The sequence below is a fragment of the Carboxylicivirga sp. M1479 genome (assembly GCF_007097485.1).
Taxonomy (GTDB): domain Bacteria; phylum Bacteroidota; class Bacteroidia; order Bacteroidales; family Marinilabiliaceae; genus Carboxylicivirga.
Genome location: NZ_VKDE01000020.1, coordinates 57,672 through 115,342 on the forward strand (window position 1 = coordinate 57,672; position 57,671 = coordinate 115,342).

Here is a 57,671-nt window from a genome sequence, read left to right on the forward strand (position 1 = left end):
CGGGTTTATCACTCCCTACCTTATAAATACTATGTCCGATAAATATGGGTACTTCAAATGAATTATCACTCCACCACTTTACTAAATGCGTGTAATTGGCCACTGGATTATTAGTACCCCAATACAACTGAGGAACAACGTAATCAAGCCATCCGTTTTTCATCCAATGCAAAACGTCAGCATGCAAGCCATCGTAATTGGTAACACCTGCCTTAGTTGCCGATCCCCTATCATCATCAGAAGAATTACGCCAAACGCCAAATGGACTAACCCCAAATTTTACCCATGGTTTTTCCGATTGAATACTTTTTTGTAAAGACTCTATCGTACGATTAACGTTATCGCGCCTCCAAGCATTAATATCATCAAAATGAGATGCCCCATATTTCTGATAGCTCGTTGAGTCAGCAAACTCCTGCCCTGCAATTGGATACGGATAGAAATAATCATCCATATGAATTCCATCAATATCATATTTGCGAACCAACTCTTTCACAACACGATTAATATGTTGTAAGCACCATTGTTCCCCTGGATTGTAATAAAGTTTATTCCCATATTCGATAAACATATCAGGATACTGATAATACGGATACTTTTCTCCTAAGGGTTGTTTTAAATTCATGGATGCACGATAAGGATTTATCCAGGCATGCAGCTCCAAACCAACTTCATGGCATTTTTCAATCCAGAATGCCAAAGGATCATATTTAGGATTTTTACCTGCCTCGCCAGTGAGCACTGCACTCCAAGGCTCATATTCAGACTCATAAAGCACATCAGAAGATGGCCTCACTTGCAAAAAAACAGTATTTAACCCCAACTGCTTACAGTGCTGAATAATAGACTCCGCCTCTCTCTTTTGCTCCTTTACTTTTAAGCCAGGCTTACTGGGCCAGTCGATATTAGCCACCGTTGCCACCCACACACCTCTCATCTCATACTTTGGATTAAACTCCTGATTTTGAGCATTGAGAAACATCACATTGATAAGTAAACTAATAAAAAGAAAACTAATGAGTTTACGAGCCACACTGAAGTTAGTCATATTGAATTATTTGAATAGCCAAAAATAATAAAGGCCTGCGAATAATAAACTTCTGGCAGATAATTCTGTTTTAATGAAACCACGGTTTTTTAGGCACTCAAATGTTATTATCTTTATAAATTGATTAATCAATAAACAAATCTTTTATGGGGCATTTTCGGTTAAGAGGGATGGCCAACACGATTCAAAAGAAAGTAGTCATTGCATTTGTAATTATCATATTACTTATGTCGGTGGTTTCTTTCCTAAGTATCAGAGGTATTCGCCGTTTATCATATGTTGTTGACAGCACTGAACAAGTTAACCGCCTTCAGGATAACATCTACCACCTTCGTTTAAACGAAAAGCGGGCCATTATATCGGGAGATACGGCATTAATCCATAATGTAGATTCTTTAACCCTAAGTATTAGTAATCGCCTACAACTCATAAGCCAATCAGAAGCTAATGCCAAGACAAAAAAAACATTGGCCCCAATGTTGGATCACATAACGGCATTTAATAAAGATTTTAAATTATATGCACAGTTACACAATTACCGAAATAGACTAACCTATTTAACCGACAGTATCTATTCTGTTATCGAGAGTGAAGAGATAAGGCAAAAGACTTTACTGAACGAATGGTTTAACAAAGAAAAGCTTGCTCATGCCCAAGCAATAGAGCACTACAATAAAGCCCATTCAAACCTTATTGCCATTCGATCAATGCAAACCCGTATTGAAGTAGATAATATGGGAACTGCTCGCAGCGATTCAATCGAGGCTTGGTTCGACAGCTCTTTGAACATCACATTCATCATTGAAAATCAGGTTAACAATACAGATGTAAGAAGCTACATGAAACGGTTCAGAGCCGATCTGCGCCACTACGAACAAACCATATTGCGCACCATTGACTTGGTTAATAACATAAAGAATGTACAAAAATCCTTAAGACAGAATGCGCTTATCCTGCAGCAGAATGCTGAGTTAGCTTCATCTACACAATCTCAAATGCTAAATAAATGGGGAGAGCTGAGTCTCAACTTCCTGGTTATCCTCGTAATCATTGCCATAGTTGCCGGCTTTTTGGTCTTACGCTTTTTTGTATTCACAATTACCTCTGATGAGCGCAAACGAAGACATGCCGAAAATGCCATTGAAGACAACAGACGACTACTAGATGACATCATCAATAACTCAAAAGCATTAATTCATGTTACCGATGTGGATGGACGCTACTCATTGGTTAACCAAATTTGGTGCGATGAAGTAGGACTTAAGGAAGAGGATGTGGTTGGCAAGAAAGGAGAAGAGTTATTTTCCAAACACTTGGTAGATAACTCGCGTGAGCTAGACCTGCAAGTAATAAACAGTGGTGTACCCATCCATTACGAAGAAGAAATTGAACTGAGAAATGGCAAGCGCTACTTTTTATCCAACAAATTCCCAATTCGCAATAAACACGGTGAGGTTCAAGCTATTTGTGGCATATCTACTGATATTACTGAGTTAAACAAAGCCTTGCGTGAATTAGAAAAAAGTAGAGAAAATTACAGAAACATTGTAACCAATGTACCCGGTATTGTATACACGGGAATGGTCGATGACAGCCGTACAATGCTGTTCCTGAGCAGTGGATTTAATAAGGTAACAGGCTTCGAAGCCGAAAACTTCCTAGATGGTGTTCAATCCTTTACCAATTTAATTTTTGAAAATGATCGGGAACGCGTGCTCGACACAATTAAGCAGGCTGTCAGGCGCAACCATTCTTATGAGGTTGAATACCGCATTGCTGATGTAAGAGGCGAAATGAGGTGGCTGCACGAAAAGGGCATGTCAGTGAAACAAAGCGATGGAGGTCATTTCTTACAGGGTGTAATGATCGATGTTACAGCCACTAAAGAAGCTATCTCAGAAGTTATGATGCGTGATCGTTTTTTGGAGGGTGTGGCAGAAGCTGTTAAAGAGCTCATTGTCAATCAAAATTCTGATAAAGCCATTCAAAAATCCTTGCGCATAGTTGCTCAAAGTGCCATGGTAGACCATGCTTTTATATTTAAAAACGATGCAACAGACGGTAAATTACAACCGAGCACATCTCATATTTACGAGTGGCAAAAAGACCATATAAAACCAATAGATCGTCCTGGGTTACAAACTATCAAATACAGTGAAATAGGCTCTCGTTGGTTTCATTTCTTATCCGACAAAAAGGACATAAGTGGTTTTAAAGATGACTTTATAGAAGAGGAGCAATTTTTATTTAACGAGTTAAACCTCGAAAATCTATTAGTGGTTCCAGTTTTTGCAAGAGATACATTTTGGGGCTTCATAGGCTTTGGCAACACTCAAAAAGCCATTCCTTGGGTTGAATCGCACCGTGCCATATTCAGAGCCTACACCGTTACACTTGGCATAGCCATTGCTAAAGAAAAAGATGCTGTTCTACTTAAAGAAGCAAAAGATGATGCTGAGGCAGCTACCAGAGCAAAGAGTGACTTCCTGGCCAGAATGAGTCATGAAATAAGAACGCCAATGAATGCCATTGTTGGCTGGACACACTTGGCTATTGAGAAAGAAATAAACCCTAGTCAGGCCGATTACCTAAAAAAAATACAAGGAAGCTCCAAAGCATTACTTGGCATTATTAATGACATTTTAGATTTCTCAAAAATTGAAGCTGGTAAACTTGCTCTTGAAAGCATCGACTATGATCTGGAGCAGGTTTTCGATGACTTAAGCAACATGGTGGCTTATAAAGCCCATGAGAAAGGTCTTAATTTTATTTACGCATTACACGCCGATGTTCCTTTAAACCTCGTTGGCGATCCTCTAAGAATATCTCAAATACTTGTCAACCTCGTTAACAATGCCATCAAATTTACTAATCAGGGTGAAATTGTAACAAGCGTACTCGTATTACAAGAAGATGACAATGAAGTTGAGCTACTTTTCGAAGTTAAAGATTCAGGCATTGGGATAAAAGAAGAGTTGCAAGAGTACTTATTTGATTCCTTTTCTCAGGCCGATGTTTCAACAACGCGTAAATATGGTGGCACAGGCTTAGGTTTGGCAATTTGTAAGCGTCTATCAGAATTAATGGATGGCCGAATTTGGGTTGAAAGTGAGTATGGACAAGGAAGCTCTTTCTTCTTTACCATGAAAGCAGGAAAGCAAAAAGCTCAAAAGCGCGATTTACTATTACCTCCTGCAGACCTGGAGCAGAAGCATGTGTTAGTAGTGGATAACCATCCAACAACATCTTCAATTATTAAAGACATGCTTGAACTACTCAAGTTCAGAGTTACTTTAGTACGAAGAAATGATTCGGCCATATTAAAACTGGTTGAAAGTCATCAAGATGATTCCATTGACTTGATAATTGCCGACTGGAACATACAAGGCAATAAATTCAACCATGTGGTACAGGAGCTCTATGTGAACAATACCAAGAAAATACCTATTCTGGTACTCATCAGTGCATTCGGTCAGGATCGTGATCTGGAGCAATTTATAAAAAACAAAAACGTAGGCTCAATCATTAAACCTATTAACTTTTCAACCTTGCACGATGCCTGTTTGGAAGCCTTTGGTAAGGAAAAAACAAAATCGGCTTGGCGCAAAAAAGAACCAGGTCTCTACTTGAATGAACTACGCAAACAACAAGATGTTAAAATACTACTGGTAGAAGATAACGAAACCAACAAACAAATTGGAATAGAATTACTTGAACTGGCTGGCATTAACGTAGAGGTAGTGTCTAATGGCCAAGAGGCTATTGACATTGTACGCAATAACGGCAGCGATTATTTCGACTTGGTTTTGATGGATATACAAATGCCAGTGATGGACGGATTTGATGCAACCAAAGGAATTCTGGCAATGGAAGAACATGCTGCCTTGCCAATTATTGCTATGACGGCAGATGCCATTGGAGGCATGAAGAAGAAATTTCTTAACGCAGGCATGGTGGATATGATTGCCAAGCCAATTGATCCTGAGCAGGTTTTCAAGAAAATATTACGATGGATTGAAAAAAGAAGAGGTAAAAAGGGCTATAAGCGCCAACCGATAACTATTAAAGAAGAACCTATAATAGTTGAAATAAACAACACAGAAAATGATCTGCCACAAATTAAAGGCATTCATGTGCACGATGGAGTAAAACGTTTTGCCAATCGTTGGGATTTCTTCAAACGTCTGTTACAGCGTTTTTATGTCGATCACGTGAATTTCATAGACGAGTTCAACAATGTACGCGAGTCGGATCGTGAAGTTGCAGAACGGATGTTGCATTCATTCAAGGGTATTTCGGGAACCATCTCAGCACCTAAGCTCTATGAGTTAGCTATTCAATCAGAACAGTCGTTTAAAAATGAAAAACCAGAATTTAGTCAATATTTTAAAGAATTAAATCAAGAATTAGAAACCATTTTACAGGAATTGAGTACAAATAAAGCAGTTGATGTTGAGGGGTTTGAGAAACCAAAATAATATCTATGCAGTTAAAATTAAAACTAGTATTATCAAGCGTTTTATTACTTGTATTATTTTCTTGTGAGGAACAAGTTCCGATAGGCAAACCGCTGTTCTCATTTAATTTTAATGAAAACCTGATGAATAAGGGCATGGCTAAAACAGCCATTTACGGCCCGCAGCAGGTAAGCTATAGCGTAGAACAAGCAGACACGTGTTTAGACTTATCCCTTTCGGCTAAGAACAGACATGCGCTAACCATCAAATTAAACGACAATTTTTCTCTGAGCGACTACCCTGGTTACACGGTTGCTTTTTGGGTAAAAAAGCATCCTCAGGATACAGAGAACTATACCATACTCGACCAAACTGAAACCGTTGAAAGACAAAGTAAAGGCTGGCGCATTAATGTACAAAAAAACGGTGCATGGGAATGGTGGTTTTCAGATGGAATACAGAATTGGCACTACCAACCAACTGCAAAGCAAAAGATAAACGATGGGCGTTGGCATCACATTGCTTACTCTTACAATGCTGATTCTAAAGAAGCACGTTTTTATTATAACGGACTGAATGTCTCCGTTTACTCCATGTCCGAAAACCAATTTGCTATAAAAGGAAACGAACTACACATTGGCACAAGTCATCCAAACCAAGGTAACAAAGAACTGTTCAATGGAAAAATAGACCAATTATCTGTCTGGTCAAGGGTCATTAACCAGCATGAAATAAAAAAGCTTTACAAACAGAAATCGAATAAAAAAATTACCCAACAAACACTCAAGAAGTCATTTAAAGTAATGACCTGGAACTTATGGGACGGCGGGCAACACGATGGAAAATACATTGGAATACAAAGAATTAGTGACATCATTGAAGCAGAGGATCCAGATATAATTAGTCTACAAGAGCCAGGACAAGCGGCTGTAGCAATTGCCGATGCCTTAGGTTACAACATGTATAATCGCAGTTCGAACCTTAGCGTTTTAAGTCGTTTTCCAATAACAAAATCATACAACCTATTTTACCCCGACAAAGTTGGCTGTTTAGAATTGGAGCTTGATGATAAAAAGAAAATAATTGTTTGTCCTGTTCAATTAAGTGAAAAGCCATACTTATCACATTATTTGCAATCAGAAATAGCTCAAGCAGACTCCGTACTATTATGGGAGCATCAGACCCGTGGTAAAGAAGCTCGTTTTATATTAAGCGAATTGAGCTCATTAATTTTCAATGCCGATAAGAAACCTGTGTTTATCAGTGGCGACTTCAATTGTGGCTCGCATCTGGACTGGACTGAAACCAATAAAATTAACAATAATAATTTAAGCATTGCCTACCCAACAAGCACACGCTTTGCAAACAAAGGGTTTATCGATAGCTATCGTCATCTTCATCCTGACGAAACAAGCCATTTTGGCTACACGGTTTCTCCCCGTTTCGACTCCATCATGAAAAACAGAACCAGTTTTAACTATTACAAAGGCGACATGATCACACCTGTCGAAAGCTATGTAATTGACAAACACCCCAATGGTTTCCCATCAGATCAGGCAGCACTTATTACTGTGTATGAATGGGAATAGTCATTTGACAGGCATTTTGTAAAAACCACTTTAAAAAAATTGTAAATTGAATAGGGGAAAAAGAATTGTAACCTGTCCTATAATAAACAGATGTGAATGGCGATAAATTCTGAGGCGATAAATAACGACGAGGTGCTTTTAAAAAACATCAAAGCTGGGGACAAAAATGCCTTTGAGTTGGTGTTCAACAACTACTATGCTCATTTGGTACTTTTGGCTCAAAAATACCTTAAAGACAAAGATTTATCAGAAAGTATTGTTCAGAGTGTTTTTGTTAAAATGTGGGAAAACAGAAAAAAGGTAGAAATAAGATCACTTAGGGGTTTCTTGGTTGTAGCCGTTCGCAACCGTTGCACCAATGAACTAAAGCATCAACAAGTCGTACGTGAATTTGAAAAAGTACACGACGATCAAAACGAGGCTGTGTGGATGACTTTTAATGAAAACGTATACCTACAGCACATTAACAAAGTAATAGACGAATTGCCTGAGCAACGCAAAAAGATATTTAAAATGAGCCGCATGGACGGTTTAAAATATCGGGAAATAGCTGCCAAACTAAATATTTCCCCAAAAACAGTTGAGGTACAAATGGGCAAAGCACTCAAATACCTGCGAGAACAGCTACAACCATTGAAAAAACAGCTATTGGCAAGCATTGCAATTTTATTTATGCTTTAAATGTTACAGAATGAGAGAGGAAGATAAAAATATAAGTTGGAGCCTTTTGGCAAAAGATCTATCGGGCGAATTGAGCGAGGAGGAACATATGAAGCTGCAGGAAGAATTAACTGAAAACCCAGATATTGAAAAGCAGGTTAAAAAGCTATGGGGCGATGTGCATTATGCACAAACATTAAAAAGCATTGACACTAGCAAAGCATGGAAAACAGTTGATAACCAAATTACGACCAAAAATAACAAATTTAAACTGCGACTTTACACCAGTGTTGCCGCAAGCATAATTGTTATAGTTGCCTCTTACCTATTCTTAAATATTGTATCAGAATACAAACAAACAACCATTACCACATCCCAAGCAATTGAACAAATTACTTTACCCGATGGCACAAGTGTTGATTTAAATTTTGGCAGTTCCATTACTTACCCTAAAAACTTTTCGAAAGAGAAACGCCTAGTAAAACTAAGTGGAGAAGCGTTTTTTGATGTCAAAAGAGATGAATCAAAACCTTTTGTTATTGAAACCGAAGACTTGAATATACAAGTACTTGGTACCTCATTTAATGTTAAAGCGTATAGCGGTTCCACCAAGTCAGAAGTGGTTGTTGCAAGTGGTAAAGTTAGAGTTGATGCAAAAAACAATACTGAGAATTACGTTCTTGAAGCTGGCGATGCAGCATCGTATTCCTCCTCATCCAATACTTTAGCCGTGCACAAAGTATCATCGCTCAATTATAAAGCTTGGAAAACTAAAGAAATTGAGTTTAACAATACACATCTCAATGAAGTAATAAAAACCATTGAACAGACCTATCACATAACAATTGTTTTGGATAAAGAAGTATTAACGAAAGAGAAACAGTTAAATGCCACTTTCAGTCAGCATTCACTAGACCATGTTCTGGAATCTGTTTGCCAAACATTTAATTTTAGTTACTCGAAAGACAAGGGCACCTATTACATTAGTAACAAGTAAACTAACTGTTTATTTTCGCCTATGTTAAACTAGTTACGATTATATTAAAAGAAATTGATACATTGTAATTAGTTTTAAATGCATATGATCCATACCTAAATCTAAGCTATTAATGAATAAGTGTATAATTAGTAAATACTGCTTTATATTTTACTTATTGTGCTTTACTCCTATTATTCAAGGACAAATAACTTCCATACATCAACAAAATATTTCCCTGGAGGCTCTTTTTGATACTCTTACAAACAAAACTGATATTGATATTGCTTATGATGTTAGTGCTATTCCACAAGATAGCATCATCAGCGTATCAGCAGATAACCAACATGCTTTGCAAATAGTACAAAATGTGCTAAGCAAAGTAGCTGTTGACATAACGTACACAAATGGGCAAATTATCATTAGCCGATACATTGTTCAAAAAAAGGAAGCATCCAAAACACTCCTGATTAAAGGGCGCGTATGTGACGCCGAAGGTGGCTCTCCATTACCCTTGGTTAATGTTGCATTCATCAACAAACCAATGGGTTCAATTACCAATTCCGAAGGTCAGTTTGAACTAAAAGTACCCAACAATTACATTGGAGAAAAAATAGGTTTTTCATTCTTAGGATACCACAGCACACAAATAACAATTGCCGATGCAGATACTTTATTGGAAATAGATCTGAAGCCGACCACAATCAAACTTAACGAAGTAGAAATAAGCTACAAAAAACCCGATGACATTATTCAGCAACTTCGCTACCACCATCATCAAAACTACTTTAACCAGCAAAACATACTGGAGAGTTTCTTTCGCGAATCCATCAAGCAAGATGACCAGTATGTTCAAGTTTCAGAAGCAATTATTGAAATAGTTAAACCCAGTTACATCACTCCATCCAACTTAGAGCGCGTCAGATTCATTAAAGGCCGTAAGAAAAACGACTTACAGTCTATGGATTTTGTGGATTTTAAATTAGAGGGAGGTCCATTTCAATTCTCAAGGGTTGATATTGCCCGATATCAGGATTTTTACAAAGAAAATAATAGCACTTACAAATACCAATACGATGGTATAGATGTATTAAATGATGAAATCGTTTATAAGGTCCGTTTTCGCCCAATTAACGATGATGGAAACCTTGTGTATCAAGGCATTCTCTACGTGCACTCCGAAAGCTTTGCCTTGGTTAGAGCTGAATTTCAATTGACAAAAAAAGCGCTACGTATCAGTGGGCGGGCTTTAATCAGAAAGGCTTCACGAAAAATAAAAGCCAAACCGATAAAGGCATCCTATTTCATTGATTATCGTCAATATGAAGATAAGTGGTTATTAAATCGAATACATGGACACATTGTTATTCACATCAATGATAAGCGCCATAAAATTGATTCTGAATTCTCAGCTGTAACAGAGTTATTAGTTAGCAGCTTTGAGCTTAACAGTAAATATAAGCTTAAACCATCGGAACTCTACAAATCCAAGTATGTATTAGCCGATGAAATTAAAGTAACTGATGAGGAATTTTGGAAAGACTATAACATTATTAGGCCAGATGAAGCTCTGGAAAATGTTTTTAAACAAAGTAAGGTTGTTTCCAAATAAGTTGATGGGACGATAAAATGAGTGGTTTTACAGTCTAGCTTGGAAACAACCTTATGGGATTGGTCATTGAAAAATTCTTATGCGCAATGCTTCTGCAAGTAATCAATTGTTGATTTTACAGAAGTCAGTTGAGGTATCTCTTCATTTTGAATCGCTACATCAAAACGTGTTTCTAAATAAAACAGAAAGCAATTCATGTCTAATTCATCAACAAAAAGTTCATCACGTAGCGACGCTTCTTCATTAATTCGGTTCTTTGGTACACCTGTTTTTCTTAAAACCTTGTACAAATTTCGCCTTATCGATTTAGCATTCATATCTCGATTCTTTTTTGTTACAGTTATAAGACAATTAAAAAGTGCAGTGGACGTACACTAAAATTGAATATTTGTAAAAAAAATTCAATTTTCTTTACACAAACATCTCAATACACTGTAATTGTGCTAATTACAAACTCAGTTGAAATTGTATTTTTTCTGTTTATCTTTGATAAATACTAATATCAATGAACCTCAACATGGTGAGAACTCTCTTTTTGTGTTTTTTATTACTTGGCAGTTTTGCATTTAAAAGCATTGCTCAGACGGATTCTATTGATCACAAAAAACTTTTACACAACATTGATTCCTTACGTTTTGCGAAAATAGAAAAACGTACATTTAAATTAATGCCATACATAGCACCTTCCTACTCTCCAGAAACTGAGTGGATGCTAGCAGGAGGAGGACTTATTACTTTTAAAACACAAAAGGATCGTCTGTTGAATTTATCATCCATTCCTTTTTCAGTTGGCTATAGTTCCAATGGATCTTTTTCGGTTCGTGCACTCAATGTCATCTATTGGAAAGGTGATAAAATGAGGTCTATTGGCGAATTTCAATTTAGAGATATGCCAGATAATTATTGGGGTGTAGGGTTTCATAACGGTGATACTGTACCACAGTCTAGCGCAACTACTGCTTACACTCGAAATTATTGGCGATTTTTCCAACGTCTCATGTTTCGTACCAAAGGCAAGCTGTTTGTAGGCCTTGTAATAGATCTCAATCAAACACGTGCGAAAAACTTGAATGAACGCATGCTACAAGATCCAGATGTCATCTTAAGTGGAACTGATATTTTCAATACTGGTGTAGGCCTTGAAGTTAACTACGATACGCGAGACTTTGTTCAAAATGCTTATGAGGGAGTATATATCAGCGGCACATTTACAGCCTATAGTAAGTTTTGGGGAGGTAATACACAATACAATATCTTTGATTTTGATTATCGGCAATACTTGAAAATTAAACGGGAACGACGCACATTGGCCTGGCAGGTAAAAAGTCGTTTTACATTTAGTGGAGAGACACCGTGGACCGACAAATCAATGCTGGGTGGCCTAGATAATATGAGAGGTTATACCATGGGGCGTTTTAGAGATGACTACATGCTTTTTGCAACTGTAGAATACAGGCATATGTTCCAGCGAAAAAAGTTAAATAAAAAAGGCAATTATAATAGTCGTTTTGGCTATGTAGCTTGGTTAGGAGGGGGCTCTGTGGCTCCTACTTACAATAAAATGACAAATTGGCTACCTAATGCGGGACTTGGCTTACGGGCAGAGCTACAACCACGCATGAATATTCGAATAGATTATGGTATTGCCCGAGGCGAAAAAGGCATATACATTACTTTCTCAGAAGTTTTTTAGAGAATAACAGACTCTATCACAACTATTTTAGACCAATTTAAAATTGCACGTTTGGCATTTTTTAATTTCTCGCTCTCCACAAGTATCAATCTTTTTATCTTTGCCTCCTAAATATATAGTGATATGCAGAATTTATTCGAGTGTAAAGTCAAATACGAAAAGATTGATGAACAATCTGGAGGACAAAAAAAAGTTAGCGAAACATACCTAATAGATGCTGTTTCTTTTACTGAGGCAGAATCAAGAATCCATAAAGAAATGGAATCAATGATTCGTGGAGAATTTATGGTAACCAATATCCGCAAAGCAAATTATACCGAGATATTTGAAAACGAAGATGGTGACATGTGGTATAAAAGTAAAATATCATTTGCTTCTATTGATGAGAAATCGGGGAAAGAAAAAAAAGTAAGTAACCAAATATTGGTATTGGCAAGCGATGTTAAAGATGCCTTTGATAAAATACATCAAGGAATGGGTGGTTTAACTGTTGATTTTGATATTAATGCCATTTCTGAAAGTCCAATCCTGGATTTTTTCCCTTACTTTAAGGGTGATGAGGTAAACGATGAAATACCATCTAATCTAAAGCCTCTTAATACAACAAACACAGATAGTAACTCAGATAATTTTGAGATATAAAAAATACCTAAGGCCTTAAGCACAAAACTTAAGGCCTTTTTTTAAATCATATCAGCTATCCGTTGATCCAACTCGACTTGATCTTTTTCAAAGGCTTTTAAACCTGCAGCACTCAACAAGGCATCAATTCCAACAGTGTAATTCTCAATTCGGCTGTTCCAATAATCATGCTTAGGTATTTTACCATCACTCGCCAATAATTCATTTTCCTCATCGGTAAATTCGGGAAACAAATTATGACAACCTAAATCATTAAGTAATTCCAATACCTGACTCTGATTATCTGGTAGCTTATTCGACATTTTGATGGCTGCATTTTTCTCCTGATCGCTAACTTGCCACAAATGCTTTAAGTTATATTTCACAATTAGCGCTTCGTCACAAGCAAATTCTTGCTCAGTAGTTGCTGTCATTAACTCATTTGATTGTGCTTCAGCAACCACTTTCCAGGGAATTGTTAGTACATCAGCTCCCATTAAAGAGTTTAACTGCTCTGCATTTCGGATACTTGCTACAATCAACTGACATGATGAATAGCCTTGCTCACTAACTTTTCTCATACAATGCAGAGTGGAGTCAACCACTTTTTTACCCACTCCATGAATATCGGCTAACTCAGGATGAGTAAAATAAGCATCAAGCCTACTCAAGAAAACATTTGAGTATGATGGTTTGGCCACCATCGAAGCTATTACATTTTGACGCGTACTAAACCCAAGCGTTAAATTAACAGGCACACCCTCATCGTGCAGTCGCTTTGCACTTATTAATCCCGATGCCGTTAAAGGCACTTTTATGATAAAATGATTTCCTCCAATCGTAAAAAGCCGTTTAGCTGTTTGAATCGTTCCCTCAATGTCATTCGCCAGTTGAGTATGAAGCTCAACACTAACCTTACAGTTAAACACTTTAGCCAAACACAATCCATGTATCGCATTAATACATAAGGATATCTCTCTCACTTTCTCATCTATTGGCAAACTGGATAGCTGCTTCGATAGATCATTAATGACTTTATCATACTTTCCTTTCTGCACCTCAATATTAATCAAGGTATTATTGGTAGTTAATGCAGTAAACTCTTCTGTCCATAAGGTCTTTGCTTTTTCCAAATCCCCAGTATCCATCCACAAATGGCTTCCATGCAATAGAAAATTAGACCAAAAACTAGATTTGGAATAGTTTTGTGCTTTTAAATTGTATCCTTCTACAATGTTGTAGAGAACTGTATTAGATATTGGATATTTCATATTATTATAGTTTGCTTTCATTTGTCAGATGAAACTCTCAAGTAAGTTTTATCATCCCCATGAAAGCCAATTTGGATAATGAAATTTACATACTTGTTTCATAGAACACTTGTTGAGTTGCTTCCTATAAATTTAAGGCATAGTTAAGTGCAATTCAAGCCTCCAATTATTATAAATTGATAAAAGTCACATTTATAATTAGTTTTTATCAAGTGCCTTACACGTTTTTGTATTGATAGCTTAAGTACCTTTGTCGGCAAATAGCAAGAACCATGGAGTCAATCAAAGAAATATATAAAATGGGCAGTGGCCCCTCGAGTAGTCACACAATGGGACCAAAAAAAGCTGCTGAATCATTTATTAAGCGACAGCCTGATGCAGCAAGTTACAAGGTAACACTGTTTGGCAGTCTGGCAGCTACTGGCAAAGGTCACTTAACCGACTATGCCATAGAGCAAGTATTTAAGAAAAAAGGGCTGACTTTATCGGTTGAATGGAAACCTGAAGAATTTCTTCCACGTCATTCAAATGCATTAACATTTTATGCCTTGGATGCAGACCATAAAGAAATTGATCGTTGGACAGCCTATAGTGTTGGAGGCGGCACTGTGATTGATGATTTCACACAGGAAGAAACCTCTTCTATTTACGAATTAACCAAGTTAGATGATATCCTTAATTGGTGCGAAACTAACGGTAAAACATTGTGGGAATATGTTGAAGAAGTGGAAGGTCCTGAAATTTGGGACTATTTAGCCAAGGTGTGGAAGACCATGAAAAATGCCATTAAAAAAGGACTTGATGAAGAAGGAGTTCTACCAGGGGCATTAAAACTTCCACGCAAAGCTTCATCGTATTACACTAAGGCAAAAAACTTTAGTGGTCGCATGGAAAGGCGATCTATGATTTATGCTTATGCTTTAGCTGTATCTGAACAAAATGCCGCAGGCGGAACCATTGTAACAGCACCCACATGTGGAGCTAGCGGGGTGCTACCTGCCGTTCTCAAGTTTATCGAAAGCTATTACGAAACCAGCGATAAGAAAATTTTAAGAGGCCTTGCAACGGCAGGATTAATCGGTAATCTGGTTAAGTACAACGCATCCATATCTGGTGCTGAAGTTGGTTGTCAGGGTGAAGTTGGTACTGCTTGCGCCATGGCTTCTGCTGCTGCCACTCAATTGTTTGGCGGCACCATTTATCAAATTGAATACTCTGCTGAAATGGGTATGGAACACCATCTTGGCTTAACATGCGATCCGATAGCTGGATTAGTTCAAATACCATGTATCGAGCGCAATGCTTTTGCCGCTGCACGTGCCTTAAACCACAATACTTATGTTTTGCTTTCAGATGGCAGACATCGCATAACTTTTGATGAAGTTGTAAAAGCGATGAAACAAACAGGCCATGACTTACCAAACATCTACAAAGAAACATCAACAGGTGGATTAGCGGTATTTCATCAAGCAAAAGGAATGATGAAAGACTAATTACACCAGTATAAATATGAAAAAGAAGAGCCATGTTAATTGGCTTTTTTTTTCTTCAATTCCACAGCTAGACCTTGGTTGAAACATTATAATGCTTATATTTATGTTATCAAACCAATAATTATAAGCTATGGAAATTTTGTCAAATGTTGCAGTCATCTGGTTTCTTGCTGGAGCTGTATTATTACTGCTTGAGCTTCTAATACCAGGCGTATTTCTTTTATTCTTTGGTGTAGGGGCTTGGATTACTTCCCTAGCTGTTTACCTTTTCGAACCTTCGCTTGGTATTCAATTCATAATATTCAGTATCACTTCGGTTATATCACTTCTATTCTTAAGAAATTATCTACTCAAAAGGTTATACAATATGCCCGATCCAGTGGATGACCCTGATGACGAGTTTGCCGGCTGTATTGGGGAATGCATATTGCCTATTAAGCCAGACGAAGATGGCAGAATAGAATTTAAAGGCACCACATGGAACGCTTCCTCAGAAACCGAAATAGAAGTCGGATCAAAGGTCAAAATTATTCGTAAACTAGGGCTTATCTTATTTGTTGAGCCTTTAAATAATTAATCATAACCTAATAAAATATTACTTATGGACGCACAAAGCATTGTTTTTATCGTCATTGGCTTTATCGTATTTATCATTCTTGTTTCTTGTATTAAAATCGTACCTCAACGTTCAGCCTATATCATCGAACGATTGGGAAAATTCAATGGCACACTTACGGCTGGATTTCACTTTTTAATGCCAATCGTTGATAAGGTTTCCTACAAGCATACCTTAAAGGAGTCTGCCATTGATGTAGCTTCTCAGTCATGTATAACAAAAGATAACATTGCAGTTGAAGTAGACGGTGTTCTATACCTACAAGTCATCGATCCTAAAAAAGCCTCATATGGCATTGATAATTACGGATTTGCCGCCATACAGATAGCACAAACAACTATGCGTAGTGTTATTGGTCGCTTAGATTTGGATAAAACATTTGAAGAACGCGAAACCATCAACACCAGCATTGTTGAAGCTGTAGATAAAGCCAGTGATCCTTGGGGAGTTAAAATTACCCGCTACGAGGTAAAAAACATCACTCCTCCACAGAGTATTAAAGATGCTATGGAGAAGCAAATGCGCGCTGAACGTGAAAAACGTGCTATGATTGCCGAATCAGAAGGTCAGAAACAAGCTAAAATAAATGTTGCTGAAGGCGAAAAGCAAGAGCTAATAGCACGTTCTGAAGGTGAAAAACAAAAACGCATAAATGAAGCTGAAGGTAAAGCTGCAGAGATTGAATCAATTGCAGGAGCAACTGCAAAAGGGATACGTGAAATTGCTTTATCAATTAATGAAAAAGGTGGTATTGATGCCGTAAACCTACGGGTTGCTGAGCAGTATCTGGGTGAATTTGGCAAGCTAGCGCAAACCAACAACACGATGATCATACCATCGAACATGTCGGATGTTTCGAGCATAATTGCAACAGCAACTTCGGTACTAGAGCAAGTAAAAAAATAGCATCTACTTAATCGATTTATAAAGCGAGCCAATAGCTCGCTTTTTTTGTTTCAAAAATTTATAAGAAAGGATTTGTAAGCTTAGGTCTTTAACATGAAACTACTTTTAACTACTTTTGAACGCTTACGAAAATAACTATGGGTAAAACATTAAATCGATAAATTGCATCCATGATTAAAAGGCTTACACAATTAACGCTTTTACTCGGCAGCTGTATTTTAATCGCTTTCCTTTTTAAAACTGGTGATGCTTATACTTCAAGCAACGATTATTGCAATAGCTGCCACGTGCATGACCATGCGCTTTACTCATGGCATCAATCGATCCATAGTAAGCCGAATAACAACAAACTAGTCACTTGTATAGAGTGCCATTTACCTCCCAAAGGACATGGCTTTTATCAAGCCAAAATAAAAGCTGGGTGGCGCGATTTATATGCCTACTATTTAAAAGACTCAAGTACTTATAACTGGCAACAAAAATCGCAAATTGAACATGCTAAAATCCATACTTTTAAGGCATCCTGCACAAATTGCCACACAAAACTTTTTCCCGACTCTTTATCATCCAATGGAGAATTAGCGCATTGGCATTACGTGCGAAACAAAGATGAAATGCATTGCATTCAATGCCACTTAAACGTTGGCCATGGAAACTATTCAAAAACGACTCATAATCTCTCTATTTTAAACAAGAAAGCACCAAAGGATACCATTTATATAAAAGCAGCAAGCATACAATCTTTTGATAATTTCACTGAAACGATTCCTGAAAGTGATGTCTCGTTTAAAATGATAGCAGTCAAAAACGATAAGCTCCATAATAACAAGTCCTCACAAGCTTTTTTTATAGGTCAAATCGAAGTTAGTTGGGATGAGTATTTATTGTTTTTATCTGAAACAGAATCAGAAGGCAGAGGAGAGAACACTCAAGTCGATGGTATTTCAGGTGCTACACCTCCTTGGGGCAATCCTGATCAAGGTTGGGGCTTAGGCAAACGCCCCGCGATAACAATGACCCACCATGCAGCAACAACCTACTGTCAGTGGTTATCGAAAAAAACAGGCAAAAACTATCGCTTACCAACTGCAGAAGAATGGGAGTTCGCAGCCAAGTTGGCCTATCCTAATAGTAAACTATCAGAAGAACAAATTAACACCAATAAAACACAAACACTCGAACCTGACGACATAAAGCCTGATATCTTGGGAACTCTTCATTTATTTGGGAATGTTAACGAATTTTGTGCTGATGTGCTGGAAAATGGAGAATACATCATTAAAGGCGGATCTTTTCGTAACTTTAAGGAAGAATTATCGCCCCAATGGAAGGCAGTAACGCAAACTGAACAGTGGTTAAAGACTGACCCACAAATACCCAAAAGCATTTGGTGGTATTCCGATTGCAACGAAGTGGGATTTAGAGTAGTTTTAAGTTTTCATGCAGAGTAAGAAATTATTATGAGCAAAGTAACTCGACGCGATTTTATTGGAAAAAGCATTCGTGCCAGTAGCTTAACTTTAGCTGCAGGAGCATTCGCATGTCAACACTCAGAAAAATTTTTTACGCTACCCACCAGTGCGCCCGATGGCCCTACCCTAAAAGCTGGACTTATTGGTTGTGGTTCACGCGGATCAGGAGCTGCCATTAATTTTCTAGAGGCGGGTCCATCCCTTGAAATAATTGCTTTGGGTGACATCTTTGAAGATAAACTCAATAAATGCCGATTGAACTTAAAAAATGAAAAAGGCATTGAGATAGATTCTGAAAAGTGCTTTGTTGGCATTGATGCTTTTGAAAAAGTAATTGACACAGGTGTTGATATCGTTCTTCTGGCCACTCCTCCCTATTTTAGGCCACAACATTTCGAAGCAGCCATTAAGGCAGGGAAGCATGTATTTATGGAAAAGCCAATTGCTGTAGATCCCGTTGGCGTTCGCTCAATAATGATTAATGGTTTAAGAGCGCAAGAAAAAGGGTTATCGGTTGTAACAGGTACCATCAAGCGGCATCAGGTTGATTATTTGGCCACCCATGAAAAAATTAAACAAGGTGCTATTGGTGAAATTACATCTGGTAATTGTTACTATAACCAGGGCAAACTGTGGCATGTTAACCCGCAGTCGCAATGGAGCGAACTTGAAGCAATGATACGTAATTGGGTTAATTGGACATGGTTATCGGGAGATCACATTGTTGAACAGCACATCCACAACCTCGACCTAATGAATTGGCACATCAACAGCCATCCCATTAAAGCTACAGGCTTTGGTAGCAGACAAAGACGAACAACAGGAGACCAGTATGACAACTTTAGTGTTGACTATGTGTACCCGAACCAAGTACATGTTCATAGCATGTGCCGTCAAATAAATGGATGCTCTACCAATGTAAGCGATCAATTAAGAGGTACGCATGGCTATACTAACTGCGAAAACACCATTTACAATCCACAAGGGCAGGTACGCTGGAAATACCCACTAAATGAAGAGCAAAAAAACGACCGTTGGCACTTTTTCTGGCGGGCTTTTATTCAGGAGCACGTCGATTTTGTAACAGCCATTCGCACTCAACAACACATTAACGAAACACAACACATTGCCGAATCAACCTTAACAGCCATCATGGGACGAATGTCGGCATACACAGGCAAAGAGGTTACTTGGGATGAAATGCTGAATAGTGAATTAAAACTTGGCCCCAAACACTTTGTAATGGGTAATGTGAATATTGATAAATCAATTCCCAAACCAGGCATGTAAAAATGAATCCATCTAATCACATCAAATGCCCACATTGCTCTGGCTCTTTCAACAAAGACGAGTTAATTAAAAGCTGTTGTAATTGTTTTTGCTGCACAGGATGTGAGATTTATATTTGTGCCAAATGCCAACAAGAAATCATCATTCAGCCAATTGGCAACCCACCTCAGTGTCAATACAATAAAATTATAAGGTAACAGAACACCCAAATTATTTCATCTCTTTTGGTAGGGTAAAGAATAAGTCCTGCGGTATATGAGTAAGTGTTCAACTAAAACTCACTACCATGATTAAAAGATCTTTATCAATAATCGCTTTCACTCTTATTTGCTTAAGCTTAGCAGTGGCTCACAATCCCTCCAAACGATATCGACACATAACGAAAGTTCGTGTGGTTAAAAAGTGTAATCTAAACAAAGCGGTACGTCTTAATGCTAGCGTCCAATACAAACAGCTGAAAAAAGCAAAGCAACTTGCATTGGCTGATGGCATAGTTACTCCTCAGGAAAGGCTATTGATAAATCGAAAACGACACATCACGAAAGCCTGTTTATAATCTGTCCAAGTACAATTAAAATTTACCTTTATGTTACAATTAGCCATCTTATCAATTACCATCAGTGCGTTTATACTTATTCATATTTCAGGCTGGGGATATAAATCGAGTAGCAGAAAACACAAAAAACCATGCAAAACAGTATTTATTTATAAAGATGGCATAGTAAGCTGCGAAGAACGAGAATTATAGTTTTTCATATACGTAGGATTAATAATTAAATGAAGGTAGTTCTGTACTAACGAGTATGGAACTACCTTTCTTTATTGGCCCAACAGACTCCCTTTTATTACGCATTATACTCAGCTACCATCCGCTATAACATAGTTTTTTCACATTTGCATCCTATCGGTTTTTAAACCTAAGTATTTATTACAGTTTTTTAACGTTTATAGCGATTCCAGCAATAAACTATCTTCCCCATTGCTTGTTTACTTTCAGATAGATAAACAATGCCAGGCGAATAAACAGAACCTTTTATTTTCCTTTTAATTTGTCTATTTTTGCGCCGCTTTATCGAATGATTGTAAAGAAAAACAGAAAAAGAATTAAATATTATCACATGAGCAAGAAAACGATTTTGATAATCCTTGATGGATGGGGATACGGAGATCACTCGAAATCAGATGGCATCTTCACTGGTGAAACACCTTATTTCGATAGTTTAGTTAAGAATTATCCAAACTCAAAACTACAGGCCTCAGGCGAAAATGTAGGTTTACCCGACGGACAAATGGGTAATAGCGAAGTAGGCCACCTAAACATTGGCGCTGGTCGTGTTGTATACCAAGATTTAGTGAAGATAAACCGTGCTTGTACCGATGGTAGCATTGCTCAAAACGAAGAAATTGTAAAGGCATATAACTATGCTAAAGATAATAATAAGCAAATTCACTTTTTAGGATTACTATCTAAAGGTGGAGTTCATTCAAGTCAGGAGCATTTGTACAAATTGCTTGATATTGCTAAGGAATATGGCATTGAAGAGCGTGCTTTCGTACATGCCTTTATGGATGGACGCGACACAGACCCTAAAAGTGGTAAAGGTTTTATGGCTGAATTGCTTCAGCACATGGAAAAGTCAGGTGGCCAGGTGGCCTCAATGATTGGTCGTTACTACGCAATGGATCGCGATAAGCGTTGGGAGCGTGTTAAAGAAGCTTATGACCTAATGGTAAACGGTACAGGTACAGCTACTACCGACATTCTTGCTTCAATTGATACCTCGTATGCCGATGGTGTTACTGACGAATTCATTAAAGCAGTAAGTAATGTTGATGCCAATGGCGAGCAAGTGGGTAAGATTAAAGAAGGCGATGTTGTGTTATTCTTTAACTACCGTAACGATCGTGCACGCGAATTAACCCAGGTATTGACTCAAGAAGATATGCCTGCCGAGGGAATGAAAACTATTCCTTTGCACTATTGCACCATGACACCTTATGATGCCAACTTCAAAGGCATGCACATTTTATTTGATAAGGATAATGTTAAAAATACCATTGGTGAAGTAGTTGCAAACAATGGCTTAAAGCAATTACGCATTGCTGAGACGGAGAAATATGCACACGTAACATTCTTCTTCTCAGGAGGTCGCGAAGCTGTTTACGATGGTGAAGAACGGATTTTGGTAAACTCACCTAAGGTAGCTACTTATGATCTTCAGCCTGAAATGAGTGCCAACGAGGTTAATGACAAAATTGTAGCAGAGCTAAATCAGCAGAAATACGATTTTATTGCTCTTAACTATGCCAATGGTGATATGGTTGGACATACAGGCGATTACGATGCCATTATGAAAGCTGTAAAAGCAGTTGATGACAACTTAAAATCAACCGTTGAAGCAGCTAAAGCAAATGGTTACGAAGCCATTATTATTGCTGACCACGGAAATGCAGATAATGCCATTAATGCCGATGGCTCTCCAAACACTGCTCACTCACTAAACCCTGTTCCATTCATCTGGGTAACAGAGCGAAAAGGAGAAGTGAAAGATGGCATTTTGGCCGATGTGGCCCCATCCATCCTTAGCTTAATGAACGTTGAGCAACCAGAAGATATGACGGGAAAAGTTTTGATTGATTTGAAATAGTCTCAAAATAAGCATAAAAAATAAAGGCAACTCACACGATGGGTTGCCTTTGTTATTTTTACCACTCCGCGCACAAAACATTATAATGGCAATAATGTTACATTCAAAACAGCATTACGATGACGCATAAACGCAAGCAGCTCTACCCCACCAAAGTAGTTGACAACGTATTAATTGCTAATGATGTGCACTACATATCATTAGAGAAATCATTTGACTTTTACCCTGGGCAAGTGATAGCACTAGCCTTAAATAAAGATGACGAACCTCGCTTGTACTCCATTGCATCTGGAAATAACGAAGCTCACTTAAGCATATTGTTTGATATTAAACCCGATGGTGAATTAACACCTCCTTTAGCAAGGGCTAAAAAGGGTGATGAAGTATATATTTCGCAGGCATTTGGCAAATTCTTGTGCCAACACACCCCAGCTTATTGGATAGCGACGGGAACAGGTATTGCCCCTTTCCTATCTATTCTTGAATCAAAAGACACAAAAAACATCAAACTCCTGCACGGCGCTCGCACCCTGGATAAATTCTTTTTTCAGAATACTTTTGAAGAAAAATTAGGAGCTAACTATCTACGTTTTTGCACAACAGAAACAAATGATAAAGTTATAGCTGGCCGCCTAACCAACTATTTGCAAGAAACCGAAGCACTGCCTACCGATTATAAATACTATCTTTGCGGCAGTTCGCAAATGGTAATTGACGTGCGAGAAATACTGATTAACAAAGGCATACCATTCGATAATATCATCGCTGAAATATATTTTTAAAATGAGCAAAGAGGCATTATACGGCAAAACATTAAGTGAGTTAAAGGCATGTGTGAAAGAGATTGGACTACCCGCATTTACTTCCAAGCAAATTGCCGATTGGTTATATAAAAAGCATGTCACAAGCATCGACGACATGACCAACTTATCTAAGAAAGCCCGTACTGAATTGAATGCGCGTTTTGAAGTTGGACTAACACCTCCGCAATCCTTTCAGGAATCAGTTGATGGAACAAAAAAATACTTGTTTGAAACAAGCAATAAGCAATTTATTGAAGCTGCTTACCTACCCGAAGAAACACGTAATACCTTATGCATATCATCGCAAGTAGGATGTAAAATGGGTTGTTTGTTTTGCATGACAGCTCGCCAAGGATTTCAGAAGAACTTAAGCTGCAATGAAATATTGAACCAAATTGCCAGCTTACCCGAGCGCGAAACATTAAGCAATGTAGTCTACATGGGTATGGGAGAGCCTATGGACAATATAGATGAAGTCCTTAAGAGCCTTGAGATTATCACTTCTGACTGGGGTTATGCCTGGAGTCCTCGACGCATTAATGTATCAACAATTGGCGTTGTTCCTGCCATGCGCCGATTTATTGAAGAGTCGGAAGCACATTTGGCAATCAGCCTGCACTCCCCCTTTAATGAAGAACGTAAGCAGCTGATGCCAATTGAAAATGTGTACACTGCCGAAAAAGTGATAGAAGCTGTTAAAGATTATGAATTTGGTCGTCAACGAAGAGTATCATTTGAATACATCATGTTCAAAGGCGTTAACGATACACCTCAGCATGTAAAAGGTCTGCTACAACTATTGAATGGAGTTAAGTGTCGCATCAACCTTATTCACTTCCATCCAATTCCTAATTCTCCTTTGGTGGGAAGCGATTTTAAAACCATGGAAATGTTTCGTGACAAACTAGCTGACAAAGGTATTATTACCACAATCAGAAGATCAAGAGGCGAAGACATTTATGCGGCCTGTGGTCTTTTATCAACCAAACAACTTATAAAAGACGATACCGAAAAAGATTACTAAAAATAATTTTCCGTTAATCGTAATTGCCTGTTGACATTCAAATTTTAGCTTCTTAGTTTTAACTAATAATTCATATTATTAACAACTAATTCCCTACAGAATGTTAAAACTTATTTTGAATGGAACTCTTGGCAAAGATGCCGAGATTAGAGATGTTGGAAATCGCAAAGCAATCAATTTTGATGTGGCGGTATCCATGGATTACAAAAATGCCAATGGCGAAAAAGTAGAGCGAACAGAATGGATCAGATCTGTTCTTTGGCGCAGCGATAAGCAAAGCACTAAAATTGCTGAATTCTTAAAAAAAGGGCAAAAAATTCTACTTGAAGGCACCCCAAGTAGCGAGGGATACCAAAGTAAAGACGGCACAATTAAATCTGTCATCCATGTTAACGTAAAAGAATTAGAGCTTATTAAATAATTAATTACGGCTGCTTAAACTTTATTAGGCAGCCGTTTTTTTATATGATTATAATTTGCGTTCAATTGCAATAAGGAACTCTCAAGTAAATTCTATCATCCTACTATGTGAATATTTGGATAATCAAATTTACATGCTCGTTTCATGCTACTTTTCAAAGCTTCTTGTCTGCTCTTCAATTATTCTTACTATTTTTGAATAACAAAATTATTTAGCATGAAAAATTTAGGAATTACATTAGTCCTGTCAACACTTATTCTTATAGCCTGTGGTCCTAACCATGAAGAATTAGCTAAGAATAAATTTAACAAAGCAGAACAATTATTCTCACAAAAGAAATTTAATGATGCTAAACTAGAAATAGATTCAATCGAATATTTATATCCCAATCAAATCGAGTACATTACTAGGGGCAACGACTTACTTCGGAAAATTAGCATTGAAGAACAAAATCAGAATTTAGTTTTTCTGGATAGTATGTTGCAGGTAAAAGAAATGGAATTAGTGCCGCTAATGAAAAATTTTACCGAATCATCTGATTACGGAACTAAAAAAATATTAATTCACAAACGACAGAAACCTGAAAATTCATATGGTAGAATATACCTAAGGGCACATTTAAACCTTGAAGGCGATTTCTATATCTCCAGCAGGTACACAGGTACTGAAAGAATACATCACGATCAAATAAAGGTATACTTCAATAAAAATAGCGTATTAAGCGAAGAAGTACCCGAAGATGGCGTCAACAACCGCCACCTTGAAGATGGGGAAAATCATTGGGAAGTTATATCCTATAAAAATGGCAAAGACAATGGAGTTATTGACTTTATTGCTAACAATGCCAATCAGTCTTTAAAAGTACAGTTTAGAGGCAAAAAATACTATTATATCGTCATGGAGAAGTTTGATAAGGAAGCCATTCGCGATGGGTATGAAATATCGTTTGTTCTAAAAGAAATCAAACACATAAAAGAAGAAATAAAAACCGTTAAAGCAGAACTCAAACGATTAAATGCTTAACTAATTTAGTTTCTAAACCATTCCTAGCAAACCCATTGAATTACAATTTCGGTACACCAAAATTGCTCCTATACTCTAATCCCAAAGAGTTATATAAGAGGCCAAAGTATTTTGTTACAACATTCGTAATCAAATTTAGTCCATTCATCAAAAAAGTGAAGCACATGCCATAAACCTTAATAACTTTAGGTCTTTAGTTTTCTTTTCAAAACTATATTGATATGCAGACCACCACCCCAATTAACAAGTTATTAAGAACAGCTTGCCTGACTTTATTCGCGATAACATTGCCTAGTTTTTTGTTAGGACAATCGTTGATTATTACCCATAGTTTACCCACTTCTATTAACGAAGGAGATTCAGGAAACAGCTTTTCTGTTGCATTGTCAGATGCTCCGACAAATAATGTGGAAGTTGCGATCAATTCAGACAATTCAGACTTAAGTTTTAGTTCCACATCACTCACGTTTGATAACACCAACTACTCCACAGCTCAAACGATTACATTCACTGCCAATGAAGACGCTGATCTAGTTTATGAAAATGACCCTATCACTATATCAGTAGTTGATGCCAATAGTGATGCAGCATACCATGGTAAAGCACAAAGTATAGCACTTACAATTAATGACAACGATATTGCGGGATTAATTATTACAGGCGGACCTTTTGATATCGACGAAAACACGACAGGACACTCCTTTACTGTTGCATTAAATGCTCAACCACAAACAGACGTACAAATAGCTATCTCATCTTTAAATGCGGATATCATCTTTTCGCCTGCCACACTAACTTTTACAAATAGCGATTGGGCGGCCAAAACAGTAACTTTCGATGCTCCAGAAGATGATGACCTCATTAGTGAAAATGAACCAATCAGCATAGCAGTTTATAATGACAATAGTGATGATGATTTTGATAACTTATCACAAAACATTAATCTTACAATTACAGACAACGATATTGCGGGATTGGTTATTACTGGAGGCCCCTTTACTATCGACGAAAACACGACAGGACACTCCTTTACTGTTGCATTAAATGCTCAACCACAAACAGACGTACAAGTAGCTATCTCATCTTTAAATGCGGATATCATCTTTTCGCCTGCCACACTAACTTTTACAAATAGTGATTGGGCGGCCCAAACAGTAACTTTTGATGCTCCTGAAGATGATGACCTCATTAATGAAAATGACCCAATCAGCATAGCAGTTAATAACCCGAATAGTGATGATGATTTTGATAACTTATCACAAAACATTAATCTTACAATTACAGACAACGATGTTGCTGGATTAGTTATTACTGGAGGACCCTTTTCTATCGACGAAAACACGACAGGACACTCCTTTACTGTTGCATTAAATGCTCAACCGCAAACAGACGTACAAGTAGATATCTCATCTTTAAATACGGATATAATCTTTTCACAAGCCACACTAACTTTTACAAATAGCGATTGGGCGGCCAAAACAGTAACATTCCCTGCACCTGAAGATGATGACCTCATTAGTGAAAATGATCCAATCAGCATAGCAGTTAATAACCCGAATAGTGATGATGATTTTGATAACTTGTCACAAAACATTAATCTTACAATTACAGACAACGATGTTGCTGGATTAGTTATTACTGGAGGACCCTTTTCTATCGACGAAAACACGACAGGACACTCCTTTACTGTTGCATTAAATGCTCAACCGCAAACAGACGTACAAGTAGATATCTCATCTTTAAATACGGATATAATCTTTTCACAAGCCACACTAACTTTTACAAATAGCGATTGGGCGGCCAAAACAGTAACATTCCCTGCACCTGAAGATGATGACCTCATTAGTGAAAATGACCCAATCAGCATAGCAGTTAATAACCCGAATAGTGATGATGATTTTGATAACTTATCACAGAACATTAATCTTACAATTACAGACAACGATGTTGCTGGATTAGTTATTACTGGAGGACCCTTTTCTATCGACGAAAACACGACAGGACACTCCTTTACTGTTGCATTAAATGCTCAACCGCAAACTGACGTACAAGTAGATATCTCATCTTTAAATACGGATATCATCTTTTCGCCTGCCACACTAACTTTTACAAATAGCGATTGGGCAGCCAAAACAGTTAGTTTTGATGCTCCCGAAGATAATGACCTCATTAGTGAAAATGAACCAATCAACATAGCAGTTAATAATCCGAATAGTGATGATGATTTCGATAATTTATCGGAAAGTATTACTCTTACAATTACAGACAACGATGGTGAATTAACAATCTCACAATCAACGGATGGCACAGAAGGTGGAGCCAATGGGTCGTTCAGAATTAGTACTTCAAGACAATTTCCAAGCCCAACCAATATTACTGTTACTACATCTTCTAATTCAGCTACCATTGGTGATGATTTTACCATTGCAGCAATTCAATTAGCGGCCAATTCAGATTACATTGATGTACCAATTACTATAATTGATGATGTCCTAGTTGAGTCGGATGAAACAGTGACAATAACACTTGACACAGAAGACAGCGACTATGCAATAATTGGAGCGCTCAATAGTACAACTCTTACCATTGCAGACAACGACATAGCAGGGTTAACAATAACAGGAGGACCATTTACAATTAACGAGGGTACAACTAACAATAGCTTCTCGGTTGCATTATCAGCACAACCTTTAACATTTGTGGAGGTTGACATGAGCTGTGTTAACCCCGACATAGTCTTTTCTCCAGTCTCATTAACCTTTACTAATGCTGATTGGTCTGCTAAAACAGTCAATTTTTCTGCAGCGGAAGATAGTGATCTTTTAAGCGAGTCGGATCCAATCAACATAACTGTAGATAACAACAATAGCGATGATGCATTTGATAACTTGACCGAAACGATTAATCTTACTGTTAGTGATAATGATGCTGCAGGAATAGTTATTACTGGGGGACCGTTTGATATTAACGAGGGGGTAACTAATCAGATTTTTAATGTTGCTTTAGCAGCACAACCTGCCAATAATGTTGTTATTGACATCTCATCAAACAATACAGACATAGCTTTTACACCTAACTCATTAACGTTCACTAACGCCGATTGGAGTAATCAAGAAGTATCATTCGTAGTTAATGAAGATGCTGACCTTATTGATGAAGCTGATCCTATTGTATTAACTGTTAATAATGGAAGTAGTGACAATGCATTCCATGACCAATCATCAATTGTTAACCTAACGGTAAGAGATAATGACCTTGCCACTTTGAGCATTGCTCCAACGACCCACGCAGCTGAAGATGCAACATCTGGCTTATTCACAATCAATGCTTCACAGGAAGTTTTAGGCAATGCAGACATCACCTTACTCATCACAGGTTCGGCCAGCATGGGTATCGATTATGAGACCATAAGTAGTCCAATTACCATGTTGGATGGCTCCAGCTCTGTTTCTATTCCTATCAATGTAATTTCCGATAACTTACTTGAAGGTACCGAATCAATTACAATAGAATTAAGTTCGGTAAACAATGCCAAAGCCGGCATTAGTACAGGAGCTGATAACACCGCCACAATCAACCTAAATGATAATGAAACGGCAGGTATAGTCATATCACAGTCCGCATTTCAAATAAATGAAGGTAGTAGCAATCACACATTTAACGTTACGCTGCTCTCACAGCCCCAAAGTGATGTTATTGTAGATCTATCGAGCGACAATACAGACATCACTTTTTCACCAGCTTCATTAACATTCACGAATGGCAACTACGGCGATCAAACCATAACATTTAGTTGTATTGAAGATGATGACCTAATTGGCGAATCTGCTATAATTACAGCAATGGTCAACAACCAGAGCAGCAATAATCTTTTTCACGATCTAAGCTCTGCTGTCAACATCAGTATTGATGACAATGATACTGCACCAGTTTTTGAATCATCACCTCAAACAACAACAAACGAGGATGCTGTTTATACTTACAATATTAACATATCCGATATTGATGGAGATATTCCCGTAATTTCCTTAGTGACACCACCGGACCCAAGCAGCACGTGGCTAACATTAACTGACAACACAGATGGTACAGCGCTACTAACCGGAACACCACTTCAGGCAGATGTAACTCCTTCTGGCACTCCATTGGCAGTAACCATCCGAGCACAAGATGATTTAACTTTCACTGAGCAATCGTTCAACATTACCGTTAACAATGTCAACGATTCGCCACAAATTAGTAATAGTTCATTCTCAACACCTGAAAATCAAGCTTTGACAATTAGTCTATCTAGCTTTGCCAGTGATGAAGATGGAAATCTTGATGCATCAACACTAATTGTTACCTCAGGTCCTGATAATGGAACTGTTGACATTGATCCATCATCGGGTGAAATTACCTATACTCCCAATAGTACATTCTCTGGAGACGATAGTTTTAATGTTCAAATTCAGGATGAAAATAATGCTTATAGTAACGTAGGAACAATTACCATAACGGTATCCAACGAAGCACCTACGGCTAATGATGATAGCTACAACATCAACGAGGATGAAGCTCAAATATTTAATGTTTTAGACAATGACGTTGATCCTCAGAATAATTTAACATTTTCTTCTCTGGTGATTGTCGACAGCCCAGCCAAAGGAACAGCTGTGGTCAATACCAACGATGGAACCATCACATACACTCCTAATACCAACGAAAATGGTGATGACAGTTTCACCTATCGCATTTGCGATGCTGGCAACTATTGCGATCAAGCTGAAGTAACAATATCAATTGCATCAATTAATGATGCTCCAACGGTTAATGACGACAGCTACACGCTTAATGAAGACAATACACTTGAACTTGAAATCCTTGAAAATGACAATGATATAGATGGACAACTCGATGAAAGTTCGTTAAGCATCGAAACGCAAGTACAGTATGGAACTTTAACTGTCAATACCAATACAATAAGCTATACTCCAAATCAGGATTATAATGGTTCGGATAGCTTTACCTACTCTGTTACCGATAACGAAGGACTAACAGAAACAGCAATTGTTCAATTAACCATAAATCCGGTGAATGACGCACCGATAGCTGTGGATGATGAAGGAGTAACATCTGATAATTCATCTATTGAAACCAATGTACTTGACAACGATGTTGATGTCGACAACAACATTGATTTATCAACTCTAACTATTATCACTCAGCCAATCCATGGAGAAGTAAGCATCAATAACAACACCGGTACAATAACCTATGAACCAGATCTTAATTATTACGGCTCTGATTCGTATCAGTATCAGATTTGCGACACTGATGGGGAATGTTCCACTGCCACTGTTCATTTAACCGTAACTACTGGCAATGCTAAACCCATCACCAACCCAGATTGGGTATCAGTTGATGAGGATATGGAAATAACTATTTCTCCATTGGCCAATGATTCAGATCCTAATGGGAATCTGAATTTTAATAGCCTGAGTATTATTCGTGAACCAGAGCACGGCAGCCACACTCTACAAACTCAAAACCAAACCATTAAATACGTACCAAACAGCGATTACTACGGAAATGATACCATTGTTTATTCAATTTGTGACCTAGAACAACTTTGCGAACAAGACACCATATTCATTGGGGTACTTCCGGTTAATGACGCTCCTATTGCAGTTAATTATCAATTAAATGTAACAGAAGGAACGCCAGAACAAATAAACTTAGCAGCACTGGGTACCGACATTGAAATGGATGTTTTAAGCATCAGCATTTCTGATGATTCACCAACTGTAGCAGGTGTGATTGAAATCATTGACAATACAACACTCCAATTCACGGCAAACATTGGATCCTTATGTACTAGTTTTGATATTTTTTACTTATTAACCGATGCCAAAGGTGCTTCTACTAAAGCGACAGTTACAGTAAACGTCAGTCCATTAGATTCAGATAACGACAACATACCTGATGCCACAGAAAATAGTGGTGACAACGAGCTAGACACAGATATGGATGGTTCGCCTGATTATTTAGATGAGGATTCTGATAACGATGGTATTTCCGACTTAATTGAAGGTGGGATTCAAGATTTATGTAACGATCAAGCACATGATACCGATAACGATGGAACTCCCGATTACTTAGATGCTGACTCTGACAATGATTTGGTATCTGATAAAGAAGAAGGAGCCGAAGACTGTGACAACGATGGCATCCCAAATTACATCGATAACTTTGATGATTGCGCTTCCAGGGCAGAAATAGATATCCCCGAAACTTTTACTCCTAATGGAGACAACGTAAACGATTACTTTGTTATAAAAGGTGCAACATCTGATGAACTTAAAAACAACGAATTATTCGTTTACAACAGATGGGGCGGACTAGTATATAACATGGTTAATTACGACAATACATGGGATGGCTCATCCAACTCCGGAAGCATGGGAAGTGAAGTTCTGAGTGAGGGTACTTACTTTTATGTTTTCAAAGCTCAATCGGGCATTACAATTAAAGGAACGGTATACATTAAGCGATAATGGACTCAAAAATGACTAAAAGAAAAAATAAGTTGATACCATTGGGTAAACGAGATTACCGTCAATACACTATCTATTGCCTATTGTTTCTCGCGTGCATATTACCGAAAAAAATAAATGCACAGCAAACCCCAATGCATACGCAATATATGTTTAATACTTTATCGTATAACCCGGCTTACGCAGGAACAAGAGAAGTTTTAAGCATTATGGCCTCATCGCGCCATCAATGGGTCGGTTTTGAAGGAGCTCCATCGACTCAAACCATAACCGCACATTCGGCCGTTGGAGACAAGGTTGGCGTTGGCTTTTCATTAATGCACGATGTATTAGATCCAACCAAACAAACAGGCTTATATTTTGATTATGCTTACCGATTGAAAATATCGGAAAGTGGCCAACTATCTTTTGGTCTAAAAGGTGGCTTAAATTTTTACCAGAATAATGTAAGTAGTTTAAACACCGGTAGCGTAACCAACGACCCAGCCCTCAGTGGATCGGACTATAGTAAGGTACTTCCTAATTTCGGATTTGGCCTTTATTATTACTCAAGTAAGTTTTACCTTGGAGCTTCAATACCACGTCTACTTGAAAACAAGCTTGATAATGGTGACATTGAGGTACTCGGGGAAAGTGGTAAACAAAACAGACATTATTTCATTACGTCAGGCTATGTTTTTGACATGAATGAAAATATTAAATTTAAGCCAAGTATTTTAGCACAATTTACTCAGGCTGCCCCTATGTCAATGGACATCAACCTTAACTTCTTATTAAAAGAAAAGTTATGGATTGGAGGTTTCTACCGGATTCAGGATGCATTTGGAGGAATTCTGCAGTACCAGTTCAATCAGCAATTTCGCATTGGCTATGCGTACGAAATGATCACGAATGAATTAAGCAATTACACCAGCGGAACTCACGAAATAATGTTACGTTATGAATTTAATTTCACAAAAGAAAAAGTTCAGCACCCAAGGCATTTTTAACATGAAGATATTCCTAATTATAATATTTATTGGTTTCAGCCTTTTTGCAGGTGCTCAATCAAAGGAGCTTCAGAAAGCAGATGACTTATTTAATAAATTCAATTACTCTAAAGCCATTTCATCTTATCAAAAGATTTTGAATAAGGGTAAACACACCTACTATTGCAGTACCAAAATTGCCGAATGCTATACTAAACAAAACAACAGTGAGGAAGCAATATTATGGTACAAAAAGTGTATTGAACACCCAGAATTTGACTCGAAACTATACCTTAGTTTAGCTCAGGAATTACTTAAGGAAGGCAAGCAACAAGAGGCCTCTGTCTTCTTTCACAAATATTACCAACACAACCAATCCCCCCATCAGCTTCTAACCCTATCTTATATTGAATATTACAACGAATTATACAGAGATTCGAATAGATACAAAGCTATTCCCTTAACTATTAACACGCAGTACGATGAATTTGGTCCGGCCCTTTACCAAAACGAAATGGTATTTACATCTAATCGACCACTAAAAAGTATTTCAAAACGGAATGATGTGCAAACGGGTCAAGCCTTTTTTAATTTATTTACGGTTGACAAAACCAGTTCTGAAGCCAAATTATTTAGCAAAGATTTGCAAACAAAGTACAACGATGGACCAGTTAGCTTTTCAACCGATCTTAAAACCATTTACATTACCCGCAACACTAATTTTGAGACAAAAGGAATTAACACCCTGGATGTTTTTGTAACAAAAGCCAGTGGTGAAGGTTGGTCTAAAGATATTAAGCGCTTGCCTATTCGAAAAGGCAATTATACGGTAGCGCACGCCACCATCTCAAACAATGGACAATATTTATTCTTCTCATCAGATATGCCTGGTGGATATGGAGGAATGGACCTATACGCTTGTGAAATAAAAAATGGTTTTATCGGACAGGCAACTAATCTTGGAAAACATGTTAATACGGCTGGTAACGAAATCTTTCCATTTGTTGATAGTAAAGATGTCTTGTATTTTTCTTCCAACATGCATCCTGGGATAGGTGGATACGACCTTTTCTTTTCAAAGAAAATAAATGGCCAATATTCAATCCCGTTCAACATGGGCTATCCGGCCAATAGTAAAGCCGATGACTTTAGCCTTGTACTAGATACCAATAGCAAATTTGGTTTCTTCGCATCTAATAGAGGTGGCGGTCAAGGAGGAGACGATCTTTACGCCCTACAGATAATTCAAGCAGTTGATTATTGCATGGTAGAAGCAACTGTGTATAGCCACGCTGATTCAACTTTACTAGCCAACGCCTTTGTTAATATAATTAATGTTGAAACAGGTATATCAACAAGCACAAAAACGAATAGTTCGGGTAAATTTATATGCCATTTGAAAAAAGATAAAAAATATACTTTTGAAGTCAGACGCAAGTTATACACTGACTTTAAAGGAGTTCTAACACCTGAAGAATTGCAGAAATTTGATGTATTAAAATTAAACATCGGACTTCAAGAAAAGTAATGTTTTATCACCTTTGATTTATTACTTTTGCGGCGATGAATGAGTCTTTTTTAGTGTATCACGAGCCTGTATTTCGCCCTCCCTCAGAGGCGAATTCTATTATACTTCAAGTAACACATGGTTGCGAATGGAATAGGTGTACATTTTGCGAAATGTACAGCAGTAAACGATTTTCGATTAAACCATGGAGTACCATACAAAAGGAAATAAATTTACTTTCGGGCCTACACCCATCGGCCAATCGTTTATTTATTGGCGATGGAGATATATTTGCTGTTGACTTTGAAACGATTCTTCAAACAATTTTACTACTAAAAAAAAGCTTTACTAAACTTAGGCGAATTTCTAGTTACGCCTCTTCACGAACTCTCAATAGTTTTAGCCTTGAACAATTAAAAGAACTTAAGAGTGCAGGACTTGATTTATTATACATTGGATTAGAATCTGGCGACGATCAAGTGCTCTCCATAATGAATAAAGGCACAACTTTTCAAGAGCAAGAAAAGGCTGCTTTAAAAGCTAAAGCTGCAGGCTTTAAGCTATCTGTAATGATATTAAACGGACTTGGAGGTACAGAATATTCACAAAACCACGCCATTAATTCAGCTAAACTTTTAAATCGAATACAACCTGATTTATTGGCGCTTTTGGTTATCTCTTTCCCGCTTGGATATGACCATTTTAAGAATAGGTTAAAACATCCTTTTGAAGCCCTTTCACAATTAGAAATATTAAAGGAGATGCGCCTACTATTAAGTCACCTTGAATTGAAAAGTACCGTTTTCAGAAGCGACCATGCGTCTAACTATCTGGTATTTAAAGGAGGCCTTAATCGCGACAAGGACAAGTTTATCAACCAACTCGATCATATTATCGAACATACCATCCAAGTTAAAAAACCACACATTAACGAAAGTAGGTTCTTGTAAGCTGAAGATAATTTGAGCTGAAACAGCTTATTTTTTGGACATACGAAGTACAACGGGCACAGATAAAAAGGCGAAAGCTCCTACAACAATATAAGTTGTTTCTAAAGTGAGATAATCACCCATTAAACCTACGACCATTACCATAATTGCACCAATTAAAAAGGTGGTAGTCATAAATACGGCATTAACAAAACTACTATGCTTTGTTTTGTACTCGTTTACGATTGCCAAAAAAACTGGTCCTGTGGCAAACAGGAATAATCCTGATGCAATTAAAGCAAGTATTTGCAGCCAGCCTGTTGTATATAAAAAAGCAAAAAATAAAGTAGGTGCACCAATACTAGCAATTAGCAAGGTGCTACGTCGCCCTATCTTATCAGAAATAGTCCCCGCAAAAAAGGTTCCTAATACACCCGCTCCTTGTAAAATTGATAAAGCAATACCAGCGTACCAAAGAGACTCACCCCTGCTTTTTAAAAATATAGGCAGATAAAATGTTAAAGCCGACTTCATGGCAGCCCTAAAAAATAAAATAAGCGCAATACTCGAAATAAGCGGAAAAAACGATTTAAACGTTTTAAGATAATCTAAACGATGACTACTACTAACATCTTCTGCAATAGAAATATTACGCAGTCTAAAATACAATAATAAAGAAGCCAATATGCCAGTTGGGATAAAGTAAGTTACACCATTTAAGCCCCACAACTCTACAGCACCAAGTGCGGCTACAGGACCAGCCGAGCGGGCCAATTCACCACCAACCATATAAAAACTCATTCCCATACCCACTCTATTGCCAGACACTTTTCGCATCATAACAGGCGATGGCACATGAAAGAATGAACTACTGATACCACTGATTAAAACCAAGAGAATAAGAGTGAGCTTATTGGGCGCCACAGTTATTAAACTCATAGCCACAGCCGTAACTGCAGGCGTAAAAATCACAAAATACCTGGCTTTGGTACGCTCAGCAAGCATTCCCACAAAAGGATTAAGTAAAGTTGGAAGCCTTTGCACCACGGACAGAAAACCTGCAAAGGTTAAGCTAAAACCCATTGTATCGCGCAATAAAGGGAGTAAAGGAGCTAAAAAAGCGGTATAAATATCATGAAAAAAATGAGCCACGGTAATTAAACTTACCTTCGACCATTCAAATTTCGTACTCTCCTTCATTCTAAGCTCTACTTAATAAATAACTGATAAAAAAAATCCTGAACACAAGGTTCAGGATTTGAAATATTAAAATGGTAAGTCTTCTTCTGGACTGGCAGGTGGTATATCTGCTTCGTTGAATGAAGGTGCAGGTGCTCCTGGTGGAACAGCAGCTTCTTCTTTCTCAATTCTCCAAGCCTCAAGGTTAGAGAAGTAGTTAACACGACCATCTTTCTCCCACTTACGGCCACGAATATTAAAGCTTACTTTAATTTGCTCTCCTACTTGTATAGGATCAAGTAAATTACAACGATCCTGAGTTAATTGAAACTTAACAAAGTCATTCCAATCTGAGTTACGCTCATTAACTACTTCTATTACAAACTCACGCTTTTTAAAGCTGGCACTTATGTCTTGTGTATCGTCCTTTACAATTACACTACCTGAAATCTCAAAGTTCATACTTAGTCAGTTCTATTTAGTTTACTACAATTTTAACAATTTCATCTCCTTGGCGGATATCATCAATCACATCAAGTCCTTCAACTACTTTACCAAAGCAAGTATGCTGACGATCGAGGTGCTGTGTATTTTCACGTCCATGACATATAAAAAATTGAGATCCACCAGTATTACGACCAGCGTGAGCCATTGACAACACACCTTTATCATGGTACTGATTATCTCCATCCAACTCACAATCTATACTGTAGCCAGGGCCACCAGTACCAGCTCTTGGACTGCTTTTATCTCTTGAGTGAGGGCAACCTCCTTGAATAACGAAGTCAGGAATTACACGGTGAAATGATAATCCATCATAAAAACCTTCTTTTGCAAGTTTTATAAAGTTATCGACCGTTTTTGGAGCATCAGTCTCATAAAACTCAACCTTCATGATGCCTTTTTCTGTATGAATCTCTGCTGTTTTCATCAATCTAATTTATTTAATTCTCTATATAAATTTCAATAAGTATCTCACCATCACGTTCAGTTACCTAGCACCAACTAAATACATTCCTCAAGCAACTTATTTTCAAGCCCTAACCAACCAACTACATTCAATTAAAATCACTTCAACCTGCAGCCTGTTTAGCCATACAAAAATACGATAAATAGTTGAAGCATCACAACCTGTTTGACTCATTAAAAAAACATGTAGGCAATTATACATTAAATAACTAAAACAAGACACTCATATAAGGCCCTAAAAAGACTTTATTCGCTTCCAAAATCAATTTGTTCGCTTTCGAACACCCAGTTGTTTCAGTATCGTTCAAAAATAAAAGATGTCAATATCCTTATTTCTCCTTAAAGACCTCTATTGTAGTTGCTTATATTTATTGGCACAACGATTGATATATCACTAGCGTTGTTAAATACTAAAAAATAATTGTCATGAAAAATTTAAATAATCTAAACGCAAAATCTATTTTAAGTGCATTGTTCCTTTCATTAATTATCTCAATTAGTTTGGTTGCTCAACCAAGTGAATATATCGCCGACGAAAGTGAAATGGATTTAACTGTTGAAACATGGATGACTGATCTTAATTCATTTGACAATGATGAATCCGAAATGGTAATTGAAGACTGGATGACTGATTTAAATAGCTTTTACTATGAAGAAGCCGAATTATTAGTTGTTGAAGACTGGATGACCGATTTGGAATCATTTAATATAGGTGAAGACTACTCAATGGAAGTAGAACTTTGGATGACTAGCTTGGATGAATTCTATTGCATTGAATCATTTCTATTGGCCGATGCCGATGAGGCTGTATTAGAAATTGAAGAATGGATGACTGATCTTACAGCATATGGGAAAGTAAGTGCTTCAGAAATAGAAGGAATTAAGGATATAGATTTTAGTTCAGATGAAGTAATACTTGTTGCGCTTAAGTAAGCAATTATTCATGACAACAATATATAGAATGCCAGCAGATGCTGGCATTTTTTTGTACCTAGAAATACCTTATGGACTGCACTCCTTTTTCCTCATCTGATTTTGTTACTTTCTTACGATTAAAACGCCTGTCGCGATTACGTTTTATAAAACTATTGCTATCAATCATTAATGATACTTCATGACTTCCACCTCCGAACCTCAACTCTTTAGCAATTGAAAAATCATACGAGTAACAAATAGCCATTGTTTTAGACACTTGCACATTAAGCAAACTTGCAAATGTTTGATTAAAACGATAAGAAGCACCAACCCAAAACATGTTTTTATACATCAATTGTAGATTCACATCAATAGCATTAGATGTATTTTGCCTTAATCGTGCTAAAAAGGATGGCTTTAATGACACGTTTTTACCCAAATCAAAGGCATAACCAAAAGTAAAGTAGGCACTCCTAAATTGCTCTAGAACCACACTACCTGTCTCTTCGATAGACAATTTGTTAGATAAAATCTGAGGCATTGAAAACCCAACAAAAAATCGAGGAGAAAACAAGAATACACCTGCACCAAAATTGGGTTTAAAACCGTTTTCGAAATCTTGACTAAAACTTGGATCATTGTCTTCAATTACCTCCAGTGCATTTAAACCAACATTGTAATGATTGATTTGTGCACTTACACCCATTGACACAAATAAGTGATGATTAAGCCGGAGTAAGTAGCTATACATAGCAGTAAATTCATTTTGCTGAATTGGCCCGTTTTGATAACTTAAAACACTGGCACCCAATGATGCCATTCGTTTATTGAGTGGAGAATGAACATTTACAGCATAAGTCGTTGGGGCATCTTTAAGTCCCATCCATTGCTGACGCGACAATGCCTGAACGCTAAACGCATTTCTTACACCTGCATAGGCCGGATTAATTGTAAGCTGGCTATTCATATACTGAGACGATATAAAATCGCTCTGAGCAAATACATTATCGAGCGCAACTCCATGACACAGCAAAAGAACAATGCTGAGCATTCGCAGAAACGATATGCTGTTATTACTTAGCAACATATACAAAACCAGTTAATTGCTCACCAAAACCTTGTATATTAAAAACATAGTAATAAGTACCTGCTAAAACTAATTTTCCTTTTGAACTACCTTTGTTAGCAATGCCATCCCAATCGTTTTGATATTGTTCATTTTGATAGACAATATTCCCCCACGAATCGGCTACTGTTATAGAAATAGCTTGATAATTAGAAAAATCGGGCACATAAAAGGTATCATTAATCCCATCACCATTGGGAGAAAAGCCTTGTGGAATGTAGAATTCAATGTCCCCTCCATGCTTAACATGAAAATAGATACGAGCAGTGCTACAATCATTATCGGTATCACAAACCATATAATCCAAGGAATCAACTCCGATAAAACGACGTTCAAACTCAACCTCTAAGTTATTAGCTGTATTTAAGAGATACTCGCCCTGTTTCAAATCCCCAAAAATTGTTATGCTGAGTGGTTCATCTCCTTTTATTGTATCATTCCCAAGAAAGTCAACTTCAACAGGTGCTCCATGCAAATAAACGACCGTATCATTTACAGCAATAGGTTTAAAATCAACATTTTCAATATCTACAAAAACACTGGCTTGATCACAACTACCATCGGTATTACATACTTTATACATAAACTCATCCTTTCCAACAAACGAATAATCAGGAATAAATGTAATAGTATTATCAGCTTCAACTATAGCCTGACCATTAGATGGTTCCTCAACTATAACCAAAGAGCTTACCCCATTCTGTAGACCAAAATCATTATTAAGAACAGGAATGTTAACGCTATTATTTTCAAAGCCACTTATTTTATCATCATAAGCATATACAGCCTCTTGCCCTTTACTACTAAAGACAATAATGGAAATGATAAAATATGTGAGAATACCAATGCGCATGCAAGCTTGATTTTAAAAGTCTGCCAGGCACCAAAATTAGCATTATTACAACTCTAAACAACACCAATCAAGAGAGGACTATAATTTAAGACGTTTGATGGCTTTGTTTTTCTTATTCCGATTTCGTTCGGAACAAGGAATAGAACCTTTGGACCTATCTTTACAAATTCGATATTTTAGAATCAATTGGTAAGAACTTCCATAATCTACCTGAGCACTGGTTAATCCAAGTTGATACTCCAATCCTACCATAAAATTATTAATTTGAACGCCGCCTGTTGTTCCCAGACCTAGACTTTTACCAAAGTTATGATCCATTGTACGTCGATAGCTTAAGACACCCCAAAATGAGAGATTTGGATCGGGTGTTGGAAAAAATAATTTTGTACTCAAATCCAACTTACTATCTACTAGCATATTTCTTCGATACATAATAAAAGGCTCAATGTATATATCCCGATCAGAAATTTTATACGATGTTCCTCCATGAATATGAATATCAGATGTTAATGCAGGTTCTTCGTCATGGGTGTACATGGGATTATTCTGCGGCAATAAATTGGTAACCGAAAATCCCAGGTAATAATCGTTGTACTTAAATAAAATACCTGCATTGGAATTAAAACCCCAGCCACTTTCTTTCGCCCCTGAAAAAACAGGATCGAGAATTGCCCCGTCTGTCAATTGGGTTTGATCAATAGAACTTTGCTCAGCGTTAATTGACATACCAAAAGTCATGGAAGCTGTACGCTTTCTCTTACGTGAAAACATCACTTCATAGGACAAGGATGTTTGAAAGCCCATCTCTGAATAATAACCATTCCGATCATTGTAAAAGTAAGTTCCCAAACCTAAACCCTTAGTCAGTGGCCCCTGATAACTTAATACCTGAGTTGTGGGCGATTCATCAACCCCAAACCATTGCTTTTGATAATAGGCACTAAACTCATAACAGCCTTTATAAAAGCCCGCACCAGCAGGGTTCATCAAATACATATCATAAAGATACTGGTTGGTTATATAATACTTTTGAGCCATTGTCAATGAAGACAAGCTCACGAAAAACAACACCATCAACATTCTACAAAAGTGCATATTGTGAGGTTTATCACTCTGTGCCTTCTGACCAACTCCAAGCATCTGATATTTTGCTATTTCCTGTACCATTTGCCTTCTATCTCTTAAGAGTTATATGCCCCTTTAGTATCTTCTCCAAAGGAATAACCTCAACTATAAACCAGTAGGCATCTGAGGGAACTGGCCTACCCAAATATTCTCCATTCCATCCGGGCTCAGAAGCCTTGTATTCAATAATAAGCTTACCAAAACGATCATAAATCTTTATAATTGAGTCAGGAAATTTATCCAATCCATCAATTTCCCACCTATCATTAAATCCATCATTATTTGGTGTAACGAAATTGGGGATATCAATATCAACTATTGAATTTAAGAAAACGGTATCGGTTGCCATGCAGTAATTGGCATCTTGAACCTGCAGAATATATGTTCCATTCTCGAGCTGCTTAAACACATTCTCCTCTTGCCACTCATCATTAAGCGCATATTCGTAGGGCTCAGTTCCGCCTTCGGCCAAAATACCTATCTGCCCATAAATAAGGGTATCTAATTGGGCAATTACAGGTGTCTCATTAAAAACGACTGTTGTCGTATCACTTAACCAGAAACATCCATCGAGTACACTAACCGAGTATATACCAGGCTGACGCACAGTAAACGTAGGCATTCTACTTCCATCAAACCATCTATAATCGAAGTAATCATAACCTGCCTCAAGCAACAAAGAATCATTTGAACAAACAGAAGTGTCGGGACATAATTCATAGTCAGGAGCAGGTAAAGCATGCACCATTTTGGTATCAAAACCCATACAGCCATGTTCATCAACCACTGTAACAACATTTACAGTATCTGAAAAACTAGCATGAGTACTCTGTCCAATTTCATTGTTATGCCATTTATAAGAGGCAAAGCCAGGCGTAGCAACAAGTTCAATCATATCCACTGGACAGATTGCAGTATCGGCTCCAATACTTACTTCAGGTACCGGGTGCCAATTCACATGAGCAGTAGCGGTACCAACACAACCTTTATCTGTTTCGGCAAGTAATTGATAAGTTCCTTTCTTGACAGAAATCATTGGTGTTACTGCACCATTTGACCAACGATAATTACTTAAGCCAGCAGGAGCAACTAAAGTACCCAGATCTCCTGAACACTCCGATACATCAGCTACTGTAAAATGAGGAATTGGATTAACATCAATTTGAACGATATCTTCTGCAGTACAACCGTCATTGTTAGTTACTTCCACCCGATAGGCATTATCGGCAGTTACAACAATTGAGGTTCCATTAAGGCTATTATCCCCATTCCATTTATAAGAGGCATAGCTAGGGTCGGTTTTCAAAACGATTGAATCTCCTTCGCACATCTCTCTATCGGGACCTAGATCTACTGTTGGTATCGGTAAATTCTTAAGCACTAAAGTATCTTCACTATTACATCCGTTAACATCTGTAAGCACCAATCGATAAGAACCCGCAGCACTTGTGGAGTAGTCAGCATTCGCTAACAAATGTACATCTCCCATGGCATTAATCTGATACCAATCATACGATTGAGCATCTACAATTGGATTACTTAATACGAGCTCAACATTTTCACAAGTTTCAACTGGTCCAGGGAGAGCAATATCCGTTTTAGCAAAAGCACCTACAGTTGCTTCGTCAGTGGCCTTACATCCATATTCATCATAGGCAGTTACATTAAACAAGCCAGCTCCTTGTATTTCCAATTGAGCAGTATTCCAATCATTAAAACGACGTTGACCATCGTTCCATACTAGATATTCAAAATCTCCATCAGCTGCTGTAAAGTTATTCACTGAAATAACTCCTGTTTGTTCCGGACAAATATTGGCTGGAGCAGATAGCTCAATTGAGGGATTAGCATGTTCTGTTACGGTAATCTCATTGGCCTTTGTACAACCACCAATACTGGCTTCTACACGATAAAGACCAGACTTACTAACCTCAATTTCTGCGCCTATCAAACTTGCATCTTCAACACCATCAACGGTCCATGTATAACTGGTATATCCGCTTGTAACAGACAAAGTAACTTCTTCATTGGCACATAAGTTCTCACTCAGCCCTAGTTGTGGATCAGGCGCATCGACAAAATTCACTTCTACATCGTCAGCTACTGCACAGCCCTCAACATCAATTGCAGACACATAATAACGCCCATTATCGTTGGCGGAAGCTGGATTTATCTCGTAAGCATGCTCGGGCGTAGGAGTAGGTAAGGTAATGATTGCTCCTACACCATCTTTTTGAAATCGCCACTCATAATTAGAGTAATTAGCTCCCTGATCAATTGTTAAGGTTATACCTGCGCATTCCTCTCTATCTGGCCCTAAATCAAAAGGAGCTGGTGGCAAAAAGTCAAAATTAAAATCATCTCGCGCCATGCAACCATATTGATTGCTTATTTCGAGCCAATAATCACCGGCCAAATTAATATCGATACTTTCACTCGTTGAATTATTTGACCATAGGTAAGTATGTCCATTACCAACCAACGGTGCCGAAACATTAGTTAATGCTGCAACACAGCCCAGTTGATCTGCGATATCAAAGCTTGGGATTTCATTAACTGTTACATTGAAATCCTGACTCACTGGACAACCCTGAGCTCCCCAAACAGTTAAAGAATAAAGACCAGAACCACTTGGTGTTATAAAGTTTTGCATTGGATCTGTATTTAAAACGAGACCATTAAAGGACCATTCAAATCTTTCAATACCGTTTTGATCAGCAATTATTTTCTCTCCAAAACAAAGTTCTGTTTTATCGAGTACAATAATTGGTAAGGGATGAGTCGATATCTGCTTCCTATCGGTATTAGAACAATTAAGTTCATCAGTTATTGTCAACCAAACATCTTTAACTTCTCCTTCATTCAGCATCACTGATGTTGCGTTCGTATTTGTTCCATCAGACCACTCGTAGGCACCAAGGTCGTGTGCCACTTCCAGGTCAACACTCTCATTGGGACAAACAACTGTATCAGGCCCCAAATCAAATTCTGGCAATAGAAATTCTACATAGAGACTATCTGTTTGAATACAACCGCCGAAATTAACCTCGGCACTAACCCAGTAATTTCCAGTTTCCGACACTGCAAATGTTGCATCCGTAGACTGAACAACATCGCCAGTATGCTCAGAAAACCAATTGTAGGATTTCATGGGCTTGGCAGTTCGTAATATTATCTGATTACCCTGACATTCCTGCGATGGTCCTTCAAGGCGCAGCTGACCGTATGACGAAAAATAACCATAACTCGTACTACCCTGATTTTCGTCTAAAATACTCATATGAAAAAGACCACTTGTATTTTCGATCGTATGAGGTGAACCTGTGGTAATATCTAACTGAATAACGCCACTATACCATATCTCATCAGGATCACCTGTATCGGTCCCTTCAACTTTTTCCCAAGTTACGCCATCTAAATCATTTCTAATATTCCCATTCTGATCCCGAAATACAAACGAGTTTAGGTTTTTACCTTGAGCCAATAATTGAATCCAGAACTCTAAAGTAAATGTTCGCACAAAGCTCACCGTGTTAGATCCAGTACAACTCACACTTGGCAATAATGCACTTCCCATTTCATTACCACTCCGATTCCATAAACTGGCCAATTGATAAGCATAAATTGGTTTGTCAGCTTCAATATACAAAGCGTTTCCTTCGATATCTAAATCTAGCTGTTCTCCTCTATCTATTGTTTTGGTAACCTTACGCGAATTGTAAATTACTGTTATGTATGTATCATCTTGTGTAGCTAACACATATACTTTATTAACGGTACGGTTATCGGGACTTGTCTTTACAGCAATGTATTCAGTTCCAATAACTGATGTTGGTATGAGCTGATCTCCAATTAAGTCATAAGGACCATATCCAGGCCCTTGCCAAATACTATCGTCACTAATTGTTATTGCGATGTCTTTATCGGAAGAAATATATGTACCAGCCAACGAAGAACCTGGTGACGAATCATTTGGGTTTTCTACACAAAAACTCTGCCCTCGGTTGAGTGTTATCGTAAATGGAACATTTGCTTCATGCCCAACAATAGGGGCAGTAGGAGTAATTACAATGATTGTATTATCCTCCGTAGCTACAATGTCAACTTTCTCATCTGCAATAACACCATGTGGTCTATTTTGAAAGGTATTTTGAGAAGGCACAAAAAACTCTTTCCCAAGCCCATTAGCACCTTTCAGTGTAAATTTGTCGGGGTTAACACCGTTTGCTACTTCGTAATAAACGCTTACATCAGCATCTGAAGTAATTAAAATTCCTTTATTATTGATGCTATTTGAAGGGTGGTTTTCAACCACATTTTTATCAAGGTCTATTCTTTCTTGAGTATTGGCGGATACATTAAGGGCTTTTATCACTCGTCCGCCATCAGCAGGCATGCTAATCACAACATTAGCATCGGTAGCTAACGCAGTTACTCTAAAAACAATTGGATCATCTCCATGGTCAACAGTCACATCTGGAGCTACAAACCAAAACTCCCTATCAACCTGAGCAAGAACACTAGTACTAAAGACATATAAAAAAATACAGAAAACAAATAAGCACTTCCGCATAGTATCAATATTAGATAATACATAATGAAAGCGTGTAGCTAAACTATTACACGCATAACAAAACTAAAAGCAATAAACATTACCTTAACACCACCCCAATATCATCCTTGCTTATTTTGTAATAAATAGTTTCGAGCGAAACCAAAGATTTTTTACCGTCCAATCCCTTACATTAAGCTTATAGATTATTACTGCCAAAACTACAATAAGGTTTCGAAATTATAGCATTATTTAACTAAATTATTATTTAAAAACTGCTCACAACTAACTATCACCCACTTATGAAGATTAAGAAATCAATTTATTTATAACTATTAAAAATTAGCATCCTCATTTTAAATAGTTGCAAAATTGACTATGTTTGCTCGTGTGATAATAACAATGAACTATACCATTATACATTACAACACACTCAACAAGTCTGGCAAAGGGCTTTACGAGTGCTGGATCAATTGATTCAACCTCCCAATCAATACTATCTCATCTGATTGGACACTATTCCTAATTGTAGCTTTCAGCTACAATCACAATTTAATTTCATAGATAATTGAATTACGGCAAAAACATAGGCTCGAATCATGCTTGCCTAAGTTGGCGAACAACTTAACAATACGAAGTGCTTGTATTAATTGTCTATTAAGCTCATAATAGAATAAAGCTAAACCAGTTAAGCAACAAAACTTTACACGCTCATTATATGAATTATGATATTGCAATCTACAAAAGCAAACCGCAGCTGTTAGCTTTATAGTATATCATACTCAATAAATAGCTTTCCAAAAAAGTTAGTAATGAGTATTATAAAAAAGAAAAAAAATGAACAATATACTATTTAATATGAGACACTTGTTACATTTCATCGGGTGCCTTTTAACGCTTCAAGCGTGCACAAAAACGATCAATACTCCAGAACAACTATTTGCCACTATAGAAAATATGGAAATAGAGGAAATCCAAGCAGACTCAGCCCTTTTCAACAAAGCGTGGCTAATAAGGTTTGAGCAACCACTTGACCATAACAATCCAAACAAAGGTAGTTTTAAACAACGAATATGGGTTTCTCACAAGAACATAAATGCTCCCATGGTTATGGTGACCGAAGGCTATTCAGCCAACAGAAATTACACCAGTGAATTGGCCAAGTTAGTTGAGTCAAATCAAATTATTGTGGAGCACCGATATTTTTCAGACTCACAACCCGACACATTAGACTGGACTTATTTAACGGTGGAACAGGCTGCGAATGACCATCACCGAATTATACAATTCTTTAAGCAGCTATATACTTCTAAGTGGGCAACAACAGGCGTTAGCAAAGGAGGACAGACGGCAATTTTCCACCGAGCTTTATTCCCAAATGATGTTGATTTGAGTGTACCATACGTAGCACCTGTTAACTTAGCAAGAGAAGACCAACGGATTTTCGATTTTTTTAATTCGGTAGGTACATCTGAAGAAAGGCAAGTAATCACTAATTTCCAAAAGGTCATCCTGGAGAAGCGTGATGAAATTATGCCATTATTCATCGATTATGCTGAGCGCAAGAACTTAACATTTAGAATGGGTTATGAAAAAGCGTTTGAATTGGTTGTACTAGAATACCCATTCTCATTCTGGCAATGGGGAAGTAAGATGGAGAGCATTCCATCACTTGATGCTCCTTTAGAAGTATTATTTGATCACCTTAGTAAAGGAAGCGACATCGCTTATGTATCTGATCAAAGTTGGGAAGATATTAAACCTTTTTTCTATCAAGCCTACAAGGAACTTGGTTATTATGCTTATGTACCAGGAGCACTGAAACCACTTTTAAAAGGCTTTTCGCAAGACACCATTAGCAGTAGCATGTTTGCACCCGGAGGTGATACGCTTAAATTTATTCCAACTATGCATACACTCATGACTAAACTTCAACTTCACGATCCGCAAATTATAGCAATTATTGGTGAGAATGATCCGTGGGGAGCTACCTCAATTAATGACAAAGGATTGGAAAATACTTTAAGAGCCGTTGCGCCAGGCAGCTCCCATCTAACAAGAATAAACAACTTGCCTGATCCTCTTAAAAACGAAGTTATCCTGAAACTCAAAGAAACATTAAACTAAAAAATAAAAGGCTTCCAGAACGGAAGCCTTTTTATTACTACGTGGTTTCTAAAATTGGGTTAGGTAGTAATGGATATCTTAATTATTTCTTTGTTGACATTAAATATTTTGTTAACAAATCAACTGTTGCTTTGCCATTGCCAATAAACATTTTATCGTCAATTAAAAATACTGGCCTTTTCAAAAAAGTATATTCTTCAAGTAGTAGCTTTCGATAATCAAGTTCCGACAACGATTTCTCTTTCAAACCCTGTAGTCGATACTTCTGAGATTGCTTGTTGAAAATTAATTCGTAACCACCAGCTTTCTTTGCTAATTCATCAATTTCAGCTTCACTAGGAGCATTAACTTTTATATCAATAATCTCAAACTCTCCGAACTCCTTAACCTGTTTCATAATTCGCTTGCACGTACTACAGGTCTTCAACAGATACACTTTTCCTCTCAATACACTAGGGTTTAGCAGTTTTGCAGTATCAAAGATAACAAAGGCTTATAAAACAGCTATGTAAATACTCGTCAAACAAGATGTTTTTTGGTAAACATCATTCTTTTGTAGATGAACAACCACTTTTTATTGATGGCACAAAAAAAAGTTCATTGGCTACACCAATGAACTTTCAAATAATATTTTTATAAAATATACTATTTACTAGCTGATCCAAATACCCAACGCACGTTCAGACCAAAAGAATCTGCACCAAACCTTGTGTCATCAATAATCCAAAACGTCGGACGCCAATCGGCACCTAAAGCAATTGGCACGCCAGCAAATCGGTATTCAATTCCTAATTCTCCTGAAACACCTAACCAAAAGTTATCTCCAATAGTCATTGATGGTCCAACACCCGCATACCAGTGGAAGGTCGATTTTTCAACCTGTAATGGGCGGTATAGAAAATCCCAAAGTGCATCAATACCTACTGCACTATCAAAGAAACCAACATCGGCATGAACACGACTAAACTGCCCCAATGAAAAGATACCATCAATAGCGGCACCACCACCACCATTAACACCACCAAATCGAATACCTACTTCTTGTGCATTTGAACTCAATGCCACACCTGCAACTAATGCAAGAGTAAAAAACAACTTTCTCATAATTTAGTTTTTAAGTTATAAATTCTATTATTCAATTAAAATTATTACAGATCAAATGGTCAATAATGATCTGACTTAAATAATAACCAACAAAGATATTTATTGTTTAACTATTGTTGCAAATTATTCTCCAAACCAATTTACAATCTAATAACTACAAACTCAACAATAAATAATACAAACCATTATACATACGTTCTTAACACCATAGTAAACTGCCGTTTATTGCTTATAAAACGATTCACATGCTCAAATTATATATTTCATTTGTGTATAATTTACCTTTATTTATAAGATGAAACTCGCCAAAACCATTCATGCTTCTATGTGGACATGTAGGCGAAGCAATTACCATGGCTCGTTTCGTATTAAGCAATAAATACTTACATTTGCAGAGCATTTTAATACATTAAATCATAAGTATATGGCAAGTGTAAGAGAATTAAAAAAAGACATCAACTTTTTAGCATCGGAGCTAATTACAGAGGCATACGTGAAACAACTGATAAAAGATGATGTTAATAATGATAAGGTTGCAGAGGTAATGGTTAAAGCTATTGGTTTTAGAAATGACTTAGTAGCAAAAGCTAATCATCCTGATGGAAAAGACAACCCTAAAATGGTTAAAGCATTTTACAAAGGTTTAAGAAAAGACATGATGGAACAATTCCTAAACATTTCTAAAGAAACAAATGAGCTTTAAGCTTATTACCAACAATACAGAAAGCTTCCTTTAAATCATAAAGGGAGCTTTTTTTATCCCTAATTGTAGGGATAGAAGAATCAACAGCGAAGTACAAACACCACCACCACCCACACTAAACACCTAACAACAAGACTCTTTCAACACCATCACCCTCAAAAGCACGGACCTCTTTAAACTTCATTTTACCCATTATTAGGGATTACACACCTCTGTTTTTTTAAGCAATTTTGCATCGTAATTAATTGCAACACTCACAATCACTTTTGATGTTAAATAAAAACGGGAAAACAGATTATAAAATGAAAAGAATTTTACTTCTAACAGCTTTCGTAGCTGCTTGTACACTTGGATTTGCTCAAAATGACCTAGCCAACCAACAACAACAAAATACAGCACAACGACTTTTAAACTCAAATCAAGGTCTTACGATTGGAGGATATGGTGAAGTACATTATAACCAGCCACTCAATTCAGACACATATAATAATGGTCAGTTAGATGTTCACCGAGTAGTTATGCTATTTGGTTATAACTTTAATGAGAAGACTCAATTTGTAACAGAGCTTGAATTTGAACATGTAAAAGAAGTTTATGTAGAACAAGCCTTTATTCAGCACAAAATTAATAATGCCTTTCAGTTTAGAGGTGGTTTGATGCTAATACCAATGGGTATTGTAAATGAGTACCATGAGCCGAATACTTTTAACGGAGTTGAACGTCCTTTAGTTGATAAATATATTGCTCCAACAACATGGAGAGAAATTGGAGCCGGTTTCACTGGTAACATTTTACCAGCCTCTATTCGCTATCAAGCATATGTTGTAGGTGGTTTTAATGGTTACGATGGATCTGGAAAGTTCAGTGGTAAAAATGGATTGCGTAAAGGACGTCAGAAAGGTGCAGAGGCTTATGTTAGTTCACCAAACTTCACAGGTAAAGTAGAGTACTTTGGCATTAGAGGTCTGAATGTGGGCTTGTCAGGTTACTTTGGCGACTCGCAAAGCACCTTATATGATGGAATAGATAAAAGTGACAAAGAAGCTGTTGCAGCTGCAGACTCATCAACTATTGGCATGTCCATGATTGGATTAGATGCCCGTTATACTTATGGCGGTCTTCAGTTGAGAGGGCAGTACTACTACACCTCACTTTCAAACACTGAGCAGTACAACGAATTTACAAGTAGCGACTTGGGAAGCTCTTTAAATGGTCTTTATATTGAAGCAGGTTATAATGTATTCAAACACCTTGACAAGGTTACAACTGATTTGATACCGTTTATTCGTTACGAACAATTTGACACGCATAACAAAGTAGCTGGTAACCTTGCTAAAAACGATGCGTACGATAAGAGTGCCATTACCACAGGTTTAACCTGGAAAATGACACAGAATGCTGTATTGAAAGCCGATGTGCAGTTTGTTAAGTCAGCTGCCGATGATGAGTTTTCAAGAACGTTCAACGCTGGATTTGGTATCATGTTTTAAGAAATGAAAGCAAATTAACAACATATGAAACGACCATGTAAATTTGATTATCCAAATTTTCACACAGAAGGATGATAAAATATACTTGAGAGTTCCATATGGCAAATGAAAGCAAATTATAATCATATGAAAAAGTTAGTATTTATAACACTCTTATTTGCCTCAAGCGCTATGGCCATTGGTGGTAGTTCAGTGAATTACGAACACAAAGCCATTCACAAAACGCTTATTAAAACCTGCAAGCTCATCAACCCAGAACTGTTGGAAATGAACATACCAACCGAGGTATCGAGTAAGATGGAAGGTAAGTTTTTTAATATACAGAGTGATAATACTAATTCAGAAATAACACATTGCTACATTGGACGTGTGAACAGTTGCCGAGCCGGCGGCTGTTCTGCGCCAAGTGCAAATCCAATTGGAGGAGATTCAGAATACTTCGATTACATGGTTTTCTACAACCATAAACACGAGGTGGTACTGGTTAAGGTTTTTAATTATCAGGCCAGCCATGGACATGAAGTAACGGCCAAAGGGTGGCTTAAGCAATTTATAGGCTATGATGGTAAAGATGAAAAATTAGAAGTCGGCCGAAACATTGATTCCATTTCAGGAGCTACCATTTCTGTTAATGGTATTACCTCAGATATTGAGAACAAAACAAAAATCTTAGAAAGTCTGGCTCAAAAAAGCTAGTCTGAAAAATTAATTTTTAATTGTAAGGCATCAGTTGTAGCATCCTCCTGAAAGTTAGATACCGTTAGGCCCAACAAGCGGATGGGACGATTAATCGGCGCTTCGTTCAACAAGTCATCTGCTAGCCTGGCTAATTGATTACTTGCTATTTCCTGCTCAATGGTTTTAGAGCGAGTTATCTGTTCAAAATTATCAAATTTCACTTTCAGCGTTAAAGTCTTACCCCCTTTCCCACTCTTTGAAAGGCGCTTCAACAAACCCTGCTTCAAAGTCTCTACCTCATGCTTAATTTGCTGTTCATCCTTTAAATCTCGACTAAAGGTATTTTCAATGCCCACCGATTTACGCTCACGATTAGGGCGCACAGGTCGCTCATCAACACCACGCGCAACATCGTAAAAATAATGACCGGCCTTGCCAAAGTAATGAAGCATTCTCGGCAAATCAAACCTCAATAAATCTTTGCCCTTATGAATATCTAGCTGGTGCATTTTTTCAGCCGTTTTTTTGCCAACACCAAAAAACTTTTCGATTGGCAACTGCTCAATAAAAGCTTGCACTCCCGACGGCTTAATAATAAAAATACCATTGGGCTTGCGCTGATCACTGGCCACCTTGGCTAAAAACTTATTGACGCTTACGCCTGCTGAAGCCGTTAATTGTGTTTGATCAAATATCTTTTGCTTTATTTCGCGAGCTACCTCGGTTGCCGACTCAATACCTTTTTTATTATCTGTCACATCTAAAAAGGCTTCATCCAAAGAAAGGGGCTCAACCAAATGGGTATATTCATAAAAGATTTCACGTATTTGTTGCGATACTTCCTTATACACTTCGAAACGGTGCTTTTGAAAAATAAGTTGCGGACAACGACGAACCGCTATCTTTGAAGCCATGGCCGACCGAATACCATATTTGCGAGCCTCATAACTAGCCGCTGCAATAACGCCACGTTCACTACTTCCTCCCACAGCCACAGGTTTACCACGCAACTCTGGAAAATCGCGCTGCTCAACAGATGCAAAAAAAGCATCCATATCGATATGGATAATTTTACGTGACATGTGATTTATTTGGCCAGCAAGTTACTTATTTATCTCTTCCTAAAAATACCATGTGCCTTCAGGGCAATTCACATTTAAAAATCTTTTACGTGAAACTCATCTCTTTAAGAGAAAAGAACTTGATTTTACTCTAGCCGCAAGGGCTTATACTTTCTTCCTTCTGCCGAAGAAAGTATACAAAGAAGCCCGCCGACTGCATCACTCACTTACCCACTAATTTCTTTGTTTTGAGACAGAAAGAACTCCCTACGGTCATACAACTTTCTGTCCATTCAAAATCAAAGAAAAGTGGGTCCCAAGCTACGTTGCTGATGTCGGATGAGTAACATGGAACGTTGTAAGGTTAAATGGGATTGCCGTGCATGCGCCTTGGTTTATACGTGAAACTAGGCAACAAACAACTGTTCTAATTGGAAAGTATATAATATCATTTCGCATCCGTCAATTAGAATTATCTTTGCACCCGATATGAACAAAAGCGTAGACTTAACAAAAGGACCTATTTTTAAGCAATTGGTAAAATTAGCTTTACCAATCATTGGCACCTCACTGATGCAAATGGCCTATAACCTTACCGACATGATTTGGTTGGGACATTTAGGTAGTAATGCGGTGGCCTCGGTAGGAGGAGCTGGTTTCTTCATATGGCTTGGCATGTCGCTTTTGTTAGTTACACGTGTAGGTGCTGAGGTGGGTGTATCACAAGCTTTAGGCCGCAAAGAGCAAGAGATGGCAGCACGTTTTGCTCGTCACTCCTTGTTTTGGGCACTGGTTTTATCAATCATCATAGCCGCCATTGCATTAATATTTACACCAGAACTGATCGGCGTTTTTCGCTTGTCAAAAGGCGTGGTTGAAGATGGTGCCATCAGTTATTTACGCATTGTTTCTTTGGGTTTTGTGTTCACTTTTGTCAACCCCACTTTTCAGGGTATATACAATGGTGTTGGCAACAGCCGTTTACCATTTTACTATTTGTTAGTTGGCCTTGGGCTAAACATGCTGCTAGATCCTTTATTAATCTTTGGTTTTGGTTTTATTCCAGCCTTTGGCATTCAAGGAGCTGCGTGGGCCACTGTTATTGCTCAAGTAGTTGTTTTCGGGATTTTCTACATCCGTTTCGTGGTAAAGAAAGAAGTTATCGATCCGGATTTTAAGCGCTTTAAACTAACCAAAGAGATATCGCTCAAAATATTCAAACTCGGAATGCCTGTTGCTGCCGAGAGTTCATTATTCGCCTGCTTCGCTCTTATATTAGCACGCATGATAACCAAATGGGGCGATATTCCCATAGCAGTACAAAGTGTAGGAGCACAAATAGAAGCCATTTCATGGATGACCTCATCGGGCTTTGCCACCGCTTTGGGCAGTTTTACGGGTCAAAATTATGGTGCTAGCAACTGGAGCCGTATTAAAAAAGGCTATTACACCACCTTGGGTATTGGCGTGTTCCTTGGCACCATTGTTACCATATCGTTTATCGTATTTGGCCAACAAATATTCTCTTTATTCCTACGTGAGCCAGAGCCCTTACAAATGGGCATAGTTTACCTGAAAATACTGGCCGTTTCGCAAGTGTTTATGATTATCGAAATTATTACCCGAGGCGCTTTTAATGGCATTGGACAAACAGTGCCTCCATCTATTATTGGCATTGTTTTTACAGGATCGCGGGTGCCGGCAGCTCTAATTCTTTCGGCCGAAAAATACCTGGGCATGCTAGGTATATGGTGGGCCATCAGCTTATCCAGTGTTGTAAAGGGACTTACTTTGGTAGCTTGGTACATCAGTGTATTACACCGATCGGGCGGTACAAAAAAGAAAACAAATAAAAAATGTTTATCATTCCTCCCCACCCGCCAACGGCAACAAATTAAAATAGAAGAACTCGATTAAGCAGCTATACAATGTTAAAAGATAAATCGCGTAAAGTAGAGTTAAAAATATCGGCCGATGGTTCGCACACCTTGTTTGTACCCGAATTGGATGAGCACTACCATTCGGTAAACGGAGCACGCAACGAATCGATGCATGTGTTTATTGAGCCGGCATTAGAATACCACACACAAAAAAACCTGAGCATTCTGGAAATCGGATTAGGAACGGGACTTAATGCTTTTTTATCAGCACTTCATCAGGCAGGTAAAACTATTTTTTACCATGCACTAGAGAAATACCCTCTTACACAGGAGGCTGCATTGGAACTGAATTTTGCCGAGGATAAAAAGAACAAAGAACTATTTAATCAGCTTCATCAGTTAAGTTGGAATACGCCAGAAACACTAAAGTCCAATTTTACACTACTCAAGGAAGAAAGCGATTTAACCACCATCACCTTTGACAGAACTTACGATTTGGTGTATTTCGATGCTTTTGCTCCCGAGGTACAGCCCGAAATGTGGAGCGAAGCCATCTTTAAGAAAATATACGATGCCATGAATAAAAATGGCATACTAACCACCTATTGTGCCAAGGGTGTTGTCAGAAGAACAATGCAAGCTATTGGATTCACAGTTGAAAGACTGCCCGGACCAAAGGGGAAACGTGAGATGTTGCGCGCCACTAAAGCGTAAACCTGAAAAGAACATTGTTGGACTCCAAACATCTTTGCTTAATAGAAGTAGAGATAGCATGAACATGACGCTTCAATAGTATGTTCATCACTAATCTCAAGCATAAATATATAATTAAGCCTATGCTTAAAGTTATTTAAGTATAGGCTTAAGTACTCGTTAAGCATAGGGTAAAAAACAAAAACAACAGGTAGAAACCTCATAAACATACCTTTGATAAAGGAAAAACATCATGATGTATGGGCAAATAACTACTTTGCTATTGAAGTATCATAATTGATTAAGCCATTCAATCCTGACAATCATCCTTGTTCAGATAATACTATATTAGTATTTTGTGCATCTAAACAATCACATTCAATTCATCTATTTATGACTAAATTACTGATGCCACTAATGGCAATCTTATTAATTACAGGCTGCCAACCCAAGCCTATCTACACCAGTTCTGTTGAAAACATACAGGAAAAGGTGGAAGAATTTATACCCGTTACCCTAAGCACCGACTTAAGCGTATTAAGCGAAAAAGAAAAGCAAATGCTACCAATATTATTTGAAACAGCTCAAATAATGGAAGATTTGTATTGGCAACAAACTTGGGGCGACAGAGCTGCCATCCTAAACAATATTGACAACGAATACCTAAAGAAATTTGTACAGATCAACTATGGTCCTTGGGAACGTTTAAATAACAACCAATCGTTTATTGAGGGTATTGACAAAAAACCTGCAGGTGCTCAATTCTATCCAGCGGATATGACCAAGGAAGAATTTGCAGCTTTTGACAGCGACATCAAGTCGGGCTTGTACACCGTTGTTCAGCGTAAGGAAGGCAATTCTTTAGAAGCGATTCCATACAGCGAAAAGTATAAAACAGAGCTAAGCAGAGCTGCTGAATTATTAAACCAAGCTGCTGCATTGGCCGAAGATGAGGGCTTGAGAAACTACCTGACATTACGTGCCGAAGCCTTATTATCAAACGACTATTTGGCAAGTGACATGGCCTGGATGGACATGAAAACCAATACCATTGATTTTGTAGTCGGTCCTATTGAAACCTATGAAGATGCACTATACGGAAGCAAAGCCGCTTTTGAATCATTCATCTTAATTAAAGACAAAGAATGGTCGGGTAAACTAACACGTTTTGCATCCTTATTACCTCAACTTCAGGAATCGTTACCTGTACCTGCTGAATACAAAGCAGAAGTGCCAGGAACGGATAGTGACCTGGGAGCCTACGATGCTTTATACTATGCCGGCGACTGTAACGCAGGAAGTAAAACCATTGCAATTAACCTACCAAATGATCCGCAAGTACACATTGAAAAAGGAAGTCGTAAGCTACAGTTGAAAAACTCGATGCGTGCTAAATTCGACAACATCCTAATTCCTATCAGTCAGGTTGTAATTGCTCCAGAGCAACAAAAACATGTGAAGTTTGATGCTTTCTTTGAAAACACCATGTTTCATGAGGTGGCACATGGCTTAGGTATCAAAATGACCTTAGACGGTAACCAGAGTGTGCGCGAAGCGATGCAGGAAACTGCTTCATCGGTAGAAGAAGCTAAAGCCGACATACTGGGCTTATACATGGTAAGTAAACTTGCTGAAATGGGCGAGCTAACAAAC

General features: G+C 37.7%; 43 protein-coding genes (2 of these 43 cut by a window edge). 30 read left to right on the forward strand and 13 right to left on the reverse strand.

The window, feature by feature from the left end:
* Positions 1-1,048, reverse strand: partial view of a glycoside hydrolase family 10 protein gene (locus FNN09_RS13250; RefSeq protein WP_143302848.1) — the 5' portion only. It extends 479 nt beyond the left edge of the window; the window shows 1,048 of its 1,527 coding nt (coding positions 1-1,048); the start codon lies at positions 1,046-1,048; its stop codon lies off the left edge, out of view.
* A gap of 146 nt (positions 1,049-1,194) precedes the next feature.
* Between FNN09_RS13250 and FNN09_RS13255 the strand changes: the two genes are divergently transcribed.
* From FNN09_RS13255 to FNN09_RS13275, 5 genes are all read left to right on the forward strand, one after another.
* Positions 1,195-5,526: a response regulator gene (locus FNN09_RS13255; protein WP_143302849.1), complete on the forward strand. Its 4,332-nt coding sequence runs from the start codon at positions 1,195-1,197 to the stop codon at positions 5,524-5,526.
* 5 nt (positions 5,527-5,531) lie between these two features.
* On the forward strand, positions 5,532-7,094 hold the full coding sequence (locus FNN09_RS13260; RefSeq protein WP_143302850.1) for a LamG-like jellyroll fold domain-containing protein: 1,563 nt from the start codon (positions 5,532-5,534) through the stop codon (positions 7,092-7,094).
* Positions 7,095-7,190: 96 nt separating this feature from the next.
* Positions 7,191-7,775: an RNA polymerase sigma-70 factor gene (locus FNN09_RS13265; protein WP_143302851.1), complete on the forward strand. Its 585-nt coding sequence runs from the start codon at positions 7,191-7,193 to the stop codon at positions 7,773-7,775.
* A 10-nt stretch (positions 7,776-7,785) separates the two neighbouring features.
* Entirely contained in the window at positions 7,786-8,751 is a 966-nt protein-coding gene (locus FNN09_RS13270; protein WP_143302852.1) for a FecR family protein, read from the forward strand.
* A gap of 112 nt (positions 8,752-8,863) precedes the next feature.
* Positions 8,864-10,342: a carboxypeptidase-like regulatory domain-containing protein gene (locus FNN09_RS13275; RefSeq protein WP_143302853.1), complete on the forward strand. Its 1,479-nt coding sequence runs from the start codon at positions 8,864-8,866 to the stop codon at positions 10,340-10,342.
* 77 nt (positions 10,343-10,419) lie between these two features.
* Here FNN09_RS13275 and FNN09_RS13280 read toward each other — a convergent pair whose 3' ends face one another.
* On the reverse strand, positions 10,420-10,659 hold the full coding sequence (locus FNN09_RS13280; protein ID WP_143302854.1) for an acyl carrier protein: 240 nt from the start codon (positions 10,657-10,659) through the stop codon (positions 10,420-10,422).
* A gap of 350 nt (positions 10,660-11,009) precedes the next feature.
* Between FNN09_RS13280 and FNN09_RS13285 the strand changes: the two genes are divergently transcribed.
* Together FNN09_RS13285 and FNN09_RS13290 are read left to right on the forward strand one after the other, a co-directional pair.
* Positions 11,010-12,035: a BamA/TamA family outer membrane protein gene (locus tag FNN09_RS13285; protein ID WP_185968991.1), complete on the forward strand. Its 1,026-nt coding sequence runs from the start codon at positions 11,010-11,012 to the stop codon at positions 12,033-12,035.
* Between the two features lie 123 nt (positions 12,036-12,158).
* Positions 12,159-12,677, forward strand: a complete 519-nt coding sequence (locus tag FNN09_RS13290) for a DUF4494 domain-containing protein (RefSeq protein ID WP_143302856.1) — start codon at positions 12,159-12,161, stop codon at positions 12,675-12,677.
* A gap of 41 nt (positions 12,678-12,718) precedes the next feature.
* On the opposite strand, the gene FNN09_RS13295 is transcribed toward FNN09_RS13290, so the two are convergent.
* The gene (locus FNN09_RS13295; protein ID WP_185968992.1) at positions 12,719-13,927 is read right to left on the reverse strand and encodes a transaldolase family protein; all 1,209 of its coding nucleotides are present in this window, start codon (positions 13,925-13,927) and stop codon (positions 12,719-12,721) included.
* 272 nt (positions 13,928-14,199) lie between these two features.
* On the opposite strand from FNN09_RS13295, the gene FNN09_RS13300 reads away from it, so the two are divergent.
* The 15 genes from FNN09_RS13300 to FNN09_RS13365 all read left to right on the forward strand — a co-directional run bounded on the left by FNN09_RS13300 (position 14,200) and on the right by FNN09_RS13365 (position 35,584).
* Positions 14,200-15,420 carry an L-serine ammonia-lyase gene (locus FNN09_RS13300; protein ID WP_143302858.1) on the forward strand — a complete coding sequence of 407 codons (1,221 nt, stop codon included), beginning with the start codon at positions 14,200-14,202 and terminating at the stop codon, positions 15,418-15,420.
* 130 nt (positions 15,421-15,550) lie between these two features.
* Positions 15,551-15,997, forward strand: a complete 447-nt coding sequence (locus FNN09_RS13305; protein WP_143302859.1) for an NfeD family protein — start codon at positions 15,551-15,553, stop codon at positions 15,995-15,997.
* A gap of 24 nt (positions 15,998-16,021) precedes the next feature.
* Positions 16,022-16,942 carry an SPFH domain-containing protein gene (locus FNN09_RS13310; RefSeq protein WP_143302860.1) on the forward strand — a complete coding sequence of 307 codons (921 nt, stop codon included), beginning with the start codon at positions 16,022-16,024 and terminating at the stop codon, positions 16,940-16,942.
* A 170-nt stretch (positions 16,943-17,112) separates the two neighbouring features.
* Positions 17,113-18,393 carry a NapC/NirT family cytochrome c gene (locus FNN09_RS13315; protein WP_143302861.1) on the forward strand — a complete coding sequence of 427 codons (1,281 nt, stop codon included), beginning with the start codon at positions 17,113-17,115 and terminating at the stop codon, positions 18,391-18,393.
* A 9-nt stretch (positions 18,394-18,402) separates the two neighbouring features.
* Entirely contained in the window at positions 18,403-19,704 is a 1,302-nt protein-coding gene (locus tag FNN09_RS13320) for a Gfo/Idh/MocA family protein (protein WP_143302862.1), read from the forward strand.
* A 586-nt stretch (positions 19,705-20,290) separates the two neighbouring features.
* Positions 20,291-20,452: a hypothetical protein gene (locus FNN09_RS21150; protein WP_185968993.1), complete on the forward strand. Its 162-nt coding sequence runs from the start codon at positions 20,291-20,293 to the stop codon at positions 20,450-20,452.
* A gap of 370 nt (positions 20,453-20,822) precedes the next feature.
* A complete protein-coding gene (gpmI, locus tag FNN09_RS13325) occupies positions 20,823-22,352 on the forward strand; it encodes a 2,3-bisphosphoglycerate-independent phosphoglycerate mutase (RefSeq protein ID WP_143302863.1) in 1,530 nt (509 codons plus the stop codon).
* Positions 22,353-22,471: 119 nt separating this feature from the next.
* Positions 22,472-23,134: an FAD-binding oxidoreductase gene (locus FNN09_RS13330; protein WP_143302864.1), complete on the forward strand. Its 663-nt coding sequence runs from the start codon at positions 22,472-22,474 to the stop codon at positions 23,132-23,134.
* Between the two features lies 1 nt (position 23,135).
* Positions 23,136-24,179 (forward strand): 23S rRNA (adenine(2503)-C(2))-methyltransferase RlmN, encoded by a 1,044-nt coding sequence (gene rlmN / locus FNN09_RS13335; protein WP_143302865.1) that lies wholly within the window; start codon positions 23,136-23,138, stop codon positions 24,177-24,179.
* Between the two features lie 100 nt (positions 24,180-24,279).
* Positions 24,280-24,600: a single-stranded DNA-binding protein gene (locus tag FNN09_RS13340; protein WP_143302866.1), complete on the forward strand. Its 321-nt coding sequence runs from the start codon at positions 24,280-24,282 to the stop codon at positions 24,598-24,600.
* A 216-nt stretch (positions 24,601-24,816) separates the two neighbouring features.
* Entirely contained in the window at positions 24,817-25,623 is an 807-nt protein-coding gene (locus tag FNN09_RS13345; RefSeq protein ID WP_143302867.1) for a hypothetical protein, read from the forward strand.
* Between the two features lie 221 nt (positions 25,624-25,844).
* Positions 25,845-32,159 carry an Ig-like domain-containing protein gene (locus FNN09_RS13350; protein ID WP_143302868.1) on the forward strand — a complete coding sequence of 2,105 codons (6,315 nt, stop codon included), beginning with the start codon at positions 25,845-25,847 and terminating at the stop codon, positions 32,157-32,159.
* A gap of 11 nt (positions 32,160-32,170) precedes the next feature.
* The gene (locus FNN09_RS13355) at positions 32,171-33,148 is read left to right on the forward strand and encodes a type IX secretion system membrane protein PorP/SprF (protein ID WP_185968994.1); all 978 of its coding nucleotides are present in this window, start codon (positions 32,171-32,173) and stop codon (positions 33,146-33,148) included.
* Position 33,149: 1 nt separating this feature from the next.
* Positions 33,150-34,655: a PD40 domain-containing protein gene (locus FNN09_RS13360; protein ID WP_185968995.1), complete on the forward strand. Its 1,506-nt coding sequence runs from the start codon at positions 33,150-33,152 to the stop codon at positions 34,653-34,655.
* Between the two features lie 35 nt (positions 34,656-34,690).
* Complete coding sequence (locus FNN09_RS13365) at positions 34,691-35,584, forward strand: radical SAM protein (RefSeq protein ID WP_143302871.1); 894 nt, start codon at positions 34,691-34,693, stop codon at positions 35,582-35,584.
* A gap of 27 nt (positions 35,585-35,611) precedes the next feature.
* Here the strand turns inward: FNN09_RS13365 and FNN09_RS13370 are convergent, their stop codons facing one another.
* The 3 genes from FNN09_RS13370 to FNN09_RS13380 form a co-directional block, all read right to left on the reverse strand.
* Positions 35,612-36,763 carry an MFS transporter gene (locus FNN09_RS13370; RefSeq protein WP_143302872.1) on the reverse strand — a complete coding sequence of 384 codons (1,152 nt, stop codon included), beginning with the start codon at positions 36,761-36,763 and terminating at the stop codon, positions 35,612-35,614.
* 66 nt (positions 36,764-36,829) lie between these two features.
* Positions 36,830-37,204, reverse strand: coding sequence for a DUF3127 domain-containing protein (locus FNN09_RS13375; RefSeq protein WP_143302873.1), 375 nt, complete (start codon positions 37,202-37,204; stop codon positions 36,830-36,832).
* A 16-nt stretch (positions 37,205-37,220) separates the two neighbouring features.
* Complete coding sequence (locus tag FNN09_RS13380; protein ID WP_143302874.1) at positions 37,221-37,673, reverse strand: peptidylprolyl isomerase; 453 nt, start codon at positions 37,671-37,673, stop codon at positions 37,221-37,223.
* A gap of 464 nt (positions 37,674-38,137) precedes the next feature.
* Here FNN09_RS13380 and FNN09_RS13385 point away from each other — a divergent pair, with 464 nt between their 5' ends.
* Positions 38,138-38,644: a hypothetical protein gene (locus tag FNN09_RS13385; protein ID WP_143302875.1), complete on the forward strand. Its 507-nt coding sequence runs from the start codon at positions 38,138-38,140 to the stop codon at positions 38,642-38,644.
* Positions 38,645-38,702: 58 nt separating this feature from the next.
* Here FNN09_RS13385 and FNN09_RS13390 read toward each other — a convergent pair whose 3' ends face one another.
* The 4 genes from FNN09_RS13390 to FNN09_RS13405 form a co-directional block, all read right to left on the reverse strand.
* Positions 38,703-39,677 (reverse strand): type IX secretion system membrane protein PorP/SprF, encoded by a 975-nt coding sequence (locus FNN09_RS13390; protein WP_185968996.1) that lies wholly within the window; start codon positions 39,675-39,677, stop codon positions 38,703-38,705.
* A 22-nt stretch (positions 39,678-39,699) separates the two neighbouring features.
* Complete coding sequence (locus tag FNN09_RS13395) at positions 39,700-40,605, reverse strand: gliding motility-associated C-terminal domain-containing protein (protein ID WP_143302877.1); 906 nt, start codon at positions 40,603-40,605, stop codon at positions 39,700-39,702.
* A gap of 78 nt (positions 40,606-40,683) precedes the next feature.
* Positions 40,684-41,700 (reverse strand): type IX secretion system membrane protein PorP/SprF, encoded by a 1,017-nt coding sequence (locus FNN09_RS13400; RefSeq protein ID WP_221932498.1) that lies wholly within the window; start codon positions 41,698-41,700, stop codon positions 40,684-40,686.
* Between the two features lie 79 nt (positions 41,701-41,779).
* Positions 41,780-46,303, reverse strand: coding sequence for a T9SS type B sorting domain-containing protein (locus tag FNN09_RS13405; protein ID WP_143302879.1), 4,524 nt, complete (start codon positions 46,301-46,303; stop codon positions 41,780-41,782).
* 816 nt (positions 46,304-47,119) lie between these two features.
* On the opposite strand from FNN09_RS13405, the gene FNN09_RS13410 reads away from it, so the two are divergent.
* Complete coding sequence (locus FNN09_RS13410) at positions 47,120-48,409, forward strand: S28 family serine protease (RefSeq protein ID WP_143302880.1); 1,290 nt, start codon at positions 47,120-47,122, stop codon at positions 48,407-48,409.
* Between the two features lie 82 nt (positions 48,410-48,491).
* Here the strand turns inward: FNN09_RS13410 and FNN09_RS13415 are convergent, their stop codons facing one another.
* Together FNN09_RS13415 and FNN09_RS13420 are read right to left on the reverse strand one after the other, a co-directional pair.
* Positions 48,492-48,845: an arsenate reductase family protein gene (locus FNN09_RS13415; RefSeq protein WP_255434118.1), complete on the reverse strand. Its 354-nt coding sequence runs from the start codon at positions 48,843-48,845 to the stop codon at positions 48,492-48,494.
* Positions 48,846-49,054: 209 nt separating this feature from the next.
* Positions 49,055-49,513: an outer membrane insertion C- signal gene (locus FNN09_RS13420; protein ID WP_143302882.1), complete on the reverse strand. Its 459-nt coding sequence runs from the start codon at positions 49,511-49,513 to the stop codon at positions 49,055-49,057.
* A gap of 424 nt (positions 49,514-49,937) precedes the next feature.
* Here FNN09_RS13420 and FNN09_RS13425 point away from each other — a divergent pair, with 424 nt between their 5' ends.
* The 3 genes from FNN09_RS13425 (at position 49,938) to FNN09_RS13435 (ending at position 52,402) form a co-directional block, all read left to right on the forward strand.
* Positions 49,938-50,216, forward strand: a complete 279-nt coding sequence (locus tag FNN09_RS13425) for a hypothetical protein (protein ID WP_143302883.1) — start codon at positions 49,938-49,940, stop codon at positions 50,214-50,216.
* Positions 50,217-50,518: 302 nt separating this feature from the next.
* Positions 50,519-51,706, forward strand: coding sequence for a hypothetical protein (locus FNN09_RS13430; RefSeq protein WP_143302884.1), 1,188 nt, complete (start codon positions 50,519-50,521; stop codon positions 51,704-51,706).
* A gap of 126 nt (positions 51,707-51,832) precedes the next feature.
* The gene (locus FNN09_RS13435; protein WP_185968997.1) at positions 51,833-52,402 is read left to right on the forward strand and encodes an FMN-binding protein; all 570 of its coding nucleotides are present in this window, start codon (positions 51,833-51,835) and stop codon (positions 52,400-52,402) included.
* Here the strand turns inward: FNN09_RS13435 and dinB are convergent.
* Positions 52,399-53,466 (reverse strand): DNA polymerase IV, encoded by a 1,068-nt coding sequence (gene dinB / locus FNN09_RS13440; RefSeq protein WP_143302886.1) that lies wholly within the window; start codon positions 53,464-53,466, stop codon positions 52,399-52,401. The genes FNN09_RS13435 and dinB overlap by 4 nt on opposite strands.
* Before the next feature lie 468 nt (positions 53,467-53,934).
* Here dinB and FNN09_RS13445 point away from each other — a divergent pair, with 468 nt between their 5' ends.
* The 3 genes from FNN09_RS13445 to FNN09_RS13455 all read left to right on the forward strand — a co-directional run.
* Positions 53,935-55,362: an MATE family efflux transporter gene (locus FNN09_RS13445; protein WP_143302887.1), complete on the forward strand. Its 1,428-nt coding sequence runs from the start codon at positions 53,935-53,937 to the stop codon at positions 55,360-55,362.
* Positions 55,363-55,373: 11 nt separating this feature from the next.
* Positions 55,374-56,039, forward strand: coding sequence for a tRNA (5-methylaminomethyl-2-thiouridine)(34)-methyltransferase MnmD (gene mnmD, locus FNN09_RS13450; RefSeq protein ID WP_143302888.1), 666 nt, complete (start codon positions 55,374-55,376; stop codon positions 56,037-56,039).
* 372 nt (positions 56,040-56,411) lie between these two features.
* Positions 56,412-57,671, forward strand: partial view of a Zn-dependent hydrolase gene (locus FNN09_RS13455; protein ID WP_143302889.1) — the 5' portion only. 375 nt of this gene lie beyond the right edge of the window; the window shows 1,260 of its 1,635 coding nt (coding positions 1-1,260); its start codon is at positions 56,412-56,414; its stop codon lies off the right edge, out of view.

Bases quoted from the DNA above. Each gene is read 5' to 3' on its own strand.
- FNN09_RS13255 (WP_143302849.1), top strand. From the start codon at position 1,195: ATGGGGCATTTTCGGTTAAGAGGGATGGCCAACACGATTCAAAAGAAA.
- FNN09_RS13260 (WP_143302850.1), top strand. From the start codon at position 5,532: ATGCAGTTAAAATTAAAACTAGTATTATCAAGCGTTTTATTACTTGTA.
- FNN09_RS13265 (WP_143302851.1), top strand. From the start codon at position 7,191: ATGGCGATAAATTCTGAGGCGATAAATAACGACGAGGTGCTTTTAAAA.
- FNN09_RS13270 (WP_143302852.1), top strand. From the start codon at position 7,786: ATGAGAGAGGAAGATAAAAATATAAGTTGGAGCCTTTTGGCAAAAGAT.
- FNN09_RS13275 (WP_143302853.1), top strand. From the start codon at position 8,864: ATGAATAAGTGTATAATTAGTAAATACTGCTTTATATTTTACTTATTG.
- FNN09_RS13280 (WP_143302854.1), bottom strand. From the start codon at position 10,659: ATGAATGCTAAATCGATAAGGCGAAATTTGTACAAGGTTTTAAGAAAA.
- FNN09_RS13285 (WP_185968991.1), top strand. From the start codon at position 11,010: ATGCCATACATAGCACCTTCCTACTCTCCAGAAACTGAGTGGATGCTA.
- FNN09_RS13290 (WP_143302856.1), top strand. From the start codon at position 12,159: ATGCAGAATTTATTCGAGTGTAAAGTCAAATACGAAAAGATTGATGAA.
- FNN09_RS13295 (WP_185968992.1), bottom strand. From the start codon at position 13,927: ATGAAATATCCAATATCTAATACAGTTCTCTACAACATTGTAGAAGGA.
- FNN09_RS13300 (WP_143302858.1), top strand. From the start codon at position 14,200: ATGGAGTCAATCAAAGAAATATATAAAATGGGCAGTGGCCCCTCGAGT.
- FNN09_RS13305 (WP_143302859.1), top strand. From the start codon at position 15,551: ATGGAAATTTTGTCAAATGTTGCAGTCATCTGGTTTCTTGCTGGAGCT.
- FNN09_RS13310 (WP_143302860.1), top strand. From the start codon at position 16,022: ATGGACGCACAAAGCATTGTTTTTATCGTCATTGGCTTTATCGTATTT.
- FNN09_RS13315 (WP_143302861.1), top strand. From the start codon at position 17,113: ATGATTAAAAGGCTTACACAATTAACGCTTTTACTCGGCAGCTGTATT.
- FNN09_RS13320 (WP_143302862.1), top strand. From the start codon at position 18,403: ATGAGCAAAGTAACTCGACGCGATTTTATTGGAAAAAGCATTCGTGCC.
- FNN09_RS21150 (WP_185968993.1), top strand. From the start codon at position 20,291: ATGTTACAATTAGCCATCTTATCAATTACCATCAGTGCGTTTATACTT.
- gpmI (WP_143302863.1), top strand. From the start codon at position 20,823: ATGAGCAAGAAAACGATTTTGATAATCCTTGATGGATGGGGATACGGA.
- FNN09_RS13330 (WP_143302864.1), top strand. From the start codon at position 22,472: ATGACGCATAAACGCAAGCAGCTCTACCCCACCAAAGTAGTTGACAAC.
- rlmN (WP_143302865.1), top strand. From the start codon at position 23,136: ATGAGCAAAGAGGCATTATACGGCAAAACATTAAGTGAGTTAAAGGCA.
- FNN09_RS13340 (WP_143302866.1), top strand. From the start codon at position 24,280: ATGTTAAAACTTATTTTGAATGGAACTCTTGGCAAAGATGCCGAGATT.
- FNN09_RS13345 (WP_143302867.1), top strand. From the start codon at position 24,817: ATGAAAAATTTAGGAATTACATTAGTCCTGTCAACACTTATTCTTATA.
- FNN09_RS13350 (WP_143302868.1), top strand. From the start codon at position 25,845: ATGCAGACCACCACCCCAATTAACAAGTTATTAAGAACAGCTTGCCTG.
- FNN09_RS13355 (WP_185968994.1), top strand. From the start codon at position 32,171: ATGACTAAAAGAAAAAATAAGTTGATACCATTGGGTAAACGAGATTAC.
- FNN09_RS13360 (WP_185968995.1), top strand. From the start codon at position 33,150: ATGAAGATATTCCTAATTATAATATTTATTGGTTTCAGCCTTTTTGCA.
- FNN09_RS13365 (WP_143302871.1), top strand. From the start codon at position 34,691: ATGAATGAGTCTTTTTTAGTGTATCACGAGCCTGTATTTCGCCCTCCC.
- FNN09_RS13370 (WP_143302872.1), bottom strand. From the start codon at position 36,763: ATGAAGGAGAGTACGAAATTTGAATGGTCGAAGGTAAGTTTAATTACC.
- FNN09_RS13375 (WP_143302873.1), bottom strand. From the start codon at position 37,204: ATGAACTTTGAGATTTCAGGTAGTGTAATTGTAAAGGACGATACACAA.
- FNN09_RS13380 (WP_143302874.1), bottom strand. From the start codon at position 37,673: ATGAAAACAGCAGAGATTCATACAGAAAAAGGCATCATGAAGGTTGAG.
- FNN09_RS13385 (WP_143302875.1), top strand. From the start codon at position 38,138: ATGAAAAATTTAAATAATCTAAACGCAAAATCTATTTTAAGTGCATTG.
- FNN09_RS13390 (WP_185968996.1), bottom strand. From the start codon at position 39,677: ATGCTCAGCATTGTTCTTTTGCTGTGTCATGGAGTTGCGCTCGATAAT.
- FNN09_RS13395 (WP_143302877.1), bottom strand. From the start codon at position 40,605: ATGCGCATTGGTATTCTCACATATTTTATCATTTCCATTATTGTCTTT.
- FNN09_RS13400 (WP_221932498.1), bottom strand. From the start codon at position 41,700: ATGCACTTTTGTAGAATGTTGATGGTGTTGTTTTTCGTGAGCTTGTCT.
- FNN09_RS13405 (WP_143302879.1), bottom strand. From the start codon at position 46,303: ATGCGGAAGTGCTTATTTGTTTTCTGTATTTTTTTATATGTCTTTAGT.
- FNN09_RS13410 (WP_143302880.1), top strand. From the start codon at position 47,120: ATGAACAATATACTATTTAATATGAGACACTTGTTACATTTCATCGGG.
- FNN09_RS13420 (WP_143302882.1), bottom strand. From the start codon at position 49,513: ATGAGAAAGTTGTTTTTTACTCTTGCATTAGTTGCAGGTGTGGCATTG.
- FNN09_RS13425 (WP_143302883.1), top strand. From the start codon at position 49,938: ATGGCAAGTGTAAGAGAATTAAAAAAAGACATCAACTTTTTAGCATCG.
- FNN09_RS13430 (WP_143302884.1), top strand. From the start codon at position 50,519: ATGAAAAGAATTTTACTTCTAACAGCTTTCGTAGCTGCTTGTACACTT.
- FNN09_RS13435 (WP_185968997.1), top strand. From the start codon at position 51,833: ATGAAAAAGTTAGTATTTATAACACTCTTATTTGCCTCAAGCGCTATG.
- dinB (WP_143302886.1), bottom strand. From the start codon at position 53,466: ATGTCACGTAAAATTATCCATATCGATATGGATGCTTTTTTTGCATCT.
- FNN09_RS13445 (WP_143302887.1), top strand. From the start codon at position 53,935: ATGAACAAAAGCGTAGACTTAACAAAAGGACCTATTTTTAAGCAATTG.
- mnmD (WP_143302888.1), top strand. From the start codon at position 55,374: ATGTTAAAAGATAAATCGCGTAAAGTAGAGTTAAAAATATCGGCCGAT.